This is a genomic window from Leifsonia sp. 10L418, assembly GCF_056395445.1.
Genome location: NZ_JBFTJN010000003.1, coordinates 228,277 through 285,947, shown reverse-complemented (window position 1 = coordinate 285,947; position 57,671 = coordinate 228,277). Strand labels below are relative to the sequence as shown.

Genomic DNA, 57,671 nt, shown 5'->3' with positions numbered 1-57,671 from the left:
CGGCACTGGCCGTGATCGTGCTTGTTCCGATGGCCGTGTTCGAGGTGTTCGCCGCGATTCCGGCCGCCCTCGGGGTGTGGCGTCAGGTGCGCGCGAGCGCCGAACGAGTCGCCGGTGTGGCACCGGCCGTGGTGCCGGTCGAGATTCCTGTTGAGAATCCGCTTGAGTTCTCGGCTGCGGCGGAGAACTCCGAAACACCTGTGCCGTTTCGCCCGGTGCTTGAGGTGGCTGACCTCGCGGTGCGCTGGCCGGGGCAGTCGGCTCCCGCGGTTTCGGGCGTGTCATTCCGCCTGCAGCCGGGCGACCGGATGCTGCTGGCCGGGCCGAGCGGTACCGGAAAGACCAGCATCGCCCACGCGCTCGTGCGCTTCCTCGACTACACCGGTTCGTATCGGATCGACGGCGTCGAGGCCAGTGAACTGCCACAGCACGAGGTTCGACGCGTGGTCGGTCTGTGCGAACAGCGCCCGTGGCTCTTCGACGAGAGCATCCGTCAGAATCTGCTCTTCGCCCGCGACACGGCCACCGACGACGAGCTCCTGGCGGTACTCGACCGGGTCGGACTCGCCGAGTGGACGGCCGAGCGCGGGGGGCTCGACGCCCAGGTCGGGCAGCGCGGCGCCCTCGTCTCGGGCGGGCAGGCGCAGCGGATCGCCGTTGCGCGGGCACTGCTCGCCGATTTCCCGGTGCTGATCCTCGACGAACCCACGGCGAACGTCGACGTGCATCAGGCCGACCGGCTGGTGCGGGACATCCTGCAAGCCGCCGGTGCCGAACGGGTTGTGCTGCTGATCTCGCACACGCCGGTGCCCACCGAGCTCATCACGGCGCGACTCGACCTCGCCTCACGGGCCGACTTCTGAGCGGGGCGCGGTGTATCCCGGCGGGCGCGCGCTCTACCCCGCGCCGCGGGGAATACACCGCGCCAGAGCGCTGTGCCCGCCACCTGCGGCGACTCACCCCGGGCTGAAGCTAGACGAAGGGGGGATCGTCGTTGTCGCCGGTGTCCGATGCAGTAGAGCCGGACTCGGTAGAGGCGGAGGCAACTGAGCCGGAGACGGCCGCCCCAGACTCCGCCAGACGCGTCATGTGCCGCGCCTCGCGCCGGTGAAGCCATTTCTTGACGAGGTAGACCAGCACGATGAATGCGGCGATGATGCCCACGAAGATGTAGCCGGCGAAGTGCAGGCGACCCGACAGTTCACGGTAGCTTCCGGCTGCGGCCGCACCGACACTGACATAGGCGAACGACCAGATCAGACAGGCCGGCACCGTCCAGGCCATAAATGTGCGATAGCGCATCGTGCTCATACCGACGGTGAGCGGAATGAGTGAGTGGAGCACCGGCAGGAAGCGTGACAGAAACACCGCGATCCCGCCGCGCCGTTTCAAATAGTCCTCGGCTTGCATCCAATTCTTCTCGCCAAGCCGGCGACCGAAGGTGCTCCGCCTGATCCTCGGCCCGAAATAGCGGCCGAGCGCGAACCCGATGCTCTCACCGATCAGTGCGCCGGCGATCACCGCGAAAACGAGTGCGAAGTACTCGACCGGTGTCTTCACCCCGGTTGCGGCGACGAGCACGATGGTGTCACCCGGCACCACGAGACCGATCAGGACCGATGTCTCCAAGAGGATGCCGACGAAGGCGATGAGCGTGCGAACGACCGGGTCAACACTTGACACCGTGTCGAGGATCCAGCCGAGAATGTCGTTCACCCCAGACAGCCTAGGCGGTGCGCGCGTGCGGCGAGGCAGCGCCGGATGGTGGAGTTCAGGCGGGCGTGATCCGCAGCAGCACGCGGTCCTTGTTGCCGGCCTTGCCCAGCCGTTCGATGAACATGAAGATGCGGTACTCGAGGCCGTATTTTGCGCCGAAGACAGTGGTGAGGAGAGCCCGACTTGCGTCGTCGTCGGCGATCGTCGCAACGCCGACGGTGCAGACGGCATCCGCTTCGACCTTTCCGCTGCGGCCGCACGGTCGCATCTCGACACGGTCGCTGTTGCGGAGGCGCTTGACCTTTCCGCTCATTTTCGGAGTCGTCACGATCAAGTCATTGCCGTCTCTGGCAATCCACACGGCGGTCGAAACGGGCTCGCCGCTCTTTCGAAATGTGGTCATGGAGATGAAGCGCTTGTCGGCGAGGGTTGAGAAATCAGCGGTAGTAGGCACCAGCACAGAATAGACGAGCGGGCGGTGCGAACCGAGTGAAATCACGCTGAGTGACCCACTCGCTCGGCCAGGAAGTCTTCCCAGGTGCGGCGGCCAATCGCCTGATCGGGTGCCAAATTAGCGCCGGCGCGAATCGCACGCGCGGCGGAGCCGGGCATGCGGAGCGGCACCAGAACACGGTGCCGATGTGCGGCTGACAGATAGTCACGGAGCAGATCAGCCACAGGGTAGATGCGCGGTCCGCCGAGATCGGGCACCCGGCCGGCCGGCTCGCCGAGCGCGAGATCGACCAATCGGGCCGCGACCTCGCCGGAGTCGACCGGCTGAAACCGGAACCCGGTCGGCGACGGCATCGCCGGTAACTTGACCAGTTGTTTGGCCACGAGAACCAGCAGGTCGTAGAACTGGGTGGCACGCAGTGTCGTGAAGGGGAGGCCCGACTGGGCAATCACCCGCTCGGCGGCCAGTTTCGAGCCGAAATACCCGAACATGGCGCGGTCGGCCTTGCTGCGGAGCGGGATGCGACCGGCGCCGACGACGGAGATGAAGACGACATGAGGTCGGCCGTCGAGGGAGGCGGCGCGCACGAGGTTTTGTGCTTTCAGACCATCGCCGGAGGGACCCCCGGCACAGTGAATGATGATTTCGACCCCCTGCACCGCGCTGTCGATTCCCACGCCGGTCGACAGATCTCCGACGAAATACTCGACGCCGGCCCGAGGCGGCTGCGGGCTTCGGCTGAGAACTCGCATCTCGTGTCCGGTTTTCTGCAGAAGCTCAACGACCTGGCGGCCCAGGGTGCCGGTTCCGCCGGTGACGAGAATGGGTGAGGTCATCGTGTCTCCCTTCCGCTGCCCATCATGTCTCGCGATGCCGCCCAGCGACAGGGGGTCTTCATGCGCCGAGTGCGTGCCGGGTCACGCCGTAGGCTGGGACTGTGTCTGCGACGGTCCGAGCTTTTCCCCTGGCGCACTGGTGGGAACCCGCGCACGTCTTTCAGACCCTCTACGGCGCGAGTAGCCACGCCTTCTGGCTCGATGCCGGAGCCGACGCGGAGAGCGGCTTCAGCTATCTCGGAGCCGCGACCGAGCGGTCACGTTTTGTGACGGCATCCTTGTCTGAGGCAACGGTGACCGTGACGCTGCCGGCGGGCTCCGCCGCTCTGCCCTCCGCCGCCCCTCAGATTTCGCGGCAGACAATTTTCGACTACCTCGGTGACGACCTCGGTCACGATCTCGGTGACGACTTCGTCGGTGTCGACGGAGTGACGTACTCGGCCGACGAGGACACCCGGGTGGGTGCGAACACCGGCGGATTCCGCCTGGGGTGGGTGGGCTGGCTGGGCTACGAGTTAGGCGCCCAGACGGTCGGGGCGCCGACCCATGTGTCGCGGTACCCGGATGCCGCGCTGCTGCACGTGGATCGCGCACTCATGTTCGACCACGGTGCCCGGCAGGTCAGCGTTCTGGCCCTCACCGAGGGTGGTGCGGATGCCGCGGCACTCGAACGATGGACGTCGGAACTCGAATCGCGGCTCACGAACACACCCCCCGGTGCGTCGCCCCGCGCTGCCGCGGTGCCGCCGATCGGTGCCAGCTGGCGGCACACCGAGCACGAGTACGCCGACCTTATTCGTCGTTGCCAGCAGTCGATCACCGCCGGCGACGCCTACCAAATCTGTCTCACCAATGAGATCGCGCTCGACCTGCGACCCGATCCGCTCGACACCTACCTGGCGCTTCGCTCCGGGAGTCCCAGCCATCACGGGGGACTGCTGCGATTCGGTGATATCGCGCTGCTGAGCGCCTCACCCGAACAGTTCCTGACGGTGACGCCTGACCGCCGCATCGTGACCAAACCGATCAAGGGCACCCGCCCACGCGGTGCCGACGCGGTCGAAGACGCTCAGCTGCACGATGAGCTCCTGGCCAGCGACAAGGAGCGCGCCGAGAACCTCATGATCGTTGATCTCATGCGCAACGACCTCGGTCGCATCGCGAAACTCGGCACGGTCTCGGTGTCCCATCTGCTGGCCGTCGAAAGCTACGCGCACGTGCATCAGCTCGTCAGCACCGTCGAGGCGCAGCTGGCCGACGGCGTTACCGTCACGGATGCCGTCGCCGCCTGTTTCCCGGCCGGCTCCATGACGGGTGCGCCCAAGCGAAGCGCCATGACGATTCTCGACGGGCTGGAAGGCGGACCGCGGGGAATCTACGCCGGAGCGTTCGGCTATTTCGGCCTCGACGGCTCAGTCGACCTGGCCATGGTCATCCGCAGCATCGTCCTGGATGCCGACGGCGCCACAATCGGCACGGGAGGCGGAATCACCGCGCTGTCCGATCCCCTCGAGGAGATCGAGGAGACCCGGGTCAAAGCGGCTGCCCTGCTGGCCGCGCTGGGCGTTCGCGTTTAGTACCCTAGAAGCTTGGACGTCGCTCACAGGAGCTCGTCTGTCTGAGCGAACGCTCCCTCACTGCATTGAATGAGAGTCACGTGGCACACGAGCACGACAACACACAGAACTGGGCCGAGGCCGAGGGCGACATCTACGACTTCGCCGCGATTCAGGCGAAGTGGCAGCCGATCTGGGACGAGCTCGCGCCGTTCGAGACGGATGACCCCGACGACAGCCGTCCGCGCAAGTACGTGCTCGACATGTTCCCCTACCCGTCGGGCGACCTGCACATGGGTCACGCCGAGGTGTACGCGCTCGGCGACATCGTGGCCCGCTATTGGCGCCACCAGGGCTTCAACGTACTGCACCCGATCGGCTGGGACTCCTTCGGCCTGCCCGCCGAGAACGCCGCCATCAAGCGCGGAATCGACCCGCGCGGCTGGACCTACGACAACATCGCGCAGCAGAAGAAGAGCATGAAGCTCTACGCGGCATCCTTCGACTGGTCGCGTGAGATTCACACCAGCGACCCCGAGTACTACAAGTGGAACCAGTGGCTGTTCCTGCAGATGTACAAGAAGGGCCTCGCCTACCGCAAGGACAGCTGGGTCAACTGGGACCCGGTCGACCAGACGGTTCTGGCCAACGAGCAGGTTCTGGCCGACGGCACGAGCGAGCGCAGCGGCGCCGTGGTCGTCAAGAAGAAGCTCACCCAGTGGTACTTCAAGATCACCGATTACGCCGACCGCCTGCTCGACGACCTCAACCAGCTCGAGGGCGCCTGGCCGTCGAAGGTGCTGCAGATGCAGCGCAACTGGATCGGCCGTTCGATCGGTGCGGATGTCGATTTCACGATCGAAGGACGCGAAGCGCCGGTCACCGTCTTCACGACGCGCCCCGACACGCTGTTCGGCGCGACCTTCATGGTCGTCGCCCCCGACGCCGACCTCGCCTCGGAGCTCGTCGCGGATGCCGCCCCCGAGTTGCAGGCTGCGTTCAAGGAATACCTGGTCAAGGTACAGAACAGCACCGAGATTGAGCGTCAGGCCACCGACCGTGAGAAGACCGGTGTGTTCCTCGGTCGCTACGCGATCAACCCGGTCAACGGCGAACGCCTGCCGATCTGGGCCGCTGACTACGTGCTCGCCGACTACGGCCACGGCGCCGTGATGGCCGTGCCCGCCCACGACCAGCGCGACCTCGACTTCGCCCGCGCCTTCGACCTGCCGGTGCGCGTCGTCGTCGACACCCTCGCCCCGGTCACCGGCACGATCCCCGTGGTCACCGAGTCCATGCTCGACGGAAGCGAAGAGCTGCCGCAGCTGGACCCCGCCGAGACGGGCATCGCGTTGGCTGGCGAAGGCCGCCTGATCAACTCGGGTGCCCTGAGCGGCATGAGCAAGAACACCGCTGTCGCGGCGATGATCGAGAAGCTCACTGCCGACGGCACCGGTCGTGCCGCCAAGAATTACCGCCTGCGCGACTGGCTGATCAGCCGCCAGCGGTATTGGGGCACCCCCATCCCGATCATCCACGGCGAAGACGGCACCGAGATTCCGGTTCCCGAAGACCAGCTGCCCGTGCTGCTGCCGCCGACCGAGGGCCTCGACCTTAAGCCCAAGGGAACCTCGCCGCTCGGCGGGGCGACCGACTGGGTCAACGTGCCGAACCCGATCGACGGCACCCCCGCCAAGCGCGACGCCGACACGATGGACACCTTCGTCGACAGCTCTTGGTACTTCCTGCGCTTCCTCAACCCGAACGACGACACGAAGGCGTTCGACCCGAAGGAAGCCGACAAGTGGGCGCCGGTCGACCAGTACGTCGGTGGCGTCGAACACGCCATCCTGCACCTGCTCTACGCCCGCTTCATCACCAAGGTGCTGCACGACCTCGGCTACCTCAACTTCACCGAGCCGTTCAGCGCGCTGCTGAACCAGGGCATGGTCATCCTCGACGGCGCCAAAATGTCGAAGAGCAAGGGCAACCTGGTCTACTTCACCGAGGAGATCGAGCGTCACGGTGTCGACGCGGTGCGCCTGACGATGGCGTTCGCCGGCCCGCCGGAAGACGACATCGACTGGGCCGACGTGTCGCCGGTCGGTTCATCGAAGTTCCTCGCCCGTGCCTGGCGCATGGCCAAGGACGTCACGAGCGCGCCCGACGTCGACTGGTCGACCGGTGACGTGGCCCTCCGCCGCGTGACCCACCGCTTCCTGGCCGACGCACCGGGCCTCACCGAGTCATTCAAGTTCAACGTGGTCGTCGCCCGTCTGATGGAGCTCGTCAACGCGACTCGCAAGGTGATCGACTCCGGTGCGGGTGCTGCGGATGCCGCGGTGCGCGAAGCCGCAGAGGTCACGGCCATGGCCCTGAACCTGTTCGCCCCGTACACGGCCGAAGACATGTGGGAGCGCCTCGGCTACGAGCCGTGTGTCGCCCTCGTGCAGTGGCGCAAGGCCGACCCGACCCTGCTCGTGACGGAATCGGTGACGGCTGTCGTGCAGGTCGACGGCAAGGTGCGCGACCGTCTCGAGATCTCGCCGAAGATCGATGCCGACGACCTCGAGAAGCTGGCTCGCGAGTCGGAGGCCGTCGTTCGGGCCATCGGTGATCGTGAGATCGTCAAGGTCATCGTGCGGGCGCCGCGTCTGGTGAGCTTCGTCACGAAGCCGTAGCTTCTTCGAGCTTTTCGCTCTCTGCACGAGCCGACATCCTCACCGGATGTCGGCTCGTGTTCGTTAAGCAGTCTCGTTGATCGAGGAGCGCCCGACGTGTTTCGAGACGCGGCCTCCTGCGTCGGCTGCTCCTCAACAACCGACGGACGCATCTCGAGATCTCGCGAGTCAATTTCCGGACGTGTGTGGCATCACCTCGGTTCCAGCGTTCTGGCGTGGGGAATCCCGCTGGGCGTGCGCCATCTCGCACGCCCACGGGGATGTCGCACGCCTGCGTGGAAGCCTGCCCTTTCGGTGGTCGAGCTTGTCGAGACCGCGCGAGCCGACCTCTTCACCTAACCTCTCCACCCGACCTCTCCACGAGACCTCCACAGTCCCGACCGGGCGTCGGTTGCTCACCGATTCCAGGCCCGTCAGAATTCGGCACCCCAGCCCGGCCTAACCTTCCGAAATGGAGCCAAATTCCGCGGCAGATCCGCTTGCCCAGCTGCATCCGGCTGCGCGTGCGGCCTCGCCGCGGGTGCGCATCGGAATCGGCGCTGCGATCGTGCTGCTGATTCTTGCCCTGATCGTCGCCGTTGTCGTCTCTGCGTTCGGCCAAGAATCCGGAAGTGAGGTGGTGACTCCGGGCAGCGTGGCGACGAGCCTGTCGCCGAACGGCTCAGCTCGCGAAACGGATGCCGGGCCGGCACCCTCCACGACGGGTCCGGGCGCCGGAGGCGGCGCCGGTGAAGGTGACCAAGGTGCTTTTCTCTTCGTGCATGTGCTCGGCGCCGTGCGTCGGCCCGGGCTGTTCCAGCTTGCCGACGGTTCCCGGGTGGTCGACGCGATCGCGGCGGCGGGAGGGTTGTCGGAGGCCGGAGACCCGGCCGGGGTGAACCTGGCCCGGCCGGTCAGCGACGGCGAACAGCTCTACGTTCCGGCGCGCGGCGAAGCGCAGCCGCAGGCTCCGCCGGGTGGCGGGGCCGCTGGTGGCGCACCCGGCGGGGCCGCCAACCCGGCGGACGGCAGCGCCGCAGCCGGCCTGGTCAATTTGAACACGGCGACCGTCGCCGACCTCGATTCGCTGCCACGGATCGGACCGGCGATGGCCCAGCGCATCATCGACTTCCGCACCGCGAATGGGCGGTTCAGCAGCGTCGACGAGCTGCAGAACGTGACCGGGATCGGACAGAAGACCTTCGACGGCCTGAAAGACCTGGTGACGGTGTGACCCTCGATCTGCGACTGGCCGGCCCGGCGATAGCGGCCTGGGCGGCGGCCGGGGTGTTGATCGCGTCGCCGGCCCCCGTGGCCGCGTGGGCATGTGCGGTGCTCTGGGTGACATCCGGGGCGGTGCTGGGCTGGTTGCTCCTGTCGCGCCAGACACGGTCGAGCGGGTCGTTGCGGGCGATGATCGCGGTTTCCTGCGCGACGGCGGCGCTGGTCGCATCCGTCGTGGCGATGACGATGCCTAGTCGGCTTCCCCAGAGCGTCAGCGATGCCGCAGTCGATCGGGACGCCGTGACGGCGACGCTGACGGTGTGGTCGAGCCCGGTGACCGCACCCGCGTTCGGGGCGAGCGCATCGGGCGCGCCCGGGGCGCCGGGCACGCCGAGTGTCTCGGCCGAGCGCGTACGGTTTCGGGCCACCCTCACGCTCCTGACGATGCACAACGTGGGCAGGCGAATGTCCGTGCCCGTGCTGGTCTTCACCGAGACCCCGGCACTGGGCGCGGGGGACCCGGCGAACCCGCGGTCCCGGCTCCGCATCGGCAGTGAGATCGAGCTCGACGGACGTCTCGTCGCCACCGCGCCCGGTGACTCGGCCTCGGCGCTCTACTTCGGGCGCAGTCCTCCTCGCCTCGTGGCACAACCGCCCGTCTGGCTGGAGTGGGCGGATGCCTTGCGTACGCAGTTCTCGGCCGCCTCCGCCCGGCTCCCCGGCGACGGAGCCCAACTCCTGCCGGGCCTCGCAATCGGCGACACCAGCGCCGTCGATGCCACGCTCGATTCGGCGATGAAATCCAGTTCGCTCAGTCACTTGACGGCGGTTTCTGGAGCTAATTGTGCAGTCGTCGTCGCCGGGATCATGCTTCTGACGCGGTCGCTTGGCTTGCGTCGGCGCTGGCGGATTGTCTTCTCACTCGTGGCGCTGCTCGGCTTCGTGGTGCTCGTCACGCCAGAACCCAGCGTGCTGCGGTCGGCGGTGATGGCATCCGTCGTCTTGATCGTCGGCGGCCTCGGGCGCACCGGCCGCGGAATGCCGACGCTTTGCCTCGTGGCCATCGGCCTGCTCGCCATCGACCCGTGGCTTGCGCGCAACTACGGATTCGCGCTCTCGGTGCTCGCGACCGGAGGTCTGCTACTGCTGGCCGGGCCGCTGACCCGGATGCTGACCCGCTGGATGCCGAAGTTCATCGCGGCCGCCATCGCCATCCCGCTTGCCGCCCAGCTCGCCTGCCAGCCGGTTCTACTGCTCCTGACGCCGTCACTGGCGCTGTACGGGGTGCCGGCCAATCTCCTGGCCGCCCCGGCTGCTCCGCTCGCGACGGTCATCGGCCTTGTCGCCTGCGTATTGATCCCGGTCTGGCCCTGGCTCGCCAACCTTCTGGTGCACCTGGCCTGGCTGCCGTCGGCCTGGATCGCGGCGGTCGCCCAGGCCGTCGCGACGCTGCCGGGCAACCGGCTTCCGTGGCTGGACGGCGTGCTCGGGGTGCTGCTGATCGGCGGGGTGACGGTGCTTGCCCTGCTGCTCGTGCTTCGGCCGCCCGAGATGAGGCCATCGTCGACGGCGGGGCGCTCCGTGGAATCGGGGAGCCGGCCCGGCGTGAATCCGCCTGGGCGCGCGGAGAGGCGCGCAGTGAGGCGTGCGCTGCGCCCGGACGTTCGGCGCTCGACGCTCGGCAGGCGTCCGCTCTGGCGGATCCTGGCCTCCGCGGTGTTGCTCATCGTCGCCGGGTCCTACGCCGGAACCTTGCTCGGAACAGGCGTCAGTCGTGCCGTCGGCATCCCCGACAACTGGCAAATCGCGGCCTGCGATGTGGGCCAGGGCGATGCGGTGATCGTACGCGACGGCGCCGCGCACGCTCTGATCGATGTCGGACCCGACCCCGGCCTCCTCACCGCCTGCTTGACCGACCTCGGGGTCAGCCGCATCGAACTCCTCGTGCTCACGCACTACGACCTCGACCACGTTGGTGGCCTCGACGCCGTCGTCGGGCGCGTCGACCGTGCCATCGCCGGGGCACCGGAGAATGCGAAGGATGAGTGGCTGCTGCACCGTTTGACCGGCGGGGGAGCGCAGGTGAGTGTGGCCGCGCGCGGGGATACCGGCGTACTCGGCGGGTTGCGGTGGGACGTGTTGTGGCCCCCGACCTCGGCCGCCCGAAGCGGCGGTGTCGACCTTGCCGGTAACGGGGGGAGTGTGATCGTCGGGTTTGACGGCCGCGGCATCAGCTCGCTCTTTCTCGGCGACCTGGGCGAGGAGGCGCAGGGCGGCCTGCTCTCCACGTCACTTCCGACCGCGGTGGATGTGGTCAAGGTCGCCCACCATGGCTCCCGCGATCAAAGCGCCGCACTCTACGCCCGGCTTCACGCGACAGTGGGGCTGATCTCGGTCGGGGCCGACAACGGCTACGGGCATCCGACTCAGCATCTGCTCGACCTCCTCGCGTCGGTCGGCACGGTGAGCGTACGCACCGACCGGCAGGGGATGATTCTGGTCGCGCCGGCCACGGAAGGGCACGGAGCGCTGTCGCTATGGACAGAGCGTCAGACAACCCCGCAGGCCACGAGTTCGGCCGACCTCCGACCCGCGACCGCATCGAGGCCGCCCCGCCCCGGCTAGGCTGGAATCAGCAATCGAAGGGAACTCACGTGGCTGCACGACCTGCTGCACGAACTGCAGCGCCGAGCCGGGCGACGAAGGCCGCGGCCATCCCGCAGCTAGCCTGGCACCAGGTGCGACCGGCACCCATCGTTCTCGTTTCCGGAACCGAAACCGTGCTGGCCGAGCGCGCCATCCGCCAGCTGCGCGATTTTCTGAAACTCGAAGACCCGAGCCTCGAGGTCAGCGATGTTCAGGCCGACAGCTATGCGCCGGGGGAGCTCGTCACGCTGGCCAGCCCGTCGCTCTTTGACGAGCCACGGCTGATCAGAGTCAGTGCGGTCGAGAAATGTAGTGACGCTTTCCTGGCCGAGGCGCTGGAGTACCTCGAGAATCCGGCCGACGGCGCCTATCTCGTGCTTCGTCATGCCGGCGGTGTGCGCGGCAAGAAGCTCCTCGACGCGATTCGTTCTGGAACCGGCGGCGGCATCGAGATTGTCTGCGCAGAACTCAAGAAAGACACCGAGAAATATGACTTCGCGTCGGCCGAGTTCAAGACAGCCGGCAAGCGCGTCACCGCGAGCGCCCTGCGCGCGCTCGTCGGAGCGTTCTCCGACGATCTGGCCGAACTGTCGGCCGCCTGCCAGCAGCTGATCGCCGATTCCAGTGCCGAAGTGACCGAGACCACGGTCGACCGCTACTACGGCGGTCGGGTCGAGGCCAACGCGTTCAAGGTGGCGGATGCCGCCATCGCCGGACGCAACGGCGAAGCGTTGGTGATTCTGCGGCACGCTCTCGCGTCGGGCGCCGATCCGGTGCCGGTCGTTGCCGCTTTCGCGAGCAAGATCCGCACGATGGCGAAACTGTATGGGGTGCGTGGCGCAACCGGCCAACTCGCCTCCCAATTCGGTCTGGCGCCGTGGCAGGTCGAGCGTGCCCAGCGCGACCTCCGCGGCTGGACCGACGAAGGCCTCGCTCGGTGCATCCAGGCCCTCGCCGAGACGGATGCCAGTGTGAAGGGCGCCGGGCGCGACCCGGTCTTCGCGATCGAGCGTCTGATCGGCATCATCACGCGTCGGGGCGCCGAGGCCTAACTCCGAGACGCCGACCGTCAGGAACCCGCCGAAGCAATTCGCCGACGACACCACCACCGACCATGACCCGTCCCAGGAGGATTGAAGTATGCACACCAGAACACTCGGACAGGGTCTCCAGGTTTCCGCGATCGGGCTCGGCGTGATGGGCATGTCGCAGAGCTATGGCCCCAACCCCGGCGACCGTGCCGAGATGATCGGCGTGCTGCGGTCCGCCGTCGAGCACGGCGTCACATTCTTCGACACCGCTGAGGTCTACGGGCCGTACGATAACGAGGAACTCGTCGGTGAGGCCCTCGAACCCCTGCGTGACCAGGTCGTGGTCGCCACCAAGTTCGGCTGGGACATCCAGAACGGCCACAGCGTCGGATTGGACAGCCGCCCCGAGCAGATCCGTCGCGTCGCCGAGGCTTCCCTGAGGCGGCTGCGCTCCGACACGATCGACCTGTTCTACCAGCACCGCGTTGACCCCGACGTGCCCATCGAGGACGTGGCCGGCACTGTCGGCGAACTCGTCGCCGAGGGCAAGGTCAAGCACTTCGGGCTGTCCGAGGCCTCCGCCGCCACGATCCGGGCCGCGCACGCCGTCCACCCCGTCACCGCCGTCCAGAGCGAGTACTCGCTGTGGACCCGCGACCCTGAGACCGACGTACTGCCGACGCTGGCGCAGCTGGGCATCGGTTTTGTGCCGTTCAGCCCGCTGGGCAAGGGGTTCCTCACCGGCACCGTCGACACATCCACGACCTTCAGCGACGGCGACATCCGCCAAAAGGTCCCGCGCTTCGAGGCGGAAAACCTCGCCGCGAACCAATCCCTCGTCGACCATGTGAAGGACCTCGCTAGCCGCACGGACACGACTCCGGGGCAGATCGCGCTGGCCTGGCTGCTCGCTCAGCAGCCGTGGATCGTGCCGATCCCCGGCACCCGCCGCACGGCCCGCATCCAGGAGAACGCCGCCGCGACGACGGTCGCCCTCTCCGCCGACGACCTGGCTGATCTCAACTCCCTCGCCCGCAGGATCGGTGTCCGCGGCGACCGCTACAACGCTACCCATATGGCCTACGTCAACCAGTAAGCCTGGGCTGGCCACGATCGACGGGCCGACTCTGGCGGTTCGAGTCATACCCTCGAGCAGCGAACTTCCTGCCGGGCGACGCGAAAGGCCCCCACCTCGAGAGGTGGGGGCCTTGTCGTCAGACACGCACGAGGCGCATCTGAGAAGAACGACTAAACGAGTGCGTTGACCGACTTCGAGATTGCGGACTTCTTGTTCGCAGCCTGGTTCTTGTGGATGACACCCTTGCTGACAGCCTTGTCGAGCTTCTTCGAAGCCAGAACGAGGGATGCAGCAGCCTTGTCCTTGTCGCCAGCGATGACGGCGAGGCGCGTGGCGCGGATGGCGCGCTTGAACTCGCTCTTGACCGCCTTGTTGCGCTCCTGAGCCTTCTTGTTGGTGCCAATACGCTTGATCTGCGACTTGATATTTGCCACTTTTATTTGCTTTCGTTAGTTGCTAATTGGATGTGCCGCGCGGCGGTAGAGGGGCGCTTTGCGGCTAGTCGTGTGGGGTGGGACCCAACACGCAAGTCAACAAGCAACGTTATCAGCTTAATCGTTGGGGCGACAATCGACTCAGACTTTGCCTGCGGGCGATCGCCTCCGATGTCGCGCTCGCCCCGACTTTGAGAGCCGACTCGAGCACGTCGCCGGTCGTTGATCAGGCTTTTCGGATCGTCCCAAGGTCGCGGGCCTTGGCCACCGCGGCGGTACGCGACGTCACGCCGAGCTTCGTGAAAATGTGCACGAGGTGCGATTTCACGGTTGCCTCGCTGAGAAAGAGGTCCTGACCGATCTCCCGGTTCGAGCGCCCAGCGGCCACCAATCCCAGCACCTCGGCCTCGCGCAGGCTGAGCTGCGTTTCCGGGGCGTGAGTGCGGGTATCGAGTCGGCTGGCCACCGCCGGGGCGAGCGCGCTCTCCCCGGCAGCCGCGGCACGAACTGCGGCGATGAGCTCGGCCGGCGGGGCATCCTTCAACAGGTAGCCACTGGCTCCGGCCTCGATCGCGCCGAGGATATCGGCATCCGTGTCGTAGTTGGTCAGCACAAGCACGCGCGGCGCTCCGGGCCGAGAGCGCACCTGACGGGTCGCCTCCGCGCCGTGAAGCACGCCGCCGAACTGCAGGTCCATCAGCACGAGGTCGACGTTGCCGGATGCCGCAGCCACGACGGCCTCCTCGGCTGTCTGGGCTTCGGCGATGACTTCCATGTCCGGTTCGGCCGAGAACAGCGCACGCAGTCCGGCGCGTACGACGGGATGGTCATCGGCCAGCAGAAGTCGAATCATCGGGCCACCTCCTCCAGCGGAAAGGTCACGGCGAGCGCCGTGCCGCCGCCCGGCGCCGATTCCAACACGAAGGTACCGCCGAGCTGCTCGACACGCTGACGGATGGCGACGAGCCCGAAGGACTTGTGCTGTTCCCCCGATGCGGTCGTCGTCGGCGTGAAGCCGCGTCCGTTGTCGACGATGTCGAGGGCGACCTCGTCGGTCATGTAGCTGAGGGTGACTTCGGCCCGGGTGGCTCCCGCGTGCTGGGCGACGTTGGCGAGCGAACCCTGGGCGATGCGCAGGAGCGTCGCCTCCAAGCGCATCGGGAGCGCGACCGGCTCGCCAGTGATGTGGAGGCTCACGACGGTGTGCACATCGGACTGGGCGGCTTCGGCGGTTGCCGTCTCGGCCAGGCGTTGCAGCGCCCCGGGGAGCGTCTGCTCGACGAGGGCCGGCGGGGTGAGCTCGCTGATGAAGCGACGCGTCTCCTGCAGGTTGGCCGCTGCCGTCTCCCGGGCGAGCCGCAGGTGGTCGCGCGCCGTCGCATCCGTGACGGTGCGTTCGGCGGCATGCAACAGCATCTGGATGCTCGACAGCCCCTGCGCGATCGTGTCATGAATCTCGCGGGCCAGACGCTCACGCTCGGCGAGCGTGCCTGCGGCACGTTCGGTGGCGGCGAGCTCTGCGCGCGTGGCGATGAGATCGGCGATGAGGGCTTGCCGTTCGGACGCCTCACGGAGCAGCGCCTGGTAGGCCATCCCGATGGCGATGGCGACTCCGGCGCCGATGAGCGGGCCGAGTACGGTGCCGATGCTCAAACCCAGATGGTAGGTGAGCGCCCAGATGGCCAGGAGCACGCTGATCATCACTGCAGGGATGCCCCAGCGCAGCGGAAGAACATGAAGCTCGAGGAAGAACAGGGGGAAGACGAGGTAGGCGGCGTCGGAGGCGAACAGAGTCAATACCAGCCAGAGCGCCATCAGGGTGATCAGCCAGACGGGGATGACCCACGGCGCATGGTGCGTGCGCGCGAGGTTGCCGCCGCCGATGTAGACGCCGAGAAAGAGAGCGGCAAGCGTGACGACGACACCGGGCAACGGCCAGACGCCGAACAGCGCGCGAACGATGACAAGCGCGGTGAGGGCGCCGATCATCACGTGCAAGCCGATCCGAAGCACGGTGAAGACGGGGGTCAGCGCCGAGTGGGGGAGGCGGTCGCCGATGTTGGTGTCGGGCAGTGTGGTGGCGTCGCGGGTTGACATTGCTTTCAGCCTAGCCAGCGCGCTTGGAATCGGGCATCCATCGAAGTGGGGAGGATTTCGCCGGCATCAATGTTGGCGGATGCGGCGCAGCAGTTCGAGTCGGTCACTAGGATCACTGCAACACCAAGGGGGAAACATGGCATCGTTCACTGCGCGCCAACGGACGGCCGCAGCCGTCGCACTGGCTTGCTTCAGTCTTACCGTGATGGCGGGCTGCAGTAGCACCGTCGGAACCGCAACGCCCAGCCCGACGGCGACGGCGACGGCGACAGCGACGGCGCCGTTGGCCGTCACCATTCCGATGCCCGACATCGGACCATCGCCGACCGCCCCGCCATTGGCTCCGGAGGAGAAGGAACGGCAGCGGGTGGCGGCGCAGGATGCGCTCTGGGGCACCGTGTTGGCGACCTATCCCAATGCCCAGCGCCCCGAGGTGTCGTTCACCGAGTACCTGACCGGCGAGAACCGGCTCGAGGTGCGCTCCTCCTGCTTCGCCGCAGCCGGTCTGAAGGTGGAGACGGGGTCGAATGCCGACGGCGTCGTCTTGTCGGTGAGTCCGCAACCCACAAACGAGGCAGAGGCCGTGAGCGCCTTCGTCTGCGACGCGGGGCATCCGAACGAACCGTTCCCTCTGCCGAACGACGCGGTGTTGAGCTGGGTCTACGACTACCTCACGCAGTTTCTCGCTCCCTGCTATGCAGCAAACGGCGTCGAGTATCCTGCTCCGCCCACGAAGGAGGATTTCGTCGCACAGTGGCCGAACCAGAACTGGTTCCCGTCGATACGGGAACAGATCGGAATGGCCCAGGAAGAAGCCATCTACAAGGCTTGCCCCACGGCGAACTAGTCGTCTGATCTCATCTTCGGTACGTGGAGATCCTTTCGCTGCGTAAGCAGCTATGGAAGGCTGGCCCGATGAGTGGCTCACCGCATCACATCGAGCTCGTGGGGGACAGCGCAGCATGACTCTCGCCTGGAGAAACGTCGTGGCCATGCTGGTCAACCCCGACCTGCGCCGCGCTTATGCCGAGGTCGTGCTGGCCGAGCCAGTGGCCAAGCCGTTGACGGATGTCCAGCGCGGTAAAGCCCTCGGCAAACTGGAGCAGGCCGGTTTCGTTACCCGCGTCGAGGACGGAGCGCTGCGGGTCGCGACAGAACCCCTGATTGCGCTTCTCGCGGAGGCCCCCGACCGGCCGGCGCGGGAAGGGCCCCAACGGTTTCTGACCGCTGACGGTCAGATCGATCGCTATCCGGCGAATGGGGAGGAACGCCGTCTGTTTCTTGCCTGGATTGCGAGCCAGGCCTTCGACGCGGGAGAGGTCTTGACCGAGCGCGCCGTGAATGAGCGACTCAGCGTCTTCGGCCCCGACGTCGCCGGGCTGCGTCGCGCTCTCATAGATCAGGGTGTGCTCGAACGCACGCGCAGTGGAAGCTCGTATGCGCTCGCCGCGCAGGCCGGTTCAGCCGCTGAATCCACCGCATCCGCTGAATCCTGACCGCCACGCTGAATCCCAATCGTCACGCTGTGCGATTGCGCGATGCTCAGGCAGTATTCAGCCCCGGCACTGGTGAGAGCCCAGCCATTCGGCTAGCGTTGCTCTGCTGAGTTCTCGCACACACACACACACCACATCGAAGGAGGTGAGACCCATCAACGCACGTCAGGTATCGGGCCTCTCCTCCCGCCACCGTGTGACTCACACGGCGTAGGTGACGAGAGCGCCCATCGGTCAGTCCGAAAGGCTCACTCATGTCAGCAACTCCCACAACACTTTCTGAATCAGTCATCGTCACTCGGCTTCGGGCGGCCGGGTGCGTCTTCGCCGAAGACGAGGCGCGCTTGCTTCTCGCGGCGCCGGTATCTCCTACCGAGCTCGCCGAGATGGTCGACCGACGCGTCTCGGGGCTGCCGCTCGAGCACATCCTCGGCTGGACCTCCTTCTTCGGGCTCCGCGTCGAGGTAGACCCCGGCGTCTTCGTTCCACGCCGACGCAGCGAATTTCTGGTGCACGAGGCGGCGGCGCTCGCCGAGCCGGGAGCGACCGTGCTTGACCTGTGCTGCGGATCGGGTGCCTTAGGAGTTGCCCTCGCGTCGGTTGTCTCCGACATCGAGTTGCACGCCGCCGACATCGAACCCGCTGCGGTGCTCTGCGCTCGCCGCAACGTCGAGGCGCTCGGAGGCCAGGTTTACCAGGGCGACCTCTACGCGCCGCTCCCGGTGACCCTCCGCGGACGCGTCGACATCCTTCTGGCCAACACTCCCTATGTGCCCACGGATGCGATCGGATTGATGCCACCGGAAGCCCGCTTCCATGAACCGCACGTCACACTCGACGGGGGAGTCGACGGCCTCGACGTGCAACGCCGGGTGGCGGCATCCGCTTCAGACTGGCTGTCACCAGGCGGACACCTGTTCGTCGAGACCGGCGAAGGCCAGGCGGCGACAACGGCCGAGATCTTTGAGGCCCACGGCCTGAGAGCGCGAATCGCCGCTTCAGACGAGCTCTACGCGACAGTCGTGATCGGCACGCTTCGCACCTAGTCGCCACCGAGCCAACTGATCGCTTCCCGTTCGCGTCCCGGCCCCGTCGCGATCCGAGATACTGCCGCGCGTGCGCCCAAATCGTCGCCGGAGGCCAGCCCAAGCGACGATTTGAGCGCACGAGCGGGGGTTTGGCCGCCATCGGGACGCACACGTGACACGACCGAAAGGCAGAAGCGGCGCCCAATGCCGTCCGGTCATGGGAGAATTGCCAGATCATGTCACCGAGAGCTCTCAAGGCGCTTGAACCGGCCGCAACTGCCCCCGCGTTCATCCGTAACTTCTGCATCATTGCCCACATCGACCACGGCAAGTCGACCCTTGCCGACCGGATGCTGCAGATTACCGGCGCCGTCGACGACCGGGCGATGCGCGCCCAGTACCTCGACCGCATGGACATCGAGCGCGAGCGCGGCATCACCATCAAGAGCCAGGCCGTGCGCATGCCCTGGGAACTCGACGGTCAGACCTACGCGCTGAACATGATCGACACCCCCGGCCACGTTGACTTCACGTACGAGGTCTCCCGAAGCCTCGCCGCCTGCGAAGGCGCGATCCTTCTCGTCGATGCGGCTCAGGGTATCGAAGCCCAGACCCTCGCGAACCTCTACCTTGCACTTGAGAATGATCTGACGATCATCCCGGTGCTGAACAAGATCGACCTGCCCGCCGCCGACCCCGAGAAGTACGCCAAGGAGTTGGCCAGCCTCATCGGCGGCAGCCCCGACGACGTGCTGCGCGTCTCGGGCAAGACCGGCGTGGGAGTCGGCGAGCTGCTCGACCGCGCCACCCGGCTCATCCCGGCACCGGTCGGCGACGCGGATGCCCCGGCCCGCGCCATGATTTTCGACTCGGTCTATGACAGCTACCGCGGCGTCGTCACCTATGTGCGCATGATCGACGGCGAGCTGAAGCCACGCGAGAAGATCCAGATGATGTCGACTCGTGCCATCCACGAGATCCTCGAGATCGGTGTGAGCTCGCCCGAGCCCACCCCGAGCAAGGGACTCGGCGTCGGCGAGGTCGGCTACCTGATCACCGGCGTGAAAGACGTGCGCCTCTCCAAGGTCGGCGACACCGTCACGACGGCGGCGAAGCCCGCCACCGTGGCACTGCCCGGCTACACCGAGCCGCAGCCGATGGTCTTCTCCGGTCTCTACCCGATCGATGGCACCGACTTCCCGGTGTTGCGCGAGGCGCTCGACAAGCTCAAGCTCTCGGATGCCTCACTCGTCTACGAGCCCGAGACCTCCGTCGCCCTCGGCTTCGGTTTCCGTTGCGGCTTCCTCGGCCTGCTGCACCTCGAAATCATTACCGAGCGTCTTGAGCGCGAGTTCAACCTCGACTTGATCGCCACGGCGCCGAGCGTGCCCTACGAGGTCACCACCGACGACAAGCGCACGGTCACCGTCACCAACCCGAGCGAATTCCCGAGCGGCAAGATCTCCAAGGTCGAGGAGCCGATCGTCAAGGCAGCGATTCTCGCGCCGAAGGACTACGTCGGCGTCATCATGGAACTCTGCCAGAGCCGCCGCGGCATTCTGCTCGGCATGGAGTTCCTCGGTGAAGACCGTGTCGAGATCCGCTACACGATGCCGCTCGGTGAGATCGTCTTCGACTTCTTCGACAATCTGAAGAGCCGCACCGCCGGTTACGCCTCGCTCGACTATGAGCCCATCGGCGAAGCGGAAGCCGACCTGGTCAAGGTCGACATCCTGTTGCAGGGTGAGCAGGTCGACGCGTTCAGCGCCATCGTGCACCGCGACAAGGCGTATGCCTACGGCGTGCTGATGACCACGCGTCTGCGCGAGCTCATCCCGCGTCAGCAGTTCGAGGTGCCCATCCAGGCTGCGATCGGTGCCCGCATCATCGCCCGTGAGAGCATCCGTGCCATCCGCAAGGACGTTCTGGCCAAGTGCTACGGCGGTGACATCAGCCGCAAGCGCAAGCTCCTCGAGAAGCAGAAGGAGGGCAAGAAGCGTATGAAGATGGTCGGTCGGGTCGAGGTTCCGCAGGAAGCATTTGTCGCCGCCCTCACCGGTGACACGGAGAAGAAAAAAGAGAAGTAACGAAAACCCCCGGTCTGCCGAGAAAACTCCGCTAGGGTGAGCGGATGACCGGGGGGATCGGAAGGTTCGTCATCGGTAGCGCCGCGATTGCCGCGCTACTCACACTGACCGCGTGCGGCAGCATTGCGCAGCCATCGCCGGCCGAGTCAGCGCCTGCGCTGGCAGCTCCGCCCGTGGACCGGGTACAGCTCGGCTGCGACGAGCTTCTCGGCGCGGAGGAGCGAGCGCGGGCGACGGGATATCCAGACACCGTACTGACCGAGTTGCAGGTTCCGCTGTACATCGGCAGCGTTGCGATGGCACAGGGTGGGCTACTTGAGTGCAGGTGGGACGGCCTGGAGTCCGCTGCGGCGTTCATCCGCGTGGGCGTCCTTCCTGACGCGACGGATTCCTATCAAGCCGATTCGAATCATCGCAAAGTGGGATTCACGTCGGGTCTCGTCGGGCCGAATTCAATTGCCAGGTGCCTTGGCGGCGACGGTGGGCGACTCTGCGATGTGCAGTTTGACTCCGACGGCTACTGGGTCGTCTTGGAGTTCGAAGGGCGCGTTGCGGAGAAACACGATGAGGCCGCACTGACCGTCGACGCTGCTCAGATCGCAGCCACGATTCGGGATGCGCTCAGGGCAGCCGGCCCTCCGCGGCCGGCGTTCGTTCCGGTCGCCGACTCTGTGGGGGAATGGAGTTCCTGCTCCGACCTCGATGCCGATGGCGCATTCCGCCACGCGGTCGGCGCGCCATCCTTTATCACGCCGGAGGTCTACGAGGGCGTACCTGCAATGTTCTCTGTTGCGATGAAACGCGGGTTCTACGCGCGCTGCGACTGGGAGCACGCGAACTTAGACGAAACGCCGGCCGGTGAAATCCACCGAGTCACCGTGGAAATGATCCAGGGTGGAGGGTGGGCTTGGCCAGAACTGATTGGGCCGACAGCTGGGTATGAACCCAAGGCCGAAATCGATGTTCCTGGAGCGGACATTGCAGTCATCGCGTGTTCGGGCGAGTACGACTGCGTCGTACAAGCCCTCGTGCGCGGGAGTTACATTGAGGTGACTGCGTCAAACGAGGTAGTCAACGGCAACAACTCAAACCTCAGAACCGGCGCAATCCGTGGCATGGAGCTGGCGATCGCTGCGCTCTGACCGCGCGTTCCCGCGCTTTCGGCGTCAGTTCGGGTTCAGTCGCTTACGCTTGAACGTTGGCAGTTCTAGGCGTAACGGAGTTTTTGATGAATCAGCAGAGTGCGCAGTCACCGAGGTCGGTCGACCTCACGAAGAAGCCGGCGGCCTAGTCGGATGCGTCGCGCCACCTTCACCGATGCCTCAGTGACCTACGGGGCCATCGGGGGCACACTTGCCCCCGACCTGATGATCTACCCGCCGAAGGGGCACCGCCCGGCCGAACACACCGTGCGCCTCGGCAGCGGCGAGGAACGTTTTCGCGTCGCGACTGACTTGCTGATGTCGTGGGGGGTTCAGCGCGGAAGCGGCATGGACGTCACCGAGGTCGAGGCCGGAACCGGCATGCAATACGCCGGGATCATCTTCGACGACGACGGCACTCCGTCGGCCGATCAGTCTCACCCGGTCAACGAAGCGACATTTGCCGAAGACGGCACGCCGTTCATCGCCAACGGGATGACCGCGAAACTCAAGATTCAGGTGGGTCCGATCAGCGTGCTCGCCCCGGTTCGGGTCGTCTATGTGATCGACGAGCCCAACCGCATCGGCTTCGCCTACGGCACCATGGTCGGGCATCCGGAGAGCGGCGAGGAATCGTTTGTCGTCGACAAGCGCGACGACGACTCCGTCTGGCTCACCATTCGGTCGTTCTCCCGTCCGAGCACCTGGAAGTACCGACTTGCCGGCCCGTACCTGCGGTTTCAGCAGGCGAAGATCACCAAGAAATACCTGCACGCCCTCCACCCGTCGGCCGGAGCGTAACGACGATGCCCAGCGCACTCCCACTCGGCGATCCCGCCCCACTCGACGGCATGCTGCCCGAATCAGTGACCGTCGGCGCCGACGCGCGTGACTTCGGCGTCTATCTGCACGTGCCCTTCTGCCGGGTGCGCTGCGGCTACTGCGACTTCAACACCTACACCGCCACCGAACTGCGCGGCGTCAAGCAGAGCGACTACGCCAGCCAGGCGATCATCGAGATCGAAGCCGGCGGTCGCATCCTCGCCGAATCCGGACTCCCTGCCCGGTCCGCGAAAACGGTGTTCTTCGGCGGCGGAACGCCTACCCTGCTTCCGGCCGAGAATTTGGTCAGGATGCTCGAGGCCGTGCGAGCGACCTTCGGCATCGAGCCGGGGGCCGAGGTCACTACTGAGGCGAATCCCGACTCGGTCGACGCCGCGTACCTGCAGACCCTGGCCGACGCGGGCTTCACCCGGGTCTCGTTCGGCATGCAGTCTGCGGTGCCGCACGTCTTGGCGACGCTCGAGCGCACTCACGACCCCGCCCGCGTTCCGCTGGTCGTCGGGTGGGCCCGCGACGCCGGCCTCGATGTGAGTCTCGACCTGATCTACGGAACCCCGGGGGAGAGCCTCGAAGACTGGCGCACCAGCCTCGAGTACGCGATCGGGCAAAAGCCCGACCACATCAGCGCCTACTCGCTCATCGTCGAAGAAGGAACGAAACTCGCCCGGCAGATCAAACGCGGCGAGGTTGCGCACGTCGACGAAGACCACCAGGCCGACCTCTACGAACTGGCCGACGAACTGCTCGCGGCCGCCGGCTACGGCTGGTACGAGGTCAGCAACTGGTCGACCGACGAAGCCCACCGATCACGCCACAACCTCGCCTACTGGACCGGCCAGGACTGGTGGGGCGTCGGCCCCGGCGCGCACAGCCACGTCGGAGGCGTGCGCTGGTGGAACGTGAAGCACCCGGCAGCGTATGCCGACCGTGTGCTCGCCGGACACTCGCCGGCCGCCGGCCGGGAAACCCTCGACGCCGAGACGCGCGAGGTCGAACGAGTGTTGCTGCGTTCGCGCATCCGTGAGGGCATTCCGGTCGACTCGCTGACCGCACAGGGCCGCCACGCGGTGGCCGGCCTCATCGCCGACGAGCTCATCGACCCGAACGCCGCCTTCGCCGGCAGCGTCGAGTTGACCCTGCGCGGCCGTCTGCTCGCGGATGCCGTCGTGCGCCGACTCCTCGCCGACGCCGAATAGGAGCGTTTCGCCCGGCCCTTGCTCGAACTGGGGAGACCAAGCAACCACCTTCGTCCGTGTGACGAAGGTGGTTTTTTGCGTATCGAAGTCAGCAGGCGATGCGAAATGTTTCGATGCCATTACGAAGCCCGAATTAAATACCACACGATGCTCGGGTTTCAGATATGCTCCTGGGAATCTACTACCCGATTCCTTGAAAGGACCCAGACAATGAAGTCTCGTCGTACACTCCGCGTCGCGATCGCCGGCATCGCCGCCGCCGCCATGCTCTTCTCGTTCTCCGCGTTCTCGGCCCCGGTCGAGGCACCCACCCTGGTCAGCCATGCCAAGTCGTCGAACGAGAACTCCGACAAGCACGGCGGCAAGAACGCCGAGGTCACCATCTACCTCACCCGTCACGGCAAGACCTGGCTCAACGAGACCGGCCGCATGCAGGGCTGGTCGGACTCGCCGCTCACCGAGAGCGGTGTGCTCGACGCCACACACCTCGGCACCGGTCTCGCCAAGGCGGGCGTCAAATTCCAGTCGGCATACTCGGCCGACATGCTGCGTCACTTCCAGACGGCCTCGCTCGCTTTGAACGCGCTCGGCTACAAGGGCGAGGCTGTGCGTGACGAGCGCCTGCGCGAGGTTTCCTTCGGCAAGTTCGAAGGCGCCACCCAGGCCGAGGTGTTCGCCGCAGTCAAGCCGTACCTCACGGGCGCCGACCCGAAGTCGTACCTCAATGCAATCGTCAAGGCCAATGGCGACAGCCCCCTGGCCGCCGAGACGTACGACCAGGTCGGAGCCCGCGCAGTCGCGGCGCTGAACGACATTGCGGCCGCTCAGGGGAAGAAGGGCGGCAACGTCCTCGTCGTCTCCAGTGGCATCACCATCATGGCGGTCCTCGACACGCTGGGCGCCGACACCAGCTCACTCACCGCCGGCATCGAAAATGCTGCGGTCAGCAAGCTTGTCTACAAGAACGGCACCTGGACCGTGGTTTCGATGAACGACAAGAGCTACGTCGAAGCCGGAGCCGAATAACCCCCTCCCGAGACACAAAGAATGCGCCTTCATCGAATCGATGAAGGCGCATTCTGTGTTTCCCCTCAACTCGACGGGAGGAGGCGGAGAGGGTCGGGCTAGCTCACGAACTTGATCGCGAGCGGGTAGACATACGCTTCGCCCCGGTTGGCGGCCAGCGCGGCGATGATCCCGAAGATGATGCTGAGCGCCCACGCGGCGAACAGAATCACGAAACCGATGAGGAAGAAGATGGTCAGCCCACCGACCACGTAGGCGATCAACAACGTGATCTGAAAGTTCAACGCCGTTGCGCAGTGCCCGCGGATGAAAGGTCCGCGATCCTTCAGAATCAGGTACCCGATCAGCGCCGGCAGGAATCCGAAGAGGATGCCTCCGATCTGGATGAGGGTCGCCCAGAGCCGCTCGTCGGCCGGGTTCATCGGAACCTGCGCCTGATAGGGGTTGTTCGGGGGAGGAGGCATATCGGTCATGAATAACTCTTTCCTCTGCGCCGCGAACGGCGGATGTCTCGGTTGATTGCTTACTTGATCAGACGCGCATTGAACGGGTAGAGGTACGGGTGGCCGTCTTTTGCCTGCATGAAGCCAAGGATCGAGAAGATCACGCTGACAATCCAGACTACCCAGACCAGCAGGCCGAACACCGACCCCAGGCCGAACGTGACGACGGCAAGAAAAGCGGTGACGACCCAAATGGCGACATAACCGATCAGAAGCGTGATCTGAAAGTTCAGTGCTTCTTTGGCTTGAACGGCCGTGAACGGACCGCGGTCTTTGAAGACGAGCCAGATGATCAGGGCAGGAAGAAAGCTGAAGATGCCGCCCAAATGAGCGAACGAGGCCCACTGGCGGTCTTCCGCTTGAGAGAGCGGCCGGGCCGGAGCGGGGGAGTAGGACGGGTCAGGTGGGCGCTGGCCGAAGTTCGGGTCATCGGGGAGCGGAGCCTGTGGATCACTCATCATCGTGCCTTTCAGCGAGGAGGGAAGTGCCCTGTGTGTTCACGCTACTGCTGTGATTCCTGCGGGGCAATGGGCGACGTTCAGCGTGGCGCGATATGATTGGCACTCAGTCATTGCGAGTGCTAACGATGGGCAGAGGAGGCGATCTCACACATGGTTTCTGATCGCAGTCTCGAAGTTCTCCGCGTGATCGTGCAGGACTACGTGGCATCGAGGGAGCCCGTCGGCTCCAAATCGATCGTTGAACGGCACTCCTTCGGGGTTTCAGCGGCCACGATCCGCAACGATATGGCTCTGCTTGAAGAAGAAGAACTGATCGCCGCCCCGCACACCTCGTCCGGCCGTATCCCGACAGACAAGGGCTACCGGGTCTTCGTCGATCATCTCGCCGACCTGCGCCCGCTGTCGCCGGCGCAGCGCCAAGCCATCGAGACTTTTCTCGGCCAGTCAGCCGATCTCGACGAAGTTCTCGCTCGCAGCGTCCGGCTCCTCTCGCAGTTGACCCAGCAGGTCGCCCTCGTGCAGTACCCGTCGCTGTCCCGTGCCACCGTGCGCCACGTCGAGTTGGTGCCGCTCAGCGACACCAAACTGCTCTCCGTGCTGATCACCGACTCCGGTCGGGTCGAGCAGCGCGTGATCGAGCTGCCCTATCTCGTCGGGGACGAGACCTTGAGCGAAGTGCGGTCCCGGCTGAACGCAGCGGTGAGCGGGCGCAGCATGATCGAGGCGGCGGCATCCCTCAAGGCCATGGTGTGGCCCGGCCCGCACGAGTTGCAGCCGGTCATCGACCTGATCGCGACGACTCTCATCGATCAGATCGGCGCCAACCGTCACGACAAGCTCGTGATGGCCGGGGCGGCGAACCTGGTGCGCACCGAAGAAGACTTCACCGGGAGCGTCTCGCCGGTGCTCGACGCCATCGAAGAACAGGTCGTGCTGCTGCGACTGTTCGGCGAAATGGCAACCGACCTGCACGGTGTGGCCGTGAGTATTGGACGCGAGAACGCGCAATTCGGTCTCGGTGAGACATCGGTTCTGACCAGTGGATACACCGCGTCCGGCGGCGACTTGGCTCGCCTCGGCGTGCTCGGCCCGACTCGCATGGACTACTCGAACAATATGGCGGCGGTTCGCGCTGTCGCCCGCTACCTCTCTCGCCTGCTCGGCGAGAACTGACCGGGCTGCCCCCTCGGCGCGCCGATCACCCTGACCGAAAACATCCGAAACATCCCCAGAACAACAAGGAGAGCCACCTTTGGCTGACCACTACGAAGTACTCGGTGTCGCACGCGACGCCAGCGTCGACGAGATCAAGAAGGCGTACCGCAAGAAGGCGCGTCAGCTGCACCCCGACGTCAACCCCGGCGCGGATGCCTCTGAGCAGTTCAAGCTCGTCACCCACGCCTACGACGTACTGAGCAACCCCCAGCAGCGCCAGAAATATGACATGGGCGATCAGGGCGGCGGATTCGACGGAGGCAACTTCGGTAACTTCGGCGACATCTTCGAGACCTTCTTCGGTGGCGGCGGCCAGAGCAGTCGCGGCCCGCGTTCACGCCGCGAGCGCGGCCAAGACGCACTGCTGCGTGTCGAGCTTGATCTCGAAGAGGTCATCTTCGGCACCCACCGCGAGATCGAGGTCGACACGGCCATCGTCTGTGAGACCTGCTCCGGCACCTGCTGCCAGCCCGGCACGTCGCCCGTCACATGCGACATCTGCCACGGCACCGGCAACATCCAGCGTGCCGTGCGCTCGCTGCTCGGCAACGTGATGACGTCGAGCCCCTGCGGCAGCTGCCGCGGCTACGGCACCATCATCGCCACCCCGTGCGTCACCTGCCAGGGTCAGGGCCGCGTTCGCGCGCGCCGCACCGTGGCCGTCGACATCCCCGCCGGCGTCGAGACCGGCCTGCGCCTGCAGATGCCCGGCAGCGGAGAGGCCGGCCCGGCCGGTGGTCCGAACGGCGATCTCTACCTTGAGATGAAGGTGCGTCACCACGACGTGTTCAGCCGCGACGGCGACGACCTGCTCTGCACCATCGAGGTGCCGATGACCGACGCCATCCTGGGTCGCACGACGACGATCAAGGCCCTCGACGGCGACATCGACGTCGTGCTGAAGCCGGGCGTACAGAGCGCTGAGGTCATCACGATCAAGGATCGCGGTGTCACGCGGCTGCGTGGCAGCGGCCGCGGCGACCTCAAGATCGGTGTGCACGTGGTCACCCCGACCAAGCTCGACCACAAAGAGCGTGAGCTCATCGAACAGTTCGCCGCTCGACACAAGGCACCGGCCCCGTCGCTCAGCCACTTCCAGCAGGGCCTGTTCGCCAAGCTCCGCGATCGGTTCATCGGCTAGGAGAGCACCATGGCTCATTTCTTTCTCGACGAGACGCTGACTCCCGAGCTCTGCCCGCCCGGCGCGACCGTGCGCATCGGTGGCAGCGAGGCGAAGCATGCCGTCACCGTCAGCCGCATCCGCCCGGGCGAGGAACTCTTCCTCGGCAACGGCGCGGGACTCATGCTGCACGGTGTCGTCGTCGACGCGTCGCCGACCGAGCTGAGCCTGCAGGTCACGACGAGCACGGTGTCCCCGGCGCCGCTGCCGCGCATCGTTCTTGTACAGGCGCTGGCCAAGGGCGACAGAGATGAGATGGCCGTGCAAGCGGCGACGGAGTTGGGCGTGGACGGGGTCATCCCGTGGACGGCCGCCCGCTCGATCTCCCGTTGGGAAGGCGCAAAGATCGCCAAGGGCCGCGAACGCTGGGCGAGCATCGTGCGCGAGGCGAGCAAGCAGTCGATCAGGCCCCGGCTTCCCACTGTCGCCGATCTGGTGAGCACCAAGCAGCTGGCGAAACTCGCCGGCAGCACCCGCATGTTGCTGCTCGAACCGAGTGCGACCCGTCGTCTGACCGAGTTCGAGTCGGATGCGGTGTGGCCGGGGACTGCGCCGGGTGAATCAGTTGACACCGAGCTCGACATCGTTCTCGTGGTCGGCCCGGAGGGCGGCATCGCGCCGAGTGAGCTGGAGGTGCTTGAAGTCGCCGGCGCCCAACGCGTGAAGTTGGGCGACACGGTGCTTCGCACCTCGACGGCCGGGCCATCGGCCCTCGCCATCCTGAATGCGAAGCTTGGGCGCTGGTAGCGCCGCTTAAGATAGCTGTATGACTTCTTCGGGTTCCGCACCGTCAATCTTCAGCCGTATCGTCGCGCGTGAAATTCCGGCGACGATTGTTGCGGAGACCGACCTCATCATCGCGTTCGAGGACATCGCCCCGCAGGCGCCGGTGCACATCGTGGTGACGACGAAGACCGAGGAGTACCGCAACGTCGTCGAGTTGGCCGCCGGCGACCCCGCCCTGTTGGCCGAGCTGGTGCGTGTGGCTCAGCTCATTGCCGACGAACGCACGGGAGGCGAGTTTCGCCTGGTGTTCAATACCGGGGCGTCCGTCGGTCAAACCGTTTTCCACGTTCACGCCCACGTTCTGGGCGGGCAGCTGAAAGAGGGGACTCTGGGTGCCTGACGACACAAGCGGCGACTCCACCCGCAACCGGGCGAACACCGGCAACGAATCCGGTCCCGATCTGAGCGACACCGTGCAGGTGCATGTGCACGTTGACGGCATCGCGATGGTGCGACTGCTCGGCCCGCAGGATCGTTTTCTCAGCACCATCGAAAAGCAGTACCCGCGGGTCAGCGTGCACGTGCGCGGCAATGAGATCACCCTCACCGGGTCGGCGACCGATACCGAAGCGGTGCGTCGGCTGATCGAAGAGCTGCAGCTGATGATTCGCAACGGCCAGTACTTCGGCGAAGCCGACGTGACGACCTCGGCACGGATGCTCGGCATCGACAGCACGCAGAGCCCGTCAGAGCTGCTCGGGCAGGCCATTTTGACTTCGCGCGGTAAGAGCATCCGCCCGAAAACGCTCGGCCAGAAGGAATACGTCGACGCGATCGATGAGAACACCATTGTGTTCGGTATTGGTCCCGCCGGCACCGGAAAAACCTACCTCGCCATGGCGAAGGCCGTGCAGGCGTTGCAGCGCAAGGAGGTTGAGCGGATCATTCTGACCCGCCCGGCCGTCGAGGCGGGGGAGCGGCTCGGGTTCTTGCCCGGCACGCTCACCGACAAAATCGATCCCTACCTGCGCCCGCTCTACGACGCCCTCAACGAGATGATGGACCCGGAGTTGGTTCCGAAGCTCCTGGCTTCGGGCGTGATCGAGGTCGCTCCGCTCGCCTACATGCGCGGTCGCACCCTCAACTCGTCGTTCGTGGTGCTTGACGAAGCGCAGAACTCCACGCCGGAGCAGATGAAGATGTTTCTCACCCGGCTCGGTTTCGGCTCGCGGATGGTCGTGACCGGAGATATCACGCAGGTGGACCTGCCCGCCGGAGCGAGCGGTCTGCGACTCGTCACTCGCGTGCTCGACAACATCGAAGACATCCATTTTTCACGACTGACCAGTGCCGACGTCGTGCGTCACTCACTCGTCGGTCGCATCGTCGACGCGTACACCGAGTACGACGCCCAGAAACAAGCCCAACGTTACGAAAGCGAACAAGCCCGCGAGTTCGCGAATCGTGCAGAGCGCCGAAACGGCGGCCACAAAGGTCGCCCCCTGAAACGGAGATCAAGTTGAGCATTGAGATCAACAATGAGTCAGAAATTCCTGTCGACGAGGCGGCGATCCTGCGCCTTGCCGCGTTCGCTCTCGACGCCATGCACGTGAACGCCGACGCCGAACTGGCCATCGTGCTGGTCGACGAGGGCGCGATGGAACAGCTTCACGTGCAGTGGATGGACGAGCCGGGCCCGACCGATGTGCTCAGCTTCCCGATGGATGAGCTGCGCCCCGGCACGGCAGAGCAGGAAACCCCGGCCGGACTGCTCGGCGACATTGTGCTCTGCCCGCAGGTGGCTCAGGGGCAGGCGGAGACGGCCGGCCACTCGACGCTGGACGAACTGCTGCTGTTGACCACGCATGGCGTGCTGCACCTGCTCGGCTTCGACCACGCAGAACCCGATGAAGAAAAAGAGATGTTCGGCATTCAGCGCGAGATCCTGATGGGCTTCGCGATGCAGGAACGACGCCGCGACTGATGTTTCTGGGCTGGTTTCTCGCTGCAGCAATCATGTTGGTCGCCTTCGGTGGCCTCATGGCCGCTGTCGACTCCGCGGTGACGTCGCTGTCCCGCGCCGACATTGCGGAACTCGCCGACTCATCCCGCTCGAGCCGCTCCCTGCAGGCGATCGCCAACGACACCGGTGCTCATCTCAACGCCATCAACTTCGTGCGAATCATCGCCGAAACGACGGCCGCCGTGCTCGTGACCCTCGTCTTCGCGACGTATATCGCCGAACTCTGGATCGCGTTGCTGCTCTCGGCACTGATCATGACGGCCGTGTCGTTCGTGCTCGTCGGGGCCAGTCCGCGCAGCGTCGGTCGGGCGCATCCGCGTCAGCTTCTCGGCCTCACCGCGCCGCTCGTGCACTTTCTACGCTTCGTGCTCGGCCCCATTGCCAACGCCCTGGTGGCGCTCGGCAACCGGGTCACGCCGGGTCGGGCAGGCCTCAACACGTTCACCTCGGAAGACCAACTGCTCAGCATGGTCGATGAGGCGACCGCGCAGGATGTGCTCGAAGAAGACGATCGCGAGTTGATCCACTCGATTTTCGAGTTCAACGACACCGTGGTGCGCGAGGTCATGGTTCCCCGCACCGATATGGTCACCATCGACGCCAGCGCCACGATCGGCGCGGCGATGGGGTTGTTCCTCAGCAAGGGAAACTCGCGCGTGCCCGTTTTGGCCGGCGAGGTCGACGATGTGGTGGGAATCCTCTACCTGCGCGACGTTGCCAAGCTGGTCTACGAGCGCCCGATCAACGCCGACTCGCTGACCGTCGGTGAGCTGGCGCGTCCGGCCCAATTCGTTCCGGAATCCAAGAAGGCCGACGCGCTCTTGCGTCAGATGCAAGCAGAATCCAATCATCTGGCCATGGTCGTCGACGAGTACGGCGGCATTGCAGGGTTGGTCACGCTGGAAGACCTGATCGAAGAACTCGTCGGCGATATTTCTGACGAGTATGACAAGGACGTCGTCGAGGTCGAAGACCTCGGTGACGGACGGTTCCGGGTGAACGCTCGGCTTCCGGTCGACGAACTCGGTGAACTTTTCGATCTTGACCTGGACGACGACGACGTCGACTCGGTCGGTGGCTTGCTCGCTAAGACGCTCGGGCGCTTGCCCGACGCCGGCTCTGTCGCGTTCATGAGTGGGCTCATCCTCACCGCCGAGCGCACCGAGGGCCGACGCAAGAGAATCAGCACCGTTCTGGTGCAACGAGACCAAGCGCTAATTGATGCGCAGACCGCATTCCTCGGAGTGTCGGATGATGAAGGAGTAGACGGCCATGGCCACAGCAGATGAATACCGAGCGGGCTTTGTCTCGTTCGTCGGCCGACCGAACGTAGGCAAATCAACCCTGACCAACGCGCTCGTCGGTCAGAAAGTGGCGATCACCTCGTCAAAGCCGCAGACCACCCGGCGCGCCATCCGCGGCATCGTGCACCAGCCGAACGGCCAGCTGATCCTGGTCGACACCCCCGGCATCCACCGCCCGCGCACTCTGCTCGGTGAGCGCCTGAACTCGCTCGTCACCTCCACCCTCGGCGATGTCGACGTGATCGGCCTGTGCATCCCGGCGAACGAGCCGATCGGCCCGGGAGACAAGTTCATCAACGAGCAGCTTGATGCGTTCCCGCGCGCCAAGAAGGTGGCCATCGTCACGAAGATCGACGCCTCGTCGAAGACGAGTGTCGCCAACCAGCTTCTTGCGGTGTCGACGCTTCGTGACTGGGAGGCGATCGTGCCGATCTCGGCGACCAGCCACATCCAGCTCGACACGTTGACCACCGAGCTGCTGCGCTTGCTTCCGACCTCTGAAGCCCCGCTCTACCCGGCGGATGCGGTCACCGACGAGAGCCTGGAATCGCGCATCGCCGAGTACATTCGTGAGGCGGCTCTCGAGGGAGTCACCGACGAGCTGCCCCACTCGATCGCCGTCACCATCGACGACATCATCGAGCGCGACGACCAGGAGCTCGTTGAGATCTACGCCAACCTCTTCGTGGAGCGCGACAGCCAGAAGGGCATCATTATTGGCCACGCCGGCAGTCGGCTGAAAGATGTCGGCGTTCAGGCCCGCAAGCAGATCGAGCCGCTGATCGGCAAGCGGGTCTTCCTCTCGCTGCGCGTGAAGGTCGCCAAGGAATGGCAGCGCGACCCGAAGCAGCTCGGGCGTCTCGGCTTCTAGCCGGCGAAGTAGTTCGGCGGCAGCAGCTGCGGACAGTGTGACAGTTCGGCCCCACCACAAGGTGGGGCCGAACTCTTTTCTTCTCGAATTCGAAGTTGTATAGTCGTCTATACAAGTTCCAGGAGAGGAATCCAATGGCTGCACCACACCTCCTGCCGCTCTATGCGCAGATCAGCAGGCACGTGCGCTCGCTCATTCTCGATGGCGACCTCCACGACGGTGACGTGATTCCGTCGGAGCCGACGCTGATGGAACAGTTCGACACCACGCGCGGAACCGTGCGTCAGGCCATCGGCCAGCTCGTCACCGAAGGTCTCGTCGAGCGGGTTCAGGGCAAGGGCACCTATGTGCGCTTCCGCCCGATGACACACAGCCTGTGGAACTTCGGCGGTTTCAGCGACAGCGTGAAGGGCCGCTCCGGCGACCCCGTCTCACGCGTCGTCGAGCACGACATCTACGAGCAGAACGGTGAGCGTTTCTTGCGGCTCGTGCGTTTGCGCGGTGTGAATGTGGCCGGAGAGCAGAAGATCTTCTCACTCGACACCTCGCACCTGCCGCTCGCCTACTTTCCGGGCATGGACACCGTTGACTTCGAAAACGCGTCGCTCTACGACACCATGCGCTCCCGCTATGAGGTGTACCCGCGCCGCACCGAGGTCGCGCTCTCGACCGTGATTCCCGACGAGACGGCGCGCGAGCTGCTCGGAGAGCCGGCCGGTTCGAACGCACTGGTTCGCTTGCGCGGGCATGCGTTCGATGCCGAGGACCGGCAGATCGAGCAGATCGAGATCGTCTACGCCTCCTCGGTGGAGTTCAACATCTCGACGACGATTCCCGACCCGCGGCTCAGCTCTTCGTGAGTTCAGCCCCCGTGCATCCGCTCTCGAGCGCGCCCAGATTTTCGATTCATCTCTTGACGAAGGAACCACGATGACCAGCAAACGCGCAGCATTTCTCGATCTTTTGGCCACCGGCAAGCCGGTTCTCGGCATGGTGCACCTGACCGGTGCAGACCGCGCCGAGAAGCTTTCGATCGCTCAGCGTGAGATCGACGAGCTCTACGCCAACGGCGTCGACGCCGTCATCATCGAGAACTACTTCGGCACCCCCGACGATGTCGAGAACGTGCTCGGTTGGCTCGCGGCCACCCACCCGACCGCCACCTACGGCGTCAACGTGCTCGACGACGACGAGCGCGGGTTTGCCCTCGCCGGCGAATTCGGCGCCAGCTTCGTTCAGCTCGACTCCGTCGCCGGACACCTCGCCCCGGAAGACGAGCCGGCTTTCGCCGAACGACTCGCTGAGATGCGCGCCGCAACCGATGCGGCACTGCTCGGCGGCGTGCGGTTCAAGTACCAGCCCTACCTGAGCGGCAACTCGCTCGAGACCGACCTGCGTCTGGGCATGGAGCGCGCCGACGCGATCGTCGTGACCGGCTCAGGGACCGGCATCGAGACCAGCCTCGAAAGCATCACAGAGTTCCGGGGCATCCTCGGTGACTTCCCCCTGGTCGTGGGGGCCGGCATCACAGCCGCCAACTGTGCCGAACAGTTCGCACTCGTCAACGCGGCCATCATCGGAAGCGCCTTCAAAGACACGCGCAAAGACTCCGGCGCCGTATTGGGCGCCCACGTTGTCGAGATCACCGCACTGGTCAAGGGACTGCGATGACCACCACCCCCCACCGCCGTGTTCTGGCACGTCGCGTCACCGCGTCCGAGTTTTCCGGGTTCGGCCGGGCCATCGAGCTACTGGCCGGCGGCACGGATGTCGTCACCACGCGCGGCGCCGGATGGAGCGATCACCGCTCCCTGGAGTCCGTGCTCGGCACTCCCGGCCATCTCGGTCTGACGATCGGCTCGGCTGAACCGCTGCTGGTCACGGCAATGGAACGGCATCTGCACACCAAGGAAGCGCTCTTCTGCGCCGGTGCCCCTGTCGTCGTGGCCGTCGCTGACACGTTGGGCGAGCATCCCCACGCCGACGATGTGCGTGCCTTCGTCATCGAACCCGGCGACGTCGTCATCCTCGATGAAGGGATCTGGCACTCGGCCTGCCACGGACTCGGCAGCCCCACGCCCTACTACTGGCTGGCCACCGCCGACGATTCAATCGCCGACGTCTGGGCGCCGGTGATCGGAGGCCCGATCGAGGTCGACGTGGACTTCGCACACCCCTCGAATCCCGACATCCTGACGCCGACGGCACGAGGGGGGCGGTCACTGTGAACTCCCGCACCGCCACGATCTTCATCGGAGACGTCGCACTCGATGAGTACTTCAGTGCCCCGGTCTGGCCGGGCGTCGGCGACAAGGCCTGGGTCAACACGGAGACGGCGGAAGTCGGCGGGATGATTGCCAACGCGGCGAGCGTGCATGCCGCACTCGGCGCAGACGTGCGGTTTCTCACGACGATGAACGACTCGGCGGTGAGCAGGCGCCTGCTCGCCGACCTCGTCGACCAGGGAATCGATACCGGTCTCTGCCGGGTCGACCCACGCTTGGCCGACTCCCGCTGCCTGATCTTTCTGGTGGGCGACCAGCATGTGGTGATCACCCCGGAGATCGGCGACCAGCGCTTCGAGCTCGACGACGCAACGCTCGCCGAGCTCGCCGGTTCCCGCAGCGTGTACAGCTCGATCGGCGACCTCAGACGACTGCGCCACGGTCAACTCGCTCCGGCCCAGATCCTGTCGAAAATCCGGCAGGGCGGCGCCCGCATCGTGCTCGACCTCGATGTCGGCGACCTTGCCGACGGTGATGCCGAGATCATTGGATGCGTAGACGTCTGCATCGTGAATCGCATCGGATTCGAGCGACTCGCCGCCGGACGCACCGTTCAGCAGACCGTCTCTGCCCTGCTGGAGGCCGGTATGACCCACCTCGCCGTGACCCAGGACGAAGACGGCGCCACGGTCTACTCGACCGGGGGAGCCGACGTCGTTCCGGGTATCCGAGCGGCAGTTGTCGACGTCACCGGTGCCGGCGACACCTTCTGCAGCGCCTTTCTCTTCGCGCTCGATCGCACCGATGACCCGGCACTCTCCGCCCGATTCGCAAATGGCGCCGGGGCGCGTGCAACCGAGCGTCACGGTGCGCGAGCCGGCGTCGCATCAGTTGCCGAGATCGTGGCGTACCTCGCCGCGGCCGGGCACGACATCTCGGCCCTCGGGGCCGCCCTCCTCCCCGCTGACCTTTCCTGATTTCCCTGCCCCACCCCACCCCCACCCGCAAGGAGCTCCGATGAACACCCGCAACACCGCAGCCCGGCTGATGATTGGCGCAACCGCCGCGCTCATCGCTCTCAGCCTGACCGGATGCGTCAACAACGCACCGACCACCGCCCTGCCCTCTGCAACCGCCACCTCGAAGGTCGCCGCTGACGATGCCGTCACCGCGCTCGTGCCGAAAGAGATCGCGTCAAGCGGAACGCTCAACGTGGGCGTCAACCTCACCTACTCGCCGAACGAGTTCAAGACCCCCGAAGGTGCGCCAACGGGCTGGGCGGTCGAGCTGATGGACGCGATCACCGCGAAGATGGGTCTGACCCCGACCTACCAGGCAGCGGCGTTCGACAACATCCTCCCCGGCGTGATCGGCGGCAAGTACGACCTCGGCCAGGGCTCATTCACTGACACCCTCGAACGCGAGAAGGTCGTCGACTTCGTCAACTACTACTCGGCGGGAACGCGCTGGGCCGCCGAGGCTGGCAGCACTCTCAACCCCGAGGATGCCTGTGGCAAGATCATCGCGGCCGGCGCCACCACCTACCAGGAGACCGACGACCTCCCGGCGCGTTCCGCGGCGTGCGTCGCCGCCGGCAAGGCGCCGATCGAGATCCTGAAGCTCGACACCCAGGACGACATCACCAACTCGGTGGTTCTCGGCCGGGCAGCCGGGTTCGCCGCGGACTCACCCGTGACCTCCTACGCCGTTGCCGCTACGAAGGGCAAGCTGGAGATGGTCGGCGACCAGTACGACTCCGCTCCGTTCGGCTTCGCCATCGCCAAAGACAACGGAACCCTGGCACAGGCAGTGCAGGCTGCCGTGCAGTCACTGATCGACGACGGCACCTACCTCGAAATCCTGAAGACGTGGGGCGTTGAAGACGGCGCCGTCACCGAGTCGACGATAAACGGAGCGCTGTTCTAGAAACGTCGTTGCGGCCACCTCATACTCCGATGTGGTCGATCACCTGCTGTGCCGTCTCGGGTGACCGAGGCGGCACAGCCGCGTGTGGAGGAATCATCTCGCTAGGGTGGGCACATACCCCGGCCGTGCGTTCAACCGCACGCTCAACCCCGCGTTCAACCCCCTCGTTCAAACCCCGCCCCCGCGTTCAACCCACAGTGAAGTGAGTCGTTGTGTCACGTTCTAACCTGCTCCGCGTGGTGCCGTTCAGTCCGTTTCTTATCGCCGGCATCCTGCATCTGATCGGTCAGCTTGCCGGAAACGAAGCGCTGATCACGGCGACGAAGCCGCTGCTGATTCCGAGCCTTGCGCTCGCCCTGGTCTGGAGTGTGGGTGGGCGGCTGACCGCGCCCGTCGTCGGTGCCCTGATCGCGCTCTTCTTCGGATGGCTCGGCGACCTGGCTCTGATGATCGACGGTTCGCTCTGGTTTCTCGCCGGCCTGGGCGCGTTCCTCCTCGCCCACATCGCGTACATTGTGCTCTTCCTCCGCCACCTCGGACGCGGGAGGCTCCCACGCTCCGCGCTGCTCTACCTGGTCTGGTTCGCACTCCTCGGAGTCTTGCTCTGGCCCTACCTCGGCACCATGCTCGTGCCCGCGCTGATCTACGCCGTGGTGATCACAACGATGGCGATCGTCGCCACCCGGTGCGCCCCCATCGTGGCCGCCGGCGCCACGCTGTTCCTGCTATCGGACTCTATGCTCGCGGTGGACCGGTTTGTGCCGGACGTCGGGATCTGGCAGGCCGGATTCCTGATCATGCTCACCTACCTCGCCGCACAGTGCCTCATCATCGTTGGCGTCGTGAAATTCGTGCGCGCCCGGGCAGCATGGCGGGCGTGAGGCTCGCACCGGCTACATCGGCAGGATGATTTCGGTCGACCTGCGAGGGACATCGCCGGGCTGAGGCGGTGCGGCGACACGCCGAGGCTTACGCTTGAAGGATGGCAGAGTTGACCGAGGCAGACCAGGGGAAAGCCCCCTGGGCGGTTCCCGCTGCAGTGATGCGCTATCGCTGGGCGTTCGAACCTCTCCTGGCGGTTCTCTTTCTCGGAGTCTGGACGGTCTCGGCCGTCTGGTCGGGCCGCGCGCTCGACCTGGGCGGGGTCTTGCTCCTCGCGGTCGCCATCGCCTTCTCTCGGATCAGCCCGATCGGCGCTCTGGCAGCGGGGTTCTTCGCGCTCGGATTCGGGGTCACGGGCGCCGGTTCGACGCCGCAGGCCTGGGCCTACTGTTTTGCGGGCGTCGTCGTCTGCTTCGGTGCGGCAGCACACGGAACCAAGGTGGTGCGCTGGGTCGGCCTCGCCGGAGCGATCGTTCTGGCGGGCGTCATCGGCGTCATCGAATTGTCAGACGCGTTCAATCAGGCCAACCACGGATTCGACGGGATCTGGAGCGCGTTGGCCGTTCTCTTCTCGTTTCTGATGGCCGTGCTCATCCAGGTCAGCCTCGTGCTCGGGGCGTGGGCGGTCGGGCTGGCCCTGAACGCGCGCGCGCACCAGGTGAGTCGACCCCCGGTGAATTCGGCGGATGTGTCGTCGACCGGCCCCCGAGAATGGACGGGTCTCGAAGCGGCGGTGATGGATCGCGACCGACAGAGCTCGACACCAGTGATTCGGGCCTCCCTGCTCTTTCGCACCATGACCTACCGCCAGCTCTCGGCCGATATCGCCATCGCGCTCGTCTTTCTGTTCGTCATGCTCTCCTCCGGGTTCGGCGCGCCGGTCGAGGCCGTCGTCTCCGTCGGATTCGCCGCGGCCCTCGCCTTCCGCCGGGTTTCTCCGGCCATCGCGCTGGCGATCGCGTGGGTCAGCGCGCTGGTGCAGGTGTCATTCGGCTTGCCGGTCCTGACGGCCAACTTCGCCGTGCTTGCCGTTCTCTATGCCACGGCCGCCTACGGAGGGCGGGTGGTGAAATGGTCGGGCCTTGCTTCGGTGGGCGTCGGCGCGCTGATCGCCGGACTCTACCTGTCTGGAGTTCTTCAGGGGTCGTATAGCGCGGAAATCGCCGATGTCGCGGGGATGTTCTTTCGTCTCGCAGGGGTGTTCATCGCGTCGGTCGGCGTGCTCGGATTGTCGTGGACGCTGGGCCTGCTCATTCGCACCTGGCAGAACGCCAGGCTCAGTCGCCGCCAGGAGGTGCGCGCCGTCGAGGAGCAGCGCATCGCCCAGCGCACCGTCGTCGTCGAGCAAGAACGCAACCGAATCGCCCGTGACATGCACGATGTCGTGGCGCATTCCCTGGCCGTGGTCATCGCCCAGGCGGATGGCGCCCGCTACGCCAGAGCCAGCGACCCGACCGCCGTCGACTCCGCTCTCACCACCATCTCGGCGACGGCCAGGGACGCCTTGGCGGATGTGCGCATCCTGCTCACCCAATTGCGTCAACAAGAGGCGCAGGGTCCGCAACCGGTGCTCGCCGACCTCGATCGTCTGATCGAGCAGATGCGGGGAACCGGGTTGGCCATTGTCTGGACGACGGCGGGCGCGCCGCAGCACCTCGGTTCGGGCGCCCAGATGGCCCTCTACCGGATCATCCAGGAGGCGTTGACCAACGCGCTGCGTCACGGCGACCCCGATCACCGGGTGCATCTCGCGATCCAGTGGGACCAGAGCAGTGTGACCGCGGTGGTCACCAACGCGGTTCGACCGGATCGCTCATTCGACGAACGTGCCGGTGTGGGTCATGGGCTGCCTGGTATGCGGGAACGCGCGCTGCTTGCGGGCGGAACGCTCGAGACCGCGCTCGTCGATCGCCGGTTCACCGTCACGGCCGCCCTCCCCATTCTGGCCGGCACCGCGCCGGTGATCGTCGACAGCTCCCTTCCGAAAGTGAATGTGACACCATGACCGAGACCACACCGATTCGAGTGGCGCTCGTTGACGACCAATCACTGTTTCGTGCCGGCATCCGGATGCTCATCTCCTCCCAGCCCGACCTCGAGTTTGTCGGTGAGGCCGGCAACGGGGTCGATGGTGTGCAGATGGCGGCCGCGGTGCGTCCCGACGTCATCCTGATGGACATCCGGATGCCGGTGATGGATGGCATCGAGGCGACGGAGCAGATCTTGCGGGCAGCGGATGCCCGGGGCGAGCAGCCGCCGCGCATCGTGGTTCTGACGACCTTCGACCTCGACGAGAGCGCGACCAGGGCCATCCGGGGCGGAGCAAGCGGCTTTCTGCTAAAGGATGCGGACCCCGAGTTCTTGCTGGCGTCGATTCGCACGGTGCACGCGGGCAGCTCGGTCATTGCGGCGGCCGCGACGCGCGAACTCTTCGAGCATTTTGACCGCCGGGTTGCCGCACGCGACGCGACCCCGGAATCGTTCGGCACCCTCACCAGCCGGGAGCGGGACATCTTTCTGCTCGCCGCGCGGGGGCTCAGCAACTCGGAGATCGCCGCGGGGGAGTATCTGTCGGAGGCGACGGTCAAGACGCACATCAGCCGTATCCTGGCCAAACTCGCCCTGCGTGACCGGGTGCAGCTCGTGGTGTTCGCCTTTCAGCACCGGTTGACCGAGGGCGACTGACCGAGAGCGACTGACCGAGGCGACTGGCCGTCAGTCTGACGTTCGGTCATCCTCCTGAGTGAGGGCGAATACACCGCCAGCCCGATTCGGGATTCGCGCTCGATTCGTAGCGTTGAAGCATGGAAATCATCCCCTCAGACCTCGGCCTCGTTGCCCGGGTGGCCGCGCTGTCGAAGTCGTATGGCACCGCCGCCAACACAGTCACCGCCCTCAATGATGTGTCGATCGGAATTCGTCGCGGTGAGTTCACCGCGATCATGGGGCCGAGCGGCTCCGGCAAGTCGACTCTCATGCACATCATGGCGGGGCTGGATGCCCCGACCAGCGGCCGCGTCTGGCTGGGCGACACCGAGATCAGCGGGCTCGGCGACTCCGCGCTGACCGTGCTGCGGCGCCGACGTGTCGGGTTCGTCTTTCAGGCCTTCAACTTGGTGCCGACCCTTGACGTGGGCGGCAACATCCTGCTGCCGTTCGAGCTCGACGGACGTCGGCCGACCAACGCGGAGCAGGAGTGGATCGACAACCTCATTGATGTGCTCGGGTTGCGCCCTCGGCTCACACACCGGCCCCACGAGCTGTCGGGCGGGCAGCAGCAGCGGGTGGCGATCGCCCGCGCGCTGGCGACCCGACCCGACCTCGTCTTCGCCGACGAGCCGACCGGAAACCTCGATTCCCGCACCGGCCGGGAGGTGCTCTCCCTGCTCGCCGCGGCCAGCGTCGACTACGGCCAGAGCATCGCCATGGTCACCCACGACCCGGTTGCGGCAAGCTACGCCGACCGGATCCTGTTCCTGGCCGATGGGCGTCTGACCTTGGAACGCGGGCGCTCGACGGCCGAAGAGATCTCGCGGATCATGCTGGGTATGGAACAGCCGGCATGAGCGCCCACCTGAAAAGCCGGGATCACCGGGCCAGCGTTCTCGTTGCGGCGCTGAGTGCCGCCTTCGGCGTGCTGCTGATCCAGGTGACCGGCGCGTTGACCGCCATGATCGGCGGCGAGGATGTCGCCCAGTACGCGACGGTGCGGATCGTGCTCGTCATCGTCGCTTTCGTCTTCATTGTGATCGCGGTCTATGTCGGGTCGATCGTGACGGTCAACACCGTCGCGACGGTCATCGCCGGCCGCGTCAGGACCATTGCCCTGATGCGCCTGATCGGGTCAAGCGCCCGGTCCGAACGCCGTCGGGTGGCCGGCGAGGGATTCCGGAGCGGACTGGTCGGGGCCGTCATCGGAGGCCTGCTCGGCCTCGGTGTCGCGTTCGACGTCGTTCGGATCGCGGTGGCCAACTCGGTGATTCCGCGCGGCGACTATGCTCCGTTCGACCCGCTGAGCGCCGTGCCAGTGGCAATCGTCATCGTCGCCACCGGAGTGGCCTCGTGGGTGGGGTCGCGCCGGGTGTTGACGGTGAGTCCGATGCAGGCGATCGGGGCCGCGACCGAGCGTTCGACCGACGAGGGCCGACAGAACCGCGGGCGCACGGCATCCGCGATCACGCTGATGGCCACAGGCACACTGCTGCTGCTTGCCGGCGTCGCGCTGGGGCTGGTCAGCCCGCTCGGGGTGCTCGTCGGCCTGGTCGGCGGTCTGCTCTCGTTCACCGGGCTCATGCTGGGAGCCCACCTGGTGATGCCGCCGATCCTTGCCCTCGCCGGCCGGCTGCTCGGCTCGTCGGCGCCCGCCACGCTCGCGGCAGCGAATGCGCGCCGCTACCCGGAGCGCAGCTCCCGCAGCACCATCGGCCTCGTGATCGGCGTCACCTTGATCACCATGTTCGCGGTTGCCGGCCAGAGCTATCAGGACATGATGACGCGGGCGCAAGAGGCCCGGCCCGAGCTGTATGGCGGAGTCGACCAGATCGTCACCGTCACCGTCGCGATCTTCTCGGTGCTGATCGGGTTCAGCGCCCTGATCGCTGCGGTCGGCATGGTGAACAATCTGGCGCTCGGCGTGCTGCAGCGCACGCGCGAACTCGGGCTTCTGCGCGCACTCGGTTTCACCGCGGGTCAGGTGCGACGGATGCTCCTGGCCGAGAGTCTGCAGATGACGATCGCGGCCGTCGGGTTCGGCCTGGTTCTCGGGACTTTCTACGGCTGGGCAGGAGCGGTAGCCCTGCTCGGTGCACAAGAGGGCGTCGGGCTGATCGCCCCGTCGATTCCCTGGCCGTTGCTGGTCGGCTGTGTCGTCGGAGCGGCACTGCTCACACTCGGCGCGTCCCTGTCACCGGTTCGGCGTGCCACCTCGGTGTCACCGATGGTGGCTCTCGCCGCAGAGTGAGCGTCGGGCCGCGGTGTGCCGAGCGGGTGGGACCGCCGGCGGGCCGGTCGCGATGAACCAGCGACTCCACTGGGTGTTGCCTGCGCAGTGGCCCGAATTCTCTGAAGTCTCATTCAGAACTCCCGAAAGCGACTGCGAGGGCGGCCGCGGAGTGTGAGAGTTGCTGGTGGAGGCACCATGAATAGCCCGCTGGGCGAAGTAAGCATCGTCGGCGGTCCGATCCTGATCGGGTTGTATCTGCTGGCGGCCGCATTCTTCGTCATTCTGCTCCTCCGTCGGCCGCTGCGACGACGCCTGATCGTCGCCGTTGTCGCGGTGCTCTGCGGGGCGATCATCGGCTGGGCGGTGGCCTGGCTGGTCAGCGACATCTGGGATGTCTACGGCATTTCGTTCTCCCCGGTCACACGGGTCTGGATCTCGGCGTTCTTCGCCGCCGCAGCGCTCGCGATCGTCAGCCTCTCTGAATCCGGCTGGCTACGAAAAGGCGTGGCGGTTCTGGCGATCCCCGTCTTTCTGCTCACCGCGGCAGCCGGGATCAACGCCGATTTCGGCGCGTTCACCACACTCGACAGCGCGCTCGGCATCGGAGAATTCTCGCCCCTCGATCCGGCGCCGGTGGGGGGCGGCGTCCCCCCGGCCGGCACCGTCGGCACCGTCACGATCCCTGCGACGGTGTCGGGGTTCCCCGCTCGCCCTGCCCTGGTCTATCTCCCACCGGCGGCCCGCACCGCTCATCCGTCAGCGTTTCCCGTTGTCATCATGCTCTCCGGTCAACCCGGGAGCCCGGATGATGTGTTCAGCGCGGGGCGGCTGGCCCAGATCTTCGACGCATACGCGGCATCCCACAACGGCTACGCCCCGATCGTCGTGGTGCCCGACCAGCTCGGCGTGCCCGAAGACAACCCGATGTGCGTCGACTCGGCTCTCGGCAATGCCGCAACCTATCTGACCGTTGACGTCCCGACCTGGATTCGTTCACATCTTCACGTCACGGCCGGCCCCGCCGGTTGGGCACTCGCCGGCTTCTCTCAAGGGGCGACCTGCACGATGCAACTGGGACCGGCCAATCCGCAGCTGTTCGGAACCCTCTTCGCGATCTCCAGCGAACTCGTTCCGCAGCAGGGCAGCATTGAAAACACCATCAACGTTGGATTCGGCGGAAGCTCGAAGGCATTTCTCGCTGCGACTCCGTCGGTGATTCTCGCCGCACATGCGCCCTATGCGAGCATGAACGCCATCTTTGCCGTTGGTGGCAATGACGCGCGGTACCTGCCGTGGTCGAAGACTCTGAACGCGGATGCCGCACGGGCCGGAATCAAGACCGAATTGCTGATCTCACCCGGCACGGCGCACGACTGGCACACGGTGATCGGGGCCTGGACGACCGCCCTGCCGCAGATTGCCGTCGACCTCGGATTGCCGGGTTCAGGGTGACGGGGGACTGGCGATGAGGGCGGTGTGGCGTCTGGCCGAGAAGCAGCCGTTCGCGATCGGTTACGCACTGCTCCTGCTCGTGTTGGCGATGTTCACCGGGCTGCTGCGGGGTCCGCACCACGACCTGCGGCTGCTCTTCGGCACCGGCTACGAGTCGGTCGTCGACCTGGGCCACTGGTGGTCGCTGATCAGTTATGTGTTCTTCGCCAACGGTCTGATCGCCCTGGTGGTCTCGATTCTGGCCGCGGTGATTGTGCTCGGCTACGCGGAACGCCTGCTGGGAACGGGGCGCACCATCATCGTGTTCACCGTCACTGCGGTGCTGGGCGCGCTTTTCGGCATTCTGATGCAGGGGTTCGGTGTCGCTAGCGGCGAATTGTGGTCGCAACATGTCAGCGAGTTGTGGGCGCTGGATCCGTTCGCCCCGATTGCCGGCTGCATCATGGCCGCGAGCTGTTTCGCCGGGCCGCTCTGGCGCCGACGTATCCGGGTTCTGACGCTGGCGGGCATCCTGGTCTTGCTGCTCTATTCCGGTCAGCCGTCCGACCTGTACCGGGTGTTCGCCGCGTTGGCGGGACTCGGGATGGGACTGGCGTTCCGGCCTGAGCCCGCCGACTTCACCTGGCGCCGCAGCTCCCACCACGAAACACGCACCCTGCTCGCCGCGGTTGTCGGTGTTGTCGCAGTCGGGCCGCTGGTGACGAGTTTTTCCGGTGGGCGGTACGGCATCCTGGCGCCGCTCGGTTTGCTGTTCAGCCCCGACGTTCCGTCGGCCGGAGGCGCCATCGATCGCTGCTTGCTCGGCAACATCACCCGGCAGTGCGTGCACGAGTTGACCCTGGAACGGTTGGGTGGCGGCGGGCCGATTCTGGTCAGCCTGCTGCCGTTGCTCGTTCTGCTCGTCGCGGCGTTCGGGCTGGCTCGCGGTCGTCGCTTCGCCGCATGGGTCGCCATCGTCGTCAACGTTGCCCTGGCCGCGCTCGGCGCGTGGTACTACGGGCTGCTTCCCAGCTCGGGTGCCCCGTTCGTGTGGCGGCCGCACGCCTCGCACTACTGGGAGATCGCGGTCGTGCTCGTGGTATCGGTGCTCGCACCAGCCACGGTCGCGCTGGTGCTGCTGGTGAATCTGCGACGGTTCCCGGTGCGCAGCAGGCCGGGCGGACCCCGCACGTTCATCATCGCGACGGTGGCGAGCGGCCTCGGTCTCGCGGCACTGTACCTCGGCGTCGGCTGGCTGCTGCGCACCAGTTTTCGCCCATCGGTCACCTTTCTCGACCTGCTCGCCGACGTGCCGGAGCGGTTCATCCCGGTCGGCTTCCTGCGCATTGAGCGCGTGAGCTTTCTTCCCGGCGACTGGGCATCGTCCGCGCTGTATCACTGGATCGGCCCGCTCTTCTGGATCGTCGTCATCGTCGGTGTCATTCTCTGCCTGCGAAGCGCACCGGGCCGGGTCGACCAGCACGGCGCCGAGCGGCTCCGTGCTTTGCTTCTCGCCGGAGGCGGCGGTTCGCTCGCCTTCATGGCGACCTGGGAAGGCAATTCGAACTGGTTCACGCGGTCGGGCACCACGGCGATCGCCTACCGGGTGGTCAACGGGGTGGCGATCACGACGAGCGAGCCGATCGGACCGGCCGCGGATGGCCCGGCGGCCGTCGCCGAGTTCGCCACATTCTGCGACGACCACGGCTGGATCCCCGTCTTCTACAGCCTGCACGACCACTGGCAGGCAACCTTCGACGCGATGGGCTGGGCGACCATGGGGGTGGGCGAGGAAACAGTTCTGCGCCCTCGCACCTGGGACACGACCGGCAAGAAATGGCAGGACATCCGCTCGTCGATCAACCGGGCCGACCGTGCCGGGGTGCGGGCCGAGTGGACGAGTTATCGCGCGCTGCCCGTCTTGCTCAGCCTGCAGATCGCTGAGATCAGCGAGCAATGGGTGCAGGAAAAGGAACTGCCAGAGCTCGGCTTCACCCTCGGTGGTCTCGACGAACTGCATGATCCGGCCGTACGGCTCATGCTCGCCGTCGACGCCGAGGGCCGGGTGCAGGCCGTGACGAGCTGGATGCCGAGTTACCGCGACGGCGTCGTCATCGGCTGGACGCTCGACTTCATGCGCCGTCGGCCCGAGAGTATGAACGGTGTGATGGAGTTTCTGATCGCCCAGACCGCGCGCATGATGAGCGAGCAACCCGAGATCGAATTTCTGAGTCTGTCTGCCGCCCCGCTGGCGACGAGCCCCGGTGCGGGCGCGGCGGGGGAGTCCGCCGACCTGCCCGCGCGCATGCTCGATTTTCTGGGTCGGGTGCTGGAACCGGTCTACGGATTTCGTTCGTTGTTCGCCTTCAAACGCAAGTTCCAGCCCGAGCTCCAGCCGCTGATCATGGCCTACCCGGATGCCGTCGCCCTGCCGTCGATCGGCCTCGCATTGGCCAGGGCCTACCTGCCGTCGCTGTCGGTGCGGGAAGCGCTGCTCTTTGCGCGTGGGCTTGGCGAATCTTCGTCAGGGGCGGCATCCGCACCCGCATCAGCACCCACCTCGTGAGCCCGTTCTGTGAACCTCGGTGTTCAGACCGCGTGCAAACGGTGCTACCCTAGATCCGTGTTGTTTGGTGCGCTCCTCCTTAGCTGCCGCGACGAGTCCTAATCTGAGGCCTCCCTCGTCGCGGAGTTTGTCGTTGGCATCCCAACTTTTGCGAGGAGATCACGGATCATGAAAAACAACCAATCAGCTTCGGCCATGCCGGTGCACAAGTACCGTCCGTACCACGAGCAGTTCCGCGTGAACCTGCCGGACCGCACCTGGCCCGACAAGCAGATCACTGTGGCGCCGCGCTGGTGCGCGGTCGACCTGCGTGACGGCAACCAGGCTCTGATCGACCCGATGAGCCCCGAGCGCAAGCGGATCATGTTCGATCTGCTGGTGCGCATGGGCTACAAGGAGATCGAGGTCGGCTTCCCGTCGGCCAGCCAGACCGACTTCGACTTCGTGCGCAGCCTGATCGAAGAGGGCGCGATCCCCGACGACGTCACCATCCAGGTGCTGACCCAGGCGCGCGAGCACCTCATCCGTCGCACCTACGAGTCGATCGTCGGCGCCAAGCAGGCCATCGTCCACCTCTACAACTCGACGAGCGTTCTGCAGCGCGACGTCGTCTTCCGCCAAGACAAACAGGGCATCATCGATATCGCCCTGACCGGTGCGCGCCTGTGCCGCGAGATGGAATCCCTCGCTCCCGGCACCGACATTTACTACGAGTACTCGCCCGAGAGCTACACCGGCACCGAGCTCGAATTCGCGGTCGACATCTGCAACCAGGTCGTCGAGATTTTCGAGCCGACGCCCGAGCGCAAGGTCATCCTGAACCTGCCGTCGACGGTTGAAATGTCGACGCCGAACATCTACGCCGACTCGATCGAGTGGATGGGCCGCAACCTGGCCCAGCGCGAGAACATCATCATCTCGCTGCACCCGCACAACGACCGCGGCACGGCCGTCGCCGCCGCCGAACTCGGCTACCTGGCCGGCGCCGACCGCATCGAAGGCTGCCTGTTCGGCAACGGTGAGCGCACCGGCAACGTCGACCTGGTCGCCCTCGGCATCAACCTGTTCACGCAGGGCATCGACCCGCAGATCGACTTCAGCAACATCGACGAGGTCAAGCGCACTGCCGAGCACTGCAACCAGCTGCCCGTTCCCGAGCGCAGCCCGTGGGCCGGCGACCTGGTGTTCACCGCCTTCAGCGGCTCGCACCAAGACGCCATCAAGAAGGGCTTCGAGGCCATGGCCGCGGAGGCCGAAGAGCAGGGTGTCGGGGTCGACGACTTGGTCTGGGCTGTTCCCTACCTGCCGATCGACCCGAAAGACCTGGGGCGCAGCTACGAAGCCGTCATCCGGGTCAACTCGCAGTCCGGCAAGGGTGGCGTCGCCTACCTGCTGAAGACCGACCACGCCCTCGACCTGCCGCGCAAGCTGCAGATCGAGTTCTCCGGTGTCGTGCAGGCGAAGACGGATGCCGAGGGTGGCGAGGTCTCGAGCGACCAGATCTGGGACATCTTCAACGACGAGTATCTGCCGACGAAGCACTCAGACCCCGACGCGAAGTGGGGCCGGTTCGAGCTCATGTCGACCCGCACCGCCAGCGACCTCGCCGGTTCGGTCGACCTGACCGTCGACCTGCGCGACGGTGACGAGGTTTCCACGGCCACCGGCTCCGGCAACGGGCCCGTCGCCGCCTTCCTCGGCGTGATGGCCGAGCGCGGCATCGAGATCACCCTCTACGACTACGTCGAGCACGCGATGTCGGCCGGCGGTGACGCCCTGGCGGCCGCCTACGTCGAACTCGACGTGAACGGCAAGCGCTACTGGGGCGTCGGAATCGACGCCGACATTTCGACTGCATCGCTCAAGGCAGTCGTCTCCGCGGTCAACCGCGGTGTGCGTGTCGAGTCGGGCGATCGCGCACTCGCAACGGTCTAGAAGTTCCGCGCGACTCGCGAGAGTCGCCGTTCATGCCGAGAGTCGCCGCTACTGCGGCGACTCTCGGTCGTTCGGGGGAATCTCGGCGCGCAGTTCAGACGCGCGTGTGCACGTTCGCGGGCTGCAGAACCGGAGTCGCGAGGATTGCGGCGCAGTCATCAATCGCCGCGGAGAGCAGCCGGTTGAGGCGGCCATCCGTGTCGGAGTCGCAGGCCTCCGCGATGCCTTGCACCGCGGTGCGCACGATCGAGTCGGCGGTGCGCGAGGTGAACTTGGTGCGCGCAAATGTTCCGGCGTCGGCGATGAACCGATGGGCCCACGGCTCGGTGTCCGGGGCGAGGTCGAATGCCGCCCGAATCTGTTCCGGCACACCGGGAAGCGGCCGGCCTTCCATCTGGAGCAGCGCGTGCTCGCAGGTCAGAATGCCAACGGCCAATGCCCGCTGCCGTTCCATGTTCGCCACCGGGAGCGCGCTCGTCGCAGCCCGCAACGCCACGACCAGCGCGACGCGTGGGTCGTCGCCGTTCAGGCCGATCACCGAGGGAATCAGCACCGCCAACTTCGACCGCGCGGCGTCAGAGGTGCAGTCGTTGGTCATACGTGCCAGCGAGGCCAACTGCGGATGCGTGCAAGCCGGATGATCACTCCACGATTCACCGGCGAGGTAGGACGCGAACTCCATGAAGCATCCACCGCCCCGGGGAGTCCTGTGTTTTCCGCGCGACAGCACCGGCATGAAGTCGGGCGTTGTGACGGCGTGTGGCGACATCTGAAACCTCCCTGCACGGGGACAAGATGGTTCCAGTCTGCTCCCGGCCGGAGCGAAACGCTAGGGTGTTTCGACTGATCTTCAGCGGAGGGATCAGCGACGGCGCCAGCGCGGCCAGCTGCCGATCGCGCGCTGCTGCGGCAGACTCCAGCCATAGCGGGCCGCGAGAATGCGGATGGCGGTCGTCACGACGACGCAGATAATCGCGGCAATCGTGATTGGAACCTGGAGCATGACCAGGATGATGAGCAGCCCGCAGCCGACCCCGGCCGCCACGGCGTAGAGCGAACCGACGTGCATGATGGCGATGGGAACGTTGAGCATCATGTCCCGGATGATCGACCCGCCGACCGCCGAGACGACTCCGACGAACAGCGACGGAATTTCGGGGAGACCCTGCGACAGCGCCTTGGTCGTACCGATCGCTCCGAACAGGCCGATGGTCACGGCGTCGAGCCCGACGATCAGCGGATTGAGGCGATGGAACAACCGTTGCAGCAGCATCCCGAGCAGAGCGAATCCGGTCGCGATGGGCAGATACCAGTTGCTCTGCAGGGCCGCGGGAACGCCGCCGAGCAGGATGTCACGCAGAAGACCGCCGCCGAGCCCGACGACGATTCCGATCAGCGCGATCCCCAGCAGATCGAAGCGGCGGTCGGTGAACCGGCCGGCGAACATGGCGCCCTGGATGGCGCCGATGGCGACCGCCGTCAGGTCGATCGCGAGGGGGATGGTGAAGAGGGTCGCTGCCACTCACTATTGGTATCACGAAAGACGCCCCGAACCCGTCGCTTCGCGCGTGATCGCAGGGGGAAGTGGGAGAATTGGGTTGTGCCTGTTTATCGTGATGAAGCCGTCGTGCTGCGAACCCAAAAATTGGGTGAGGCCGACCGCATCGTCACGCTGCTCACCCGGCAGCACGGCAAGGTGCGCGCGGTCGCGAAAGGGGTGCGTCGAACCGGGTCGAAATTCGGTGCCCGGCTCGAACCGTTCATGGTCGCCGACCTGCAGCTCTACGAGGGCCGCAGCCTCGACGTCATCACCCAGGCCGAGTCGATCAGCTCGTACGGCGCGTTGATCACCGCGGACTACTCGAGCTACACCGCGGCCAGTGCCATGGTCGAGACGGCCGACAAGCTCACCGAATCCGAGGGGTCGCTGCAGCAGTACCTCTTGTTGGTCGGGGCGCTCCGCTCGCTGTCGCGGCACGAGCACGGCGCGAGCCTGACTCTTGACTCTTATCTCTTGCGCGCGCTGTCGATGGCCGGATGGGCGCCCAGTTTTCAAGATTGTTCCCGTTGCGGCGCGCGCGGCCCGCACTCGGCCGTTGTCGTTCAACTCGGCGGTGTCGTCTGCGACACCTGTGCGCCTCCTGGCTCACCGCGCCTCACCGCCGAAACCATCACCCTGCTCGGTGCCCTGCTCACCGGCGACTGGGACTACGTCAAGCAGTCAGCCGAACAGACCAAAGCCCAGGCCAACGGGGTGGTCGCCGCGTACACGCAGTGGCACCTCGAACGCGGCCTCCGATCCTTGGAGCACGTCAGTCGATGAGCCGTAACCCCTTCTCTGCTAAGTCCACACCTGCTCCGTTCACTCACAAAGATGCGGTTGCGTTCAAGCCCCTCGACTGGACCGGCATCTACCCGCCGACGATTCCGGCCAAGGCCGTGCCCGACCACGTCGCCGTGGTGATGGACGGCAACGGTCGCTGGGCCAACGGTCGCGGCCTGACCCGCATCGAAGGGCACAAGGCGGGGGAGGCGGCGCTGCTCGACGTCGTCGCCGGCGCCATCCAGATCGGGGTCAAACACCTCAGCGTCTACGCGTTCTCGACCGAGAACTGGAAGCGGTCGCCCGACGAGGTGCGCTTCCTGATGGGCTTCAACCGCGACGTGCTCCACCGGCGCCGCGATCAGCTGAACGAGTGGGGGGTGCGCGTGCGGTGGGCCGGGCGCAAGCCGCGCCTGTGGGCATCCGTCATCAACGAACTCCAGTACGCCGAAAAGCTGACCGCGCACAACAACGTGCTCACGCTCACCATGTGCGTCAACTACGGTGGCCGTACCGAGATCACGGATGCCGTGCGTCAGCTGGCCGAAGACGTGGCGGCCGGCAAGCTCAAGCCGTCCGGAATCACCGAGAAAGCCATTCAGCGGCACCTCTATGCCGGCGATCTGCCGGACGTGGATCTCTTCGTGCGCAGCTCGGGGGAGCAGCGCACCAGCAACTTCATGCTCTGGCAGAGTGCGTATGCCGAGATGGTGTTTCTCGACACGCTGTGGCCCGACTTCACCCGGGTCGACCTGTGGCGGGCGATCGAGCTCTATGCCGCCCGCAACCGCCGCTACGGTGGCGCGATCGACGCGCCGACGGCCTGACCCGTCGCGCATACCGGCATGCCTGCCCGACACCGGCCGGTGATCGAGCCTGTCGAGATCCGGTGAGCCGATCTCGAAAATCGGGTTGCGTTTGAGGGTTGTCTTGCGAGGTCTCGACAAGCTCGACCGACGGGCTCATACGAGGCGGGAATAAGTTCGACGGTTGAAGGTGTTGGGCCCAGAGTGAGTGAAACTATCAAAGTAGACATCTGGTCAGACATTCAGTGCCCGTGGTGCTATATCGGCAAGCGCAAATTCGAAGCGGGCGCCGCCCAGTTCGGCGGTGACGTCGAGGTTGAGTACCACAGCTTCGAACTGGCTCCCGATACGCCTGTCGACTTCGACGGCAGCCCGGCCGATTACCTCAGCCAGCGCAAGGGCCTGCCGCTTCCGCAGGTCGAGCAGATGCTCCAGAACGTCACCGACATCGCCCAGAGCGTCGGCCTCGAGTACGACTACGACTCGGTGCACCAGACCAACACGGTCAAGGCGCACGAGCTGATCCACTACGCCAAGTCGAAGGGGCGTCAGCTCGAGATGAAGGAACGCCTGCTCAAGGCCTACTTCGTCGAGGGCGGCCACGTCGGACGCATCGAAGACCTCGCCGACATGGCGGCAGAGATCGGCTTCGACCGCGCCGACGTCGTGCGCGCGCTCACCGAGAACGAGTTTCTCGCCGATGTGAAGTCGGATGTCGCCCTGGCCCAGGAATACGGCATCCAGGGAGTCCCGTTCTTCGTCATCGACGGCAAGTACGGCGTCTCCGGCGCGCAGGACGCGGCGACCTTCGCACAGGTGCTGGAACAAGTACGATCAGAGAAGGCAGAGTCGGCTGTAGCGACTCCCAACGAATCGACCAAGGAGTAGTCCGCATGAGCGAAACCACCACCATCACCGAAGACGTCGTCGTCGAAGCTGAAGGCCGCCCCACGATCGAACTCGTCGGCCAGGCCGACGCAGGCGGATGCTGTGGCGGAGGCGCCTGCGGCGTCTAACTGACGAACCGGTCTCACTGACCAACTGAATGACTCGCGGTCTGCTTCGGCACACCGCGAGTTTTTCTTTTCGGCGAGAGCGGATGCCGCGCTCGGCGCTACTCCGGATCCGTCAGGTCGGCGACCGTCGCGTCGAACGCCCGGATCAGCGCATCCGCGTCGACGAACGCACTGTAGCCGTGCTCGCCGGCGCCCATCGCCACCTCCTGACCCTGCAACGTCACATCCGCGTACACCGGCCACGCCTGCGTGCTGCCGAGCGGCGTGATGGTGCCGCGCTCATAGCCGGTTGCCTCGAGGGCGAGCGCGGCGTCGGGCAGCTGCAGCTTGTTCACCCCGACGAGCGCGCGCAGTTTCGGCCAGGAGATCTTGCGGCCGCCCGGCACCAGCGCGAACAGGAAGTCACCGCTCGAGCGCTTCACCACGAGCGTCTTCACGATGCCCGACGGCTCGATCCCGAGCAGCGAAGCAGCCTCGTGCAGACTGCGTGCGGCGGGCCGTTCGATGATCCGCACCTCGAGGTTTCGGGCCGCGGCATCCTGCAGCACCCGCTCGCGGCCGACCACCCGAGCATCTGAATCTGCACCGGATTCTGCACCGGAGGATGGGTTCTGCATGAGCGGCCCGCGCTTTCTGGGAGAATTGGAGGTGATGATCACTACCACACCCACGATAAGCCAAGCGGCCCCCCTTCGAATCGGTCCGCTCGAGCTCGACGTACCCGTCGTGCTGGCGCCGATGGCGGGCATCACAAACACCGCGTACCGCCGCCTCTGCCGCGAGTTCGGCGCCGGACTGTACGTGAGCGAGATGATCACCTCGCGCGCTCTCGTCGAACGCACTCCCGAGTCGATGCGCCTGATCACGCACCACGAGAGTGAGAAGACGCGGTCGATCCAGCTCTACGGCGTCGACCCGAAGACGGTGGCGGATGCCGTCACGCTGCTGGTCGCCGAGGACCGCGCCGACCACATCGACCTGAACTTCGGCTGCCCGGTGCCCAAGGTCACTCGCAAGGGCGGCGGCTCTGCCCTGCCCTGGAAGAGCACCCTGTTCCGTCAGATCGTCGAAGCCGCGGTCAAGGCGGCCGGCCCTCTGCCGCTGACGGTCAAGATGCGCAAGGGCATCGACTCCGACCACCTCACCTACCTCGAAGCCGGCAAAGCCGCAGAGGGCGCGGGCGTTGCCGCCATCGCCCTGCACGGCCGCACCGCCGCCGAGTTCTACTCCGGCCAGGCCGACTGGGGAGCCATTGAAAAGTTGAAGAGCTCGATCAGCTCGGTGCCCGTGCTCGGCAACGGCGACATTTGGTCGGCCGACGATGCCCTCCGCATGATGAGCGAAACCGGATGCGACGGCGTCGTCGTCGGTCGTGGCTGCCTCGGGCGCCCGTGGCTGTTCGGTGACCTCGCCGCCGCGTTCAACCCGGAGGCCCACCCCGGCGAGGGCCTGATCCAGCCGAACCTCGGCCAGGTCGCCGCGACGTTCCGCCGGCACGCCGAGCTGCTCACCGAGTTCTTCGAGAGCGAGGAGCGCGGCTGCCGCGACATCCGCAAGCACGTCGCCTGGTACTTCAAGGGCTATCCGGTCGGCGGCGACCTGCGCGCCAGCATGGCGACTGTGCAGTCGCTGGCCCAGCTCGACGACCTGCTCGGCCAGCTCGACGCCGACCAGGCCTACCCGGGCGTCGGCGCAGAGGGCCCCCGCGGCCGCGCCGGAACGCCGAAAAAGCCGGCCCTGCCGGAGAATTGGCTCAACTCGCGCGAGCTTGACGGCGTGCAGCGAGAGAATCTGACCGAAGGCGAAGGGGACACAAGCGGTGGCTAACCCAACGGGCTACAGCGCACACGACGAGGCACGCTGGCTGCCCGAGAAGCATGGTTCGAAGCGCAGCGATTTCGCACGTGACCGGGCCAGACTGCTTCACTCGAGTGCACTGCGGCGCCTGGCCGCCAAGACCCAGGTGCTCAGCCCGTCGGCCGGTCTCGACTTTGCACGCAACCGGCTCACCCACTCGCTCGAGGTTGCCCAGATCGGCCGGGAGCTCGCCTCCCGCCTCGCCCTCGACCCCGACATCGTCGACTCGGCCTGCCTGGCCCACGACATCGGTCACCCGCCCTTCGGACACAACGGTGAGAAGGCGCTCAACACCTGGGCAGCCGACATCGGCGGCTTCGAGGGCAACGCGCAGACCCTGCGCCTGCTTACGCGGCTCGAGCCGAAGGTCTTCGGCGCCGACGGCCGCAGCTACGGACTCAACCTCACCCGGGCCAGTCTCGACGCGAGCTGCAAGTACCCGTGGCCGACCGACTCCTCGGTCGACGACCCGAGTGGTCGGGCCAAGTTCGGCTTCTATCCCGACGATGTCGATGCGTTCACCTGGCTGCGCGAGGGCGCGCCGGCCCGGCAGCTCTGCATCGAAGCGCAGGTGATGGACCTCTCCGATGACGTGGCCTATTCAGTGCACGACTTCGAGGATGCGATCTTCAACGGCTACGTGGATGTCGCGGCGCTCGGCGACCGGGTCAACCACGACGAGCTGGTCTCGTCGATGTACGAGTGGATCGGCGGCGAGATTCCGCACGACGAGCTGATTGCCGCATTCGACCGCCTCGACTCGCTCGACGACTGGTTGGTGGGATGGTCAGGAAGCCGACAGGACCAAGGCAAGTTGAAGAATCTGACCAGCCAGCTGATCGGCCGATTCTCCGGTGCCGCGGTTCACGCCACGCGGGATGCCTACCCGGTGGCGAGCCTCATCCGCTTCAACGGCGCCGTCGTCGTGCCGCGTGAGATTCAAGCCGAGATCGCCGTGCTCAAGGGCATCGTCGCCACGTTCGTGATGTCGACGACGACGCGCAAGCCGATTTACCAGCGGCAGCGTCAGGTTCTGACCAACCTGGCCGACACGCTCTACGCGTCGGGTGGCTCGGCGCTCGACCCGGGGTTCACAGAGGATTGGCGGGCTGCAGACGATGACGCGGCACGCAAGCGCGTTGTCGTCGACCAGGTTGCCAGCCTGACCGATCAATCGGCGCTCGCCTGGCACCAACGCTTGATCGGCGACTAACGAGCGTCTCCTCGATCTCGCGGCCGTGAAGCATGCGCTCAACTAGAATCGGGAGTATGGCCGGCCTCATCAAACAAAGCGACATCGAAGAGGTCAAGGCACGTACGAACATTGCCGACGTGATCGGCGACTACGTGAGCCTGAAATCGGCCGGCGTCGGTTCGATGAAGGGTCTCTGCCCCTTCCACGACGAGCGCAGCCCCAGCTTTCATGTGCGCCCCCAGATTGGTTTCTACCACTGCTTCGGCTGCGGCGAATCGGGCGATGTCTACTCGTTCCTGCAGAAGATGGACCACGTCAGTTTCAGCGAAGCCGTGGAGCGCTTGGCGGCCCGCGTCGGCCTGCAGCTGCACTACGAAGACGGCCAGGGCGCCGCTCCAGACCACACCAACCGGGCACGCCTGCTGGCCGCGAACCAGGCTGCCGCCGACTTCTTCGTCGAACAGCTCGGCAGTCCCGGCGCCGAAGTCGGCCGCCAGTTTCTCGGCGAACGCGGCTTCGACGCCGCTGCGGCCGAACGGTTCGGCATCGGCTTCGCCCCGAAGAGCTGGGACGAGCTGACCAATCACCTGCGGTCCAAGGGCTTCAGCACCGAGGAGATCACCCTCGCCGGACTCGTCTCCAGCCGCGAGGGGGGAAGCGGCGTCTACGACCGGTTCAGAGGACGCCTCGTCTGGCCGATTCGCGACATCACCGGGCAGACCATCGGCTTCGGCGCGCGCAAGCTGCTCGACGACGACAAGGGCCCCAAATACCTCAATACCCCGGAAACGCCGGTCTATCACAAGGCTCAGGTGCTCTACGGGCTCGACTTGGCCAAGCGTGACATCTCCCGCAGCCACCAAGTCGTGGTCGTCGAGGGTTACACCGACGTGATGGCCTGCCACCTGGCCGGCATCACGACCGCCGTCGCCACCTGTGGCACCTCATTCGGCGTCGACCACATCAAGGTGCTGCGCCGCGTGCTCGGCGACGATAGCGGCATCGGCGAGGTCGTGTTCACCTTTGACCCGGATGCCGCCGGCCAGAAGGCCGCCGTGCGCGCGTTCGGTGAGGAACAGCGTTTCGCCGCACAGACCTTCGTTGCCGTCGCGCCAGAGGGCCTCGATCCCTGCGACTTGCGGCTCAAGCGCGGCGATGACGCCGTGCGCCGCTTGATCGACAGCAAGAAGCCGATGTTCGAGTTCATGATCCGGCAGGTGCTGAGCCAGTACAACCTCGACACCGTCGAGGGGCGCATCTCGGCGTTGCGCGCCGCGGCGCCCGTGGTCGGCGGCATCCGTGACCCCTCGCTCCGTCCCGGCTACGTGCGTGAACTCGCCCGCATGCTCGGCGTCGACATGAGTGAGGTCAGCCGCGCCGTGTCGTCGGCGATTTCGCATCCGAAAGCCGAGGTCCGCGAGACGCCGCGGCGCTATGACGACCAGCCGGCCGAGCCGCAGCCGGAGAAGCAGTTCTCTCTCGTCGAGCTGCCCTCTGACCCGGCCACACGACTGGAGCGGGACGCCCTGATGGCGATGCTGCAGCATCCGACGCAGATCGGCGTCGACGCGATCGGGCGCGCCGTGCACACGAATTTCGTTCACCCGTCGCTCGCGATCGTTCGAGATGCGATCGCCGTCACCGTTGCCTCCGCCGCCGAACCGGGCTGGCTTGACCGGGTGATCGCCGAGGTGCCGGATTCCTTGACCAAACTCGTGACGGAGCTGGCGCTCG

General features: G+C 65.9%; 54 protein-coding genes (2 of these 54 only partly in view). 43 read left to right on the top strand and 11 right to left on the bottom strand.

Annotated elements, in window-relative coordinates; translation table 11 throughout:
• Nucleotides 1-863, top strand: partial view of a thiol reductant ABC exporter subunit CydC gene (cydC, locus tag AC1DCF_RS09270; RefSeq protein ID WP_477210755.1) — the 3' portion only. It extends 901 nt beyond the left edge of the window; the window shows 863 of its 1,764 coding nt (coding positions 902-1,764); the start codon falls outside the window, past its left edge; its stop codon occupies nt 861-863.
• Nucleotides 864-972: 109 nt separating this feature from the next.
• Here cydC and AC1DCF_RS09265 read toward each other — a convergent pair whose 3' ends face one another.
• Genes AC1DCF_RS09265 through AC1DCF_RS09255 form a run of 3 tightly spaced genes read right to left on the bottom strand, consistent with a single transcriptional unit; the run spans nt 973 to nt 3,006 of the window.
• Nucleotides 973-1,716, bottom strand: a complete 744-nt coding sequence (locus AC1DCF_RS09265) for a DedA family protein (protein ID WP_477210754.1) — start codon at nt 1,714-1,716, stop codon at nt 973-975.
• Between the two features lie 55 nt (nt 1,717-1,771).
• On the bottom strand, nt 1,772-2,170 hold the full coding sequence (locus AC1DCF_RS09260) for a PPOX class F420-dependent oxidoreductase (RefSeq protein ID WP_477210753.1): 399 nt from the start codon (nt 2,168-2,170) through the stop codon (nt 1,772-1,774).
• Between the two features lie 41 nt (nt 2,171-2,211).
• Nucleotides 2,212-3,006 carry an SDR family oxidoreductase gene (locus AC1DCF_RS09255; protein WP_477210752.1) on the bottom strand — a complete coding sequence of 265 codons (795 nt, stop codon included), beginning with the start codon at nt 3,004-3,006 and terminating at the stop codon, nt 2,212-2,214.
• Nucleotides 3,007-3,107: 101 nt separating this feature from the next.
• On the opposite strand from AC1DCF_RS09255, the gene pabB reads away from it, so the two are divergent.
• The 6 genes from pabB (at nt 3,108) to AC1DCF_RS09225 (ending at nt 13,219) form a co-directional block, all read left to right on the top strand.
• Nucleotides 3,108-4,583: an aminodeoxychorismate synthase component I gene (gene pabB, locus AC1DCF_RS09250; protein ID WP_477210751.1), complete on the top strand. Its 1,476-nt coding sequence runs from the start codon at nt 3,108-3,110 to the stop codon at nt 4,581-4,583.
• 80 nt (nt 4,584-4,663) lie between these two features.
• Nucleotides 4,664-7,243, top strand: coding sequence for a leucine--tRNA ligase (gene leuS / locus AC1DCF_RS09245; RefSeq protein WP_477210750.1), 2,580 nt, complete (start codon nt 4,664-4,666; stop codon nt 7,241-7,243).
• Nucleotides 7,244-7,694: 451 nt separating this feature from the next.
• Entirely contained in the window at nt 7,695-8,456 is a 762-nt protein-coding gene (locus AC1DCF_RS09240; protein ID WP_477210749.1) for a helix-hairpin-helix domain-containing protein, read from the top strand.
• Entirely contained in the window at nt 8,453-11,071 is a 2,619-nt protein-coding gene (locus AC1DCF_RS09235; protein WP_477210748.1) for a ComEC/Rec2 family competence protein, read from the top strand. The genes AC1DCF_RS09240 and AC1DCF_RS09235 overlap by 4 nt, the downstream gene beginning before the upstream one ends.
• A 29-nt stretch (nt 11,072-11,100) precedes the next feature.
• Nucleotides 11,101-12,144 carry a DNA polymerase III subunit delta gene (holA, locus tag AC1DCF_RS09230; protein WP_477210747.1) on the top strand — a complete coding sequence of 348 codons (1,044 nt, stop codon included), beginning with the start codon at nt 11,101-11,103 and terminating at the stop codon, nt 12,142-12,144.
• A gap of 88 nt (nt 12,145-12,232) precedes the next feature.
• Entirely contained in the window at nt 12,233-13,219 is a 987-nt protein-coding gene (locus AC1DCF_RS09225; protein ID WP_477210746.1) for an aldo/keto reductase, read from the top strand.
• Nucleotides 13,220-13,371: 152 nt separating this feature from the next.
• Here AC1DCF_RS09225 and rpsT read toward each other — a convergent pair whose 3' ends face one another.
• The 3 genes from rpsT to AC1DCF_RS09210 all read right to left on the bottom strand — a co-directional run bounded on the left by rpsT (nt 13,372) and on the right by AC1DCF_RS09210 (nt 15,732).
• Nucleotides 13,372-13,635: a 30S ribosomal protein S20 gene (gene rpsT / locus AC1DCF_RS09220; protein WP_345062029.1), complete on the bottom strand. Its 264-nt coding sequence runs from the start codon at nt 13,633-13,635 to the stop codon at nt 13,372-13,374.
• A gap of 226 nt (nt 13,636-13,861) precedes the next feature.
• On the bottom strand, nt 13,862-14,488 hold the full coding sequence (locus AC1DCF_RS09215; RefSeq protein WP_477210745.1) for a response regulator transcription factor: 627 nt from the start codon (nt 14,486-14,488) through the stop codon (nt 13,862-13,864).
• On the bottom strand, nt 14,485-15,732 hold the full coding sequence (locus AC1DCF_RS09210; protein ID WP_477210744.1) for a sensor histidine kinase: 1,248 nt from the start codon (nt 15,730-15,732) through the stop codon (nt 14,485-14,487). The genes AC1DCF_RS09215 and AC1DCF_RS09210 overlap by 4 nt, the downstream gene beginning before the upstream one ends.
• Nucleotides 15,733-15,868: 136 nt before the next feature.
• On the opposite strand from AC1DCF_RS09210, the gene AC1DCF_RS09205 reads away from it, so the two are divergent.
• The 8 genes from AC1DCF_RS09205 (at nt 15,869) to AC1DCF_RS09170 (ending at nt 24,550) form a co-directional block, all read left to right on the top strand.
• Nucleotides 15,869-16,579, top strand: a complete 711-nt coding sequence (locus AC1DCF_RS09205) for a hypothetical protein (protein WP_477210743.1) — start codon at nt 15,869-15,871, stop codon at nt 16,577-16,579.
• Between the two features lie 115 nt (nt 16,580-16,694).
• Nucleotides 16,695-17,228, top strand: a complete 534-nt coding sequence (locus AC1DCF_RS09200) for a DUF2087 domain-containing protein (RefSeq protein ID WP_477210742.1) — start codon at nt 16,695-16,697, stop codon at nt 17,226-17,228.
• A 254-nt stretch (nt 17,229-17,482) separates the two neighbouring features.
• Nucleotides 17,483-18,274 carry a putative protein N(5)-glutamine methyltransferase gene (locus AC1DCF_RS09195; protein WP_477210741.1) on the top strand — a complete coding sequence of 264 codons (792 nt, stop codon included), beginning with the start codon at nt 17,483-17,485 and terminating at the stop codon, nt 18,272-18,274.
• Nucleotides 18,275-18,492: 218 nt separating this feature from the next.
• Nucleotides 18,493-20,343, top strand: coding sequence for a translation elongation factor 4 (lepA, locus tag AC1DCF_RS09190; protein WP_477210740.1), 1,851 nt, complete (start codon nt 18,493-18,495; stop codon nt 20,341-20,343).
• Between the two features lie 44 nt (nt 20,344-20,387).
• The gene (locus tag AC1DCF_RS09185; protein ID WP_477210739.1) at nt 20,388-21,485 is read left to right on the top strand and encodes a hypothetical protein; all 1,098 of its coding nucleotides are present in this window, start codon (nt 20,388-20,390) and stop codon (nt 21,483-21,485) included.
• Nucleotides 21,486-21,638: 153 nt separating this feature from the next.
• Complete coding sequence (locus AC1DCF_RS09180; RefSeq protein WP_441791697.1) at nt 21,639-22,286, top strand: DUF1990 family protein; 648 nt, start codon at nt 21,639-21,641, stop codon at nt 22,284-22,286.
• A gap of 5 nt (nt 22,287-22,291) precedes the next feature.
• On the top strand, nt 22,292-23,524 hold the full coding sequence (gene hemW / locus AC1DCF_RS09175) for a radical SAM family heme chaperone HemW (RefSeq protein WP_477210738.1): 1,233 nt from the start codon (nt 22,292-22,294) through the stop codon (nt 23,522-23,524).
• A gap of 210 nt (nt 23,525-23,734) precedes the next feature.
• Nucleotides 23,735-24,550 carry a histidine phosphatase family protein gene (locus AC1DCF_RS09170; RefSeq protein ID WP_477210737.1) on the top strand — a complete coding sequence of 272 codons (816 nt, stop codon included), beginning with the start codon at nt 23,735-23,737 and terminating at the stop codon, nt 24,548-24,550.
• A gap of 98 nt (nt 24,551-24,648) precedes the next feature.
• Here the strand turns inward: AC1DCF_RS09170 and AC1DCF_RS09165 are convergent, their stop codons facing one another.
• Nucleotides 24,649-25,023, bottom strand: coding sequence for a DUF4870 domain-containing protein (locus tag AC1DCF_RS09165; RefSeq protein ID WP_441791694.1), 375 nt, complete (start codon nt 25,021-25,023; stop codon nt 24,649-24,651).
• A 50-nt stretch (nt 25,024-25,073) separates the two neighbouring features.
• Nucleotides 25,074-25,511, bottom strand: a complete 438-nt coding sequence (locus AC1DCF_RS09160) for a DUF4870 domain-containing protein (protein ID WP_441791693.1) — start codon at nt 25,509-25,511, stop codon at nt 25,074-25,076.
• Between the two features lie 153 nt (nt 25,512-25,664).
• On the opposite strand from AC1DCF_RS09160, the gene hrcA reads away from it, so the two are divergent.
• From hrcA to leuA, 21 genes are all read left to right on the top strand, one after another.
• Nucleotides 25,665-26,687: a heat-inducible transcriptional repressor HrcA gene (hrcA, locus tag AC1DCF_RS09155; RefSeq protein ID WP_477210736.1), complete on the top strand. Its 1,023-nt coding sequence runs from the start codon at nt 25,665-25,667 to the stop codon at nt 26,685-26,687.
• A 79-nt stretch (nt 26,688-26,766) separates the two neighbouring features.
• Nucleotides 26,767-27,870, top strand: a complete 1,104-nt coding sequence (dnaJ, locus tag AC1DCF_RS09150) for a molecular chaperone DnaJ (RefSeq protein ID WP_441791691.1) — start codon at nt 26,767-26,769, stop codon at nt 27,868-27,870.
• A gap of 9 nt (nt 27,871-27,879) precedes the next feature.
• A complete protein-coding gene (locus tag AC1DCF_RS09145; protein WP_477210735.1) occupies nt 27,880-28,656 on the top strand; it encodes a 16S rRNA (uracil(1498)-N(3))-methyltransferase in 777 nt (258 codons plus the stop codon).
• A gap of 19 nt (nt 28,657-28,675) precedes the next feature.
• Nucleotides 28,676-29,035 carry an HIT domain-containing protein gene (locus tag AC1DCF_RS09140; RefSeq protein ID WP_441791689.1) on the top strand — a complete coding sequence of 120 codons (360 nt, stop codon included), beginning with the start codon at nt 28,676-28,678 and terminating at the stop codon, nt 29,033-29,035.
• A gap of 106 nt (nt 29,036-29,141) precedes the next feature.
• Entirely contained in the window at nt 29,142-30,158 is a 1,017-nt protein-coding gene (locus AC1DCF_RS09135; RefSeq protein WP_477210917.1) for a PhoH family protein, read from the top strand.
• Nucleotides 30,155-30,619 (top strand): rRNA maturation RNase YbeY, encoded by a 465-nt coding sequence (gene ybeY / locus AC1DCF_RS09130; RefSeq protein WP_477210734.1) that lies wholly within the window; start codon nt 30,155-30,157, stop codon nt 30,617-30,619. Before AC1DCF_RS09135 ends, ybeY begins: the two co-directional genes overlap by 4 nt.
• Complete coding sequence (locus tag AC1DCF_RS09125) at nt 30,619-31,947, top strand: hemolysin family protein (protein ID WP_477210733.1); 1,329 nt, start codon at nt 30,619-30,621, stop codon at nt 31,945-31,947. The genes ybeY and AC1DCF_RS09125 overlap by 1 nt, the downstream gene beginning before the upstream one ends.
• A complete protein-coding gene (era, locus tag AC1DCF_RS09120; RefSeq protein WP_477210732.1) occupies nt 31,931-32,833 on the top strand; it encodes a GTPase Era in 903 nt (300 codons plus the stop codon). Before AC1DCF_RS09125 ends, era begins: the two co-directional genes overlap by 17 nt.
• Before the next feature lie 134 nt (nt 32,834-32,967).
• Nucleotides 32,968-33,693, top strand: coding sequence for a GntR family transcriptional regulator (locus tag AC1DCF_RS09115; protein WP_477210731.1), 726 nt, complete (start codon nt 32,968-32,970; stop codon nt 33,691-33,693).
• Between the two features lie 70 nt (nt 33,694-33,763).
• Complete coding sequence (locus AC1DCF_RS09110; RefSeq protein ID WP_477210730.1) at nt 33,764-34,504, top strand: BtpA/SgcQ family protein; 741 nt, start codon at nt 33,764-33,766, stop codon at nt 34,502-34,504.
• Nucleotides 34,501-35,061: an ureidoglycolate lyase gene (locus tag AC1DCF_RS09105; protein WP_477210729.1), complete on the top strand. Its 561-nt coding sequence runs from the start codon at nt 34,501-34,503 to the stop codon at nt 35,059-35,061. The genes AC1DCF_RS09110 and AC1DCF_RS09105 overlap by 4 nt, the downstream gene beginning before the upstream one ends.
• Entirely contained in the window at nt 35,058-36,035 is a 978-nt protein-coding gene (locus AC1DCF_RS09100) for a carbohydrate kinase family protein (protein ID WP_477210728.1), read from the top strand. The genes AC1DCF_RS09105 and AC1DCF_RS09100 overlap by 4 nt, the downstream gene beginning before the upstream one ends.
• 40 nt (nt 36,036-36,075) lie before the next feature.
• Nucleotides 36,076-36,984 carry an ABC transporter substrate-binding protein gene (locus AC1DCF_RS09095; RefSeq protein WP_477210727.1) on the top strand — a complete coding sequence of 303 codons (909 nt, stop codon included), beginning with the start codon at nt 36,076-36,078 and terminating at the stop codon, nt 36,982-36,984.
• Between the two features lie 212 nt (nt 36,985-37,196).
• Nucleotides 37,197-37,865, top strand: coding sequence for a lysoplasmalogenase (locus tag AC1DCF_RS09090; protein ID WP_477210726.1), 669 nt, complete (start codon nt 37,197-37,199; stop codon nt 37,863-37,865).
• 101 nt (nt 37,866-37,966) lie between these two features.
• The gene (locus AC1DCF_RS09085) at nt 37,967-39,871 is read left to right on the top strand and encodes a sensor histidine kinase (RefSeq protein ID WP_477210725.1); all 1,905 of its coding nucleotides are present in this window, start codon (nt 37,967-37,969) and stop codon (nt 39,869-39,871) included.
• The gene (locus AC1DCF_RS09080) at nt 39,868-40,551 is read left to right on the top strand and encodes a response regulator (RefSeq protein WP_477210724.1); all 684 of its coding nucleotides are present in this window, start codon (nt 39,868-39,870) and stop codon (nt 40,549-40,551) included. The genes AC1DCF_RS09085 and AC1DCF_RS09080 overlap by 4 nt, the downstream gene beginning before the upstream one ends.
• Before the next feature lie 119 nt (nt 40,552-40,670).
• Nucleotides 40,671-41,432: an ABC transporter ATP-binding protein gene (locus AC1DCF_RS09075; RefSeq protein WP_441791677.1), complete on the top strand. Its 762-nt coding sequence runs from the start codon at nt 40,671-40,673 to the stop codon at nt 41,430-41,432.
• Complete coding sequence (locus AC1DCF_RS09070) at nt 41,429-42,826, top strand: ABC transporter permease (protein WP_477210723.1); 1,398 nt, start codon at nt 41,429-41,431, stop codon at nt 42,824-42,826. The genes AC1DCF_RS09075 and AC1DCF_RS09070 overlap by 4 nt, the downstream gene beginning before the upstream one ends.
• Before the next feature lie 177 nt (nt 42,827-43,003).
• Complete coding sequence (locus AC1DCF_RS09065) at nt 43,004-44,260, top strand: alpha/beta hydrolase (RefSeq protein WP_477210722.1); 1,257 nt, start codon at nt 43,004-43,006, stop codon at nt 44,258-44,260.
• Nucleotides 44,261-44,273: 13 nt separating this feature from the next.
• Nucleotides 44,274-46,805: a phosphatidylglycerol lysyltransferase domain-containing protein gene (locus tag AC1DCF_RS09060; protein ID WP_477210721.1), complete on the top strand. Its 2,532-nt coding sequence runs from the start codon at nt 44,274-44,276 to the stop codon at nt 46,803-46,805.
• Nucleotides 46,806-46,973: 168 nt separating this feature from the next.
• Nucleotides 46,974-48,740, top strand: a complete 1,767-nt coding sequence (gene leuA, locus AC1DCF_RS09055; RefSeq protein WP_477210720.1) for a 2-isopropylmalate synthase — start codon at nt 46,974-46,976, stop codon at nt 48,738-48,740.
• A 94-nt stretch (nt 48,741-48,834) separates the two neighbouring features.
• On the opposite strand, the gene AC1DCF_RS09050 is transcribed toward leuA, so the two are convergent.
• Both AC1DCF_RS09050 and AC1DCF_RS09045 read right to left on the bottom strand, forming a co-directional pair.
• The gene (locus AC1DCF_RS09050; RefSeq protein ID WP_477210719.1) at nt 48,835-49,422 is read right to left on the bottom strand and encodes a hypothetical protein; all 588 of its coding nucleotides are present in this window, start codon (nt 49,420-49,422) and stop codon (nt 48,835-48,837) included.
• Nucleotides 49,423-49,602: 180 nt separating this feature from the next.
• Nucleotides 49,603-50,262, bottom strand: a complete 660-nt coding sequence (locus tag AC1DCF_RS09045) for a trimeric intracellular cation channel family protein (RefSeq protein ID WP_441791671.1) — start codon at nt 50,260-50,262, stop codon at nt 49,603-49,605.
• Nucleotides 50,263-50,340: 78 nt separating this feature from the next.
• Between AC1DCF_RS09045 and recO the strand changes: the two genes are divergently transcribed.
• From recO to AC1DCF_RS09025, 4 genes are all read left to right on the top strand, one after another.
• A complete protein-coding gene (recO, locus tag AC1DCF_RS09040) occupies nt 50,341-51,063 on the top strand; it encodes a DNA repair protein RecO (protein WP_477210718.1) in 723 nt (240 codons plus the stop codon).
• Entirely contained in the window at nt 51,060-51,890 is an 831-nt protein-coding gene (locus AC1DCF_RS09035; RefSeq protein ID WP_477210717.1) for an isoprenyl transferase, read from the top strand. The genes recO and AC1DCF_RS09035 overlap by 4 nt, the downstream gene beginning before the upstream one ends.
• 183 nt (nt 51,891-52,073) lie before the next feature.
• Nucleotides 52,074-52,757: a DsbA family oxidoreductase gene (locus AC1DCF_RS09030; RefSeq protein ID WP_477210716.1), complete on the top strand. Its 684-nt coding sequence runs from the start codon at nt 52,074-52,076 to the stop codon at nt 52,755-52,757.
• 5 nt (nt 52,758-52,762) lie between these two features.
• Nucleotides 52,763-52,885, top strand: a complete 123-nt coding sequence (locus AC1DCF_RS09025) for a hypothetical protein (RefSeq protein ID WP_477210715.1) — start codon at nt 52,763-52,765, stop codon at nt 52,883-52,885.
• A 98-nt stretch (nt 52,886-52,983) separates the two neighbouring features.
• Here AC1DCF_RS09025 and AC1DCF_RS09020 read toward each other — a convergent pair whose 3' ends face one another.
• On the bottom strand, nt 52,984-53,502 hold the full coding sequence (locus tag AC1DCF_RS09020; RefSeq protein ID WP_441791666.1) for an aminoacyl-tRNA deacylase: 519 nt from the start codon (nt 53,500-53,502) through the stop codon (nt 52,984-52,986).
• A 34-nt stretch (nt 53,503-53,536) separates the two neighbouring features.
• Here AC1DCF_RS09020 and dusB point away from each other — a divergent pair, with 34 nt between their 5' ends.
• The 3 genes in view from dusB to dnaG are tightly spaced (at most 56 nt apart) and all read left to right on the top strand, a layout consistent with a single transcriptional unit that may run on beyond the window.
• On the top strand, nt 53,537-54,712 hold the full coding sequence (gene dusB, locus AC1DCF_RS09015; RefSeq protein ID WP_477210714.1) for a tRNA dihydrouridine synthase DusB: 1,176 nt from the start codon (nt 53,537-53,539) through the stop codon (nt 54,710-54,712).
• Nucleotides 54,705-55,955, top strand: coding sequence for a deoxyguanosinetriphosphate triphosphohydrolase (locus AC1DCF_RS09010; protein WP_477210713.1), 1,251 nt, complete (start codon nt 54,705-54,707; stop codon nt 55,953-55,955). The genes dusB and AC1DCF_RS09010 overlap by 8 nt, the downstream gene beginning before the upstream one ends.
• A 56-nt stretch (nt 55,956-56,011) precedes the next feature.
• Nucleotides 56,012-57,671: the 5' portion of a DNA primase gene (gene dnaG, locus AC1DCF_RS09005; protein WP_477210712.1), read on the top strand. The gene runs 212 nt beyond the window's last position; only the first 1,660 of its 1,872 coding nucleotides appear in the window; the start codon lies at nt 56,012-56,014; its stop codon lies beyond the right edge, outside the window.

Coding starts and splice junctions, on each gene's coding strand:
- AC1DCF_RS09205 (WP_477210743.1), top strand. CDS start 15,869: ATGGCATCGTTCACTGCGCGCCAACGGACGGCCGCAGCCGTCGCACTG.
- AC1DCF_RS09200 (WP_477210742.1), top strand. CDS start 16,695: ATGACTCTCGCCTGGAGAAACGTCGTGGCCATGCTGGTCAACCCCGAC.
- AC1DCF_RS09050 (WP_477210719.1), bottom strand. CDS start 49,422: ATGGAGTTCGCGTCCTACCTCGCCGGTGAATCGTGGAGTGATCATCCG.
- AC1DCF_RS09080 (WP_477210724.1), top strand. CDS start 39,868: ATGACCGAGACCACACCGATTCGAGTGGCGCTCGTTGACGACCAATCA.
- AC1DCF_RS09020 (WP_441791666.1), bottom strand. CDS start 53,502: ATGCAGAACCCATCCTCCGGTGCAGAATCCGGTGCAGATTCAGATGCT.
- AC1DCF_RS09110 (WP_477210730.1), top strand. CDS start 33,764: ATGACCAGCAAACGCGCAGCATTTCTCGATCTTTTGGCCACCGGCAAG.
- lepA (WP_477210740.1), top strand. CDS start 18,493: ATGTCACCGAGAGCTCTCAAGGCGCTTGAACCGGCCGCAACTGCCCCC.
- AC1DCF_RS09185 (WP_477210739.1), top strand. CDS start 20,388: ATGACCGGGGGGATCGGAAGGTTCGTCATCGGTAGCGCCGCGATTGCC.
- AC1DCF_RS09125 (WP_477210733.1), top strand. CDS start 30,619: ATGTTTCTGGGCTGGTTTCTCGCTGCAGCAATCATGTTGGTCGCCTTC.
- leuA (WP_477210720.1), top strand. CDS start 46,974: ATGAAAAACAACCAATCAGCTTCGGCCATGCCGGTGCACAAGTACCGT.
- AC1DCF_RS09060 (WP_477210721.1), top strand. CDS start 44,274: ATGAGGGCGGTGTGGCGTCTGGCCGAGAAGCAGCCGTTCGCGATCGGT.
- AC1DCF_RS09210 (WP_477210744.1), bottom strand. CDS start 15,732: ATGTCAACCCGCGACGCCACCACACTGCCCGACACCAACATCGGCGAC.
- AC1DCF_RS09145 (WP_477210735.1), top strand. CDS start 27,880: ATGGCTCATTTCTTTCTCGACGAGACGCTGACTCCCGAGCTCTGCCCG.
- era (WP_477210732.1), top strand. CDS start 31,931: ATGGCCACAGCAGATGAATACCGAGCGGGCTTTGTCTCGTTCGTCGGC.
- dusB (WP_477210714.1), top strand. CDS start 53,537: ATGATCACTACCACACCCACGATAAGCCAAGCGGCCCCCCTTCGAATC.
- AC1DCF_RS09140 (WP_441791689.1), top strand. CDS start 28,676: ATGACTTCTTCGGGTTCCGCACCGTCAATCTTCAGCCGTATCGTCGCG.
- AC1DCF_RS09255 (WP_477210752.1), bottom strand. CDS start 3,006: ATGACCTCACCCATTCTCGTCACCGGCGGAACCGGCACCCTGGGCCGC.
- AC1DCF_RS09065 (WP_477210722.1), top strand. CDS start 43,004: ATGAATAGCCCGCTGGGCGAAGTAAGCATCGTCGGCGGTCCGATCCTG.
- AC1DCF_RS09170 (WP_477210737.1), top strand. CDS start 23,735: ATGAAGTCTCGTCGTACACTCCGCGTCGCGATCGCCGGCATCGCCGCC.
- AC1DCF_RS09240 (WP_477210749.1), top strand. CDS start 7,695: ATGGAGCCAAATTCCGCGGCAGATCCGCTTGCCCAGCTGCATCCGGCT.
- AC1DCF_RS09160 (WP_441791693.1), bottom strand. CDS start 25,511: ATGAGTGATCCACAGGCTCCGCTCCCCGATGACCCGAACTTCGGCCAG.
- AC1DCF_RS09135 (WP_477210917.1), top strand. CDS start 29,142: ATGGTGCGACTGCTCGGCCCGCAGGATCGTTTTCTCAGCACCATCGAA.
- AC1DCF_RS09025 (WP_477210715.1), top strand. CDS start 52,763: ATGAGCGAAACCACCACCATCACCGAAGACGTCGTCGTCGAAGCTGAA.
- AC1DCF_RS09215 (WP_477210745.1), bottom strand. CDS start 14,488: ATGATTCGACTTCTGCTGGCCGATGACCATCCCGTCGTACGCGCCGGA.
- AC1DCF_RS09105 (WP_477210729.1), top strand. CDS start 34,501: ATGACCACCACCCCCCACCGCCGTGTTCTGGCACGTCGCGTCACCGCG.
- AC1DCF_RS09115 (WP_477210731.1), top strand. CDS start 32,968: ATGGCTGCACCACACCTCCTGCCGCTCTATGCGCAGATCAGCAGGCAC.
- AC1DCF_RS09035 (WP_477210717.1), top strand. CDS start 51,060: ATGAGCCGTAACCCCTTCTCTGCTAAGTCCACACCTGCTCCGTTCACT.
- AC1DCF_RS09180 (WP_441791697.1), top strand. CDS start 21,639: ATGCGTCGCGCCACCTTCACCGATGCCTCAGTGACCTACGGGGCCATC.
- hrcA (WP_477210736.1), top strand. CDS start 25,665: ATGGTTTCTGATCGCAGTCTCGAAGTTCTCCGCGTGATCGTGCAGGAC.
- hemW (WP_477210738.1), top strand. CDS start 22,292: ATGCCCAGCGCACTCCCACTCGGCGATCCCGCCCCACTCGACGGCATG.
- AC1DCF_RS09165 (WP_441791694.1), bottom strand. CDS start 25,023: ATGACCGATATGCCTCCTCCCCCGAACAACCCCTATCAGGCGCAGGTT.
- AC1DCF_RS09070 (WP_477210723.1), top strand. CDS start 41,429: ATGAGCGCCCACCTGAAAAGCCGGGATCACCGGGCCAGCGTTCTCGTT.
- AC1DCF_RS09075 (WP_441791677.1), top strand. CDS start 40,671: ATGGAAATCATCCCCTCAGACCTCGGCCTCGTTGCCCGGGTGGCCGCG.
- AC1DCF_RS09095 (WP_477210727.1), top strand. CDS start 36,076: ATGAACACCCGCAACACCGCAGCCCGGCTGATGATTGGCGCAACCGCC.
- AC1DCF_RS09195 (WP_477210741.1), top strand. CDS start 17,483: ATGTCAGCAACTCCCACAACACTTTCTGAATCAGTCATCGTCACTCGG.
- AC1DCF_RS09225 (WP_477210746.1), top strand. CDS start 12,233: ATGCACACCAGAACACTCGGACAGGGTCTCCAGGTTTCCGCGATCGGG.
- AC1DCF_RS09085 (WP_477210725.1), top strand. CDS start 37,967: ATGGCAGAGTTGACCGAGGCAGACCAGGGGAAAGCCCCCTGGGCGGTT.